Origin of the sequence: Sphingomonas paucimobilis NBRC 13935 (assembly GCF_000739895.2) — a bacterium.
Lineage (GTDB): Bacteria > Pseudomonadota > Alphaproteobacteria > Sphingomonadales > Sphingomonadaceae > Sphingomonas > Sphingomonas paucimobilis.
On record NZ_BBJS01000017.1, the window covers coordinates 57,672 to 114,524 of the forward strand.

General features: G+C 66.1%; 50 protein-coding genes (2 of these 50 running past the window's edge). 21 read left to right on the top strand and 29 right to left on the bottom strand.

What is annotated here, in order from left to right; genetic code table 11:
* A protein-coding gene (locus SP6_RS07050) for a helicase HerA-like domain-containing protein (RefSeq protein WP_007403647.1) crosses the window boundary here: on the top strand, positions 1 to 76 show its final stretch. It extends 1,532 nt beyond the left edge of the window; 76 of the gene's 1,608 nt are visible here — the last part of the coding sequence; the start codon falls outside the window, past its left edge; it ends in the stop codon at positions 74 to 76.
* 391 nt (positions 77 to 467) lie between these two features.
* Positions 468 to 2,444, top strand: coding sequence for an OPT family oligopeptide transporter (locus SP6_RS07055; protein WP_042468748.1), 1,977 nt, complete (start codon positions 468 to 470; stop codon positions 2,442 to 2,444).
* Here the strand turns inward: SP6_RS07055 and SP6_RS07060 are convergent.
* Together SP6_RS07060 and SP6_RS07065 are read right to left on the bottom strand one after the other, a co-directional pair.
* The gene (locus SP6_RS07060; protein WP_007403758.1) at positions 2,419 to 3,702 is read right to left on the bottom strand and encodes a glycoside hydrolase family 130 protein; all 1,284 of its coding nucleotides are present in this window, start codon (positions 3,700 to 3,702) and stop codon (positions 2,419 to 2,421) included. The genes SP6_RS07055 and SP6_RS07060 overlap by 26 nt on opposite strands.
* 63 nt (positions 3,703 to 3,765) lie before the next feature.
* A complete protein-coding gene (locus tag SP6_RS07065) occupies positions 3,766 to 6,036 on the bottom strand; it encodes a glycosyltransferase family 4 protein (RefSeq protein ID WP_007403866.1) in 2,271 nt (756 codons plus the stop codon).
* A gap of 353 nt (positions 6,037 to 6,389) precedes the next feature.
* Here SP6_RS07065 and SP6_RS07070 point away from each other — a divergent pair, with 353 nt between their 5' ends.
* Positions 6,390 to 7,088, top strand: a complete 699-nt coding sequence (locus SP6_RS07070) for a hypothetical protein (protein WP_126053464.1) — start codon at positions 6,390 to 6,392, stop codon at positions 7,086 to 7,088.
* Positions 7,089 to 7,114: 26 nt separating this feature from the next.
* Here SP6_RS07070 and queF read toward each other — a convergent pair whose 3' ends face one another.
* Positions 7,115 to 7,555, bottom strand: coding sequence for a preQ(1) synthase (queF, locus tag SP6_RS07075; protein WP_007403692.1), 441 nt, complete (start codon positions 7,553 to 7,555; stop codon positions 7,115 to 7,117).
* 21 nt (positions 7,556 to 7,576) lie between these two features.
* Here queF and SP6_RS07080 point away from each other — a divergent pair, with 21 nt between their 5' ends.
* The 6 genes from SP6_RS07080 (at position 7,577) to SP6_RS07105 (ending at position 15,003) form a co-directional block, all read left to right on the top strand.
* Complete coding sequence (locus SP6_RS07080) at positions 7,577 to 9,115, top strand: cryptochrome/photolyase family protein (protein ID WP_007403919.1); 1,539 nt, start codon at positions 7,577 to 7,579, stop codon at positions 9,113 to 9,115.
* Positions 9,116 to 9,286: 171 nt separating this feature from the next.
* Positions 9,287 to 10,132, top strand: a complete 846-nt coding sequence (locus SP6_RS07085) for a sulfurtransferase (protein WP_007403776.1) — start codon at positions 9,287 to 9,289, stop codon at positions 10,130 to 10,132.
* A 5-nt stretch (positions 10,133 to 10,137) separates the two neighbouring features.
* Entirely contained in the window at positions 10,138 to 11,334 is a 1,197-nt protein-coding gene (gene metC / locus SP6_RS07090; RefSeq protein ID WP_007403652.1) for a cystathionine beta-lyase, read from the top strand.
* Entirely contained in the window at positions 11,331 to 12,641 is a 1,311-nt protein-coding gene (locus SP6_RS07095; protein ID WP_007403831.1) for a mechanosensitive ion channel family protein, read from the top strand. Before metC ends, SP6_RS07095 begins: the two co-directional genes overlap by 4 nt.
* Before the next feature lie 189 nt (positions 12,642 to 12,830).
* Positions 12,831 to 13,667: a TorF family putative porin gene (locus SP6_RS07100; RefSeq protein WP_007403947.1), complete on the top strand. Its 837-nt coding sequence runs from the start codon at positions 12,831 to 12,833 to the stop codon at positions 13,665 to 13,667.
* Between the two features lie 166 nt (positions 13,668 to 13,833).
* Positions 13,834 to 15,003: an energy transducer TonB gene (locus tag SP6_RS07105; RefSeq protein WP_037567734.1), complete on the top strand. Its 1,170-nt coding sequence runs from the start codon at positions 13,834 to 13,836 to the stop codon at positions 15,001 to 15,003.
* Positions 15,004 to 15,084: 81 nt separating this feature from the next.
* Here the strand turns inward: SP6_RS07105 and SP6_RS07110 are convergent, their stop codons facing one another.
* The 7 genes from SP6_RS07110 to SP6_RS07140 all read right to left on the bottom strand — a co-directional run bounded on the left by SP6_RS07110 (position 15,085) and on the right by SP6_RS07140 (position 22,247).
* Complete coding sequence (locus SP6_RS07110) at positions 15,085 to 15,504, bottom strand: DUF3035 domain-containing protein (RefSeq protein ID WP_037567737.1); 420 nt, start codon at positions 15,502 to 15,504, stop codon at positions 15,085 to 15,087.
* Entirely contained in the window at positions 15,497 to 16,003 is a 507-nt protein-coding gene (gene lspA, locus SP6_RS07115; RefSeq protein ID WP_007403662.1) for a signal peptidase II, read from the bottom strand. Before lspA ends, SP6_RS07110 begins: the two co-directional genes overlap by 8 nt.
* The gene (gene ileS, locus SP6_RS07120; protein WP_007403850.1) at positions 15,996 to 18,827 is read right to left on the bottom strand and encodes an isoleucine--tRNA ligase; all 2,832 of its coding nucleotides are present in this window, start codon (positions 18,825 to 18,827) and stop codon (positions 15,996 to 15,998) included. The genes lspA and ileS overlap by 8 nt, the downstream gene beginning before the upstream one ends.
* A gap of 35 nt (positions 18,828 to 18,862) precedes the next feature.
* Positions 18,863 to 19,801 (bottom strand): bifunctional riboflavin kinase/FAD synthetase, encoded by a 939-nt coding sequence (locus SP6_RS07125; protein WP_007403654.1) that lies wholly within the window; start codon positions 19,799 to 19,801, stop codon positions 18,863 to 18,865.
* 33 nt (positions 19,802 to 19,834) lie between these two features.
* Positions 19,835 to 20,887: a GGDEF domain-containing protein gene (locus tag SP6_RS07130; RefSeq protein WP_042468752.1), complete on the bottom strand. Its 1,053-nt coding sequence runs from the start codon at positions 20,885 to 20,887 to the stop codon at positions 19,835 to 19,837.
* Positions 20,888 to 20,985: 98 nt separating this feature from the next.
* Positions 20,986 to 21,456, bottom strand: coding sequence for a dihydrofolate reductase (locus tag SP6_RS07135; RefSeq protein ID WP_007403823.1), 471 nt, complete (start codon positions 21,454 to 21,456; stop codon positions 20,986 to 20,988).
* Positions 21,453 to 22,247 carry a thymidylate synthase gene (locus SP6_RS07140; protein ID WP_007403909.1) on the bottom strand — a complete coding sequence of 265 codons (795 nt, stop codon included), beginning with the start codon at positions 22,245 to 22,247 and terminating at the stop codon, positions 21,453 to 21,455. Before SP6_RS07140 ends, SP6_RS07135 begins: the two co-directional genes overlap by 4 nt.
* An 85-nt stretch (positions 22,248 to 22,332) precedes the next feature.
* Here SP6_RS07140 and SP6_RS07145 point away from each other — a divergent pair, with 85 nt between their 5' ends.
* Positions 22,333 to 22,725, top strand: coding sequence for a JAB domain-containing protein (locus SP6_RS07145; RefSeq protein ID WP_007403872.1), 393 nt, complete (start codon positions 22,333 to 22,335; stop codon positions 22,723 to 22,725).
* Positions 22,726 to 22,746: 21 nt separating this feature from the next.
* Here the strand turns inward: SP6_RS07145 and SP6_RS07150 are convergent, their stop codons facing one another.
* The 6 genes from SP6_RS07150 to trhO form a co-directional block, all read right to left on the bottom strand.
* Complete coding sequence (locus SP6_RS07150; protein WP_007403672.1) at positions 22,747 to 23,487, bottom strand: TorF family putative porin; 741 nt, start codon at positions 23,485 to 23,487, stop codon at positions 22,747 to 22,749.
* A gap of 8 nt (positions 23,488 to 23,495) precedes the next feature.
* On the bottom strand, positions 23,496 to 23,942 hold the full coding sequence (locus SP6_RS07155; RefSeq protein ID WP_007403699.1) for a hypothetical protein: 447 nt from the start codon (positions 23,940 to 23,942) through the stop codon (positions 23,496 to 23,498).
* Positions 23,943 to 24,078: 136 nt separating this feature from the next.
* Positions 24,079 to 24,828: a class I SAM-dependent methyltransferase gene (locus SP6_RS07160; RefSeq protein WP_007403934.1), complete on the bottom strand. Its 750-nt coding sequence runs from the start codon at positions 24,826 to 24,828 to the stop codon at positions 24,079 to 24,081.
* 1 nt (position 24,829) lies between these two features.
* Complete coding sequence (gene prfB, locus SP6_RS07165) at positions 24,830 to 25,957, bottom strand: peptide chain release factor 2 (RefSeq protein ID WP_007403755.1); 1,128 nt, start codon at positions 25,955 to 25,957, stop codon at positions 24,830 to 24,832.
* 64 nt (positions 25,958 to 26,021) lie between these two features.
* Positions 26,022 to 28,520 (bottom strand): penicillin-binding protein 1A, encoded by a 2,499-nt coding sequence (locus SP6_RS07170; protein ID WP_042468755.1) that lies wholly within the window; start codon positions 28,518 to 28,520, stop codon positions 26,022 to 26,024.
* Between the two features lie 77 nt (positions 28,521 to 28,597).
* Complete coding sequence (trhO, locus tag SP6_RS07175; protein WP_007403777.1) at positions 28,598 to 29,551, bottom strand: oxygen-dependent tRNA uridine(34) hydroxylase TrhO; 954 nt, start codon at positions 29,549 to 29,551, stop codon at positions 28,598 to 28,600.
* Between the two features lie 486 nt (positions 29,552 to 30,037).
* On the opposite strand from trhO, the gene SP6_RS07180 reads away from it, so the two are divergent.
* Positions 30,038 to 30,745 (top strand): VIT1/CCC1 transporter family protein, encoded by a 708-nt coding sequence (locus tag SP6_RS07180; RefSeq protein ID WP_007403899.1) that lies wholly within the window; start codon positions 30,038 to 30,040, stop codon positions 30,743 to 30,745.
* An 87-nt stretch (positions 30,746 to 30,832) separates the two neighbouring features.
* On the opposite strand, the gene SP6_RS07185 is transcribed toward SP6_RS07180, so the two are convergent.
* Complete coding sequence (locus tag SP6_RS07185) at positions 30,833 to 32,092, bottom strand: N-acetylmuramoyl-L-alanine amidase family protein (RefSeq protein WP_007403706.1); 1,260 nt, start codon at positions 32,090 to 32,092, stop codon at positions 30,833 to 30,835.
* A gap of 488 nt (positions 32,093 to 32,580) precedes the next feature.
* Between SP6_RS07185 and SP6_RS07195 the strand changes: the two genes are divergently transcribed.
* The gene (locus SP6_RS07195) at positions 32,581 to 35,238 is read left to right on the top strand and encodes an Rne/Rng family ribonuclease (RefSeq protein ID WP_172463272.1); all 2,658 of its coding nucleotides are present in this window, start codon (positions 32,581 to 32,583) and stop codon (positions 35,236 to 35,238) included.
* Positions 35,239 to 35,583: 345 nt separating this feature from the next.
* Here SP6_RS07195 and SP6_RS07200 read toward each other — a convergent pair whose 3' ends face one another.
* Positions 35,584 to 35,892 (bottom strand): hypothetical protein, encoded by a 309-nt coding sequence (locus SP6_RS07200; protein ID WP_037567740.1) that lies wholly within the window; start codon positions 35,890 to 35,892, stop codon positions 35,584 to 35,586.
* A 111-nt stretch (positions 35,893 to 36,003) separates the two neighbouring features.
* On the opposite strand from SP6_RS07200, the gene SP6_RS07205 reads away from it, so the two are divergent.
* From SP6_RS07205 to SP6_RS07220, 4 genes are read left to right on the top strand one after another with little or no spacing between them, the layout of a single operon-like run.
* Positions 36,004 to 37,353 carry a M48 family metalloprotease gene (locus SP6_RS07205; RefSeq protein WP_037567742.1) on the top strand — a complete coding sequence of 450 codons (1,350 nt, stop codon included), beginning with the start codon at positions 36,004 to 36,006 and terminating at the stop codon, positions 37,351 to 37,353.
* The gene (locus tag SP6_RS07210) at positions 37,350 to 38,057 is read left to right on the top strand and encodes a DsbA family protein (protein WP_007403799.1); all 708 of its coding nucleotides are present in this window, start codon (positions 37,350 to 37,352) and stop codon (positions 38,055 to 38,057) included. Before SP6_RS07205 ends, SP6_RS07210 begins: the two co-directional genes overlap by 4 nt.
* 33 nt (positions 38,058 to 38,090) lie before the next feature.
* Entirely contained in the window at positions 38,091 to 39,023 is a 933-nt protein-coding gene (locus SP6_RS07215) for an ABC transporter ATP-binding protein (RefSeq protein WP_007403941.1), read from the top strand.
* Positions 39,020 to 39,781 carry an ABC transporter permease gene (locus tag SP6_RS07220; RefSeq protein ID WP_007403801.1) on the top strand — a complete coding sequence of 254 codons (762 nt, stop codon included), beginning with the start codon at positions 39,020 to 39,022 and terminating at the stop codon, positions 39,779 to 39,781. The genes SP6_RS07215 and SP6_RS07220 overlap by 4 nt, the downstream gene beginning before the upstream one ends.
* A 118-nt stretch (positions 39,782 to 39,899) precedes the next feature.
* On the opposite strand, the gene SP6_RS20030 is transcribed toward SP6_RS07220, so the two are convergent.
* Both SP6_RS20030 and glpX read right to left on the bottom strand, forming a co-directional pair.
* The gene (locus SP6_RS20030; protein WP_007403682.1) at positions 39,900 to 40,634 is read right to left on the bottom strand and encodes a CPBP family intramembrane glutamic endopeptidase; all 735 of its coding nucleotides are present in this window, start codon (positions 40,632 to 40,634) and stop codon (positions 39,900 to 39,902) included.
* A gap of 157 nt (positions 40,635 to 40,791) precedes the next feature.
* Entirely contained in the window at positions 40,792 to 41,754 is a 963-nt protein-coding gene (glpX, locus tag SP6_RS07230; protein ID WP_007403916.1) for a class II fructose-bisphosphatase, read from the bottom strand.
* Positions 41,755 to 41,907: 153 nt separating this feature from the next.
* On the opposite strand from glpX, the gene SP6_RS07235 reads away from it, so the two are divergent.
* Both SP6_RS07235 and SP6_RS07240 read left to right on the top strand, forming a co-directional pair.
* Positions 41,908 to 42,651: an ATP-binding cassette domain-containing protein gene (locus tag SP6_RS07235; RefSeq protein WP_007403741.1), complete on the top strand. Its 744-nt coding sequence runs from the start codon at positions 41,908 to 41,910 to the stop codon at positions 42,649 to 42,651.
* A complete protein-coding gene (locus SP6_RS07240; protein WP_007403712.1) occupies positions 42,648 to 44,189 on the top strand; it encodes a glycine betaine ABC transporter substrate-binding protein in 1,542 nt (513 codons plus the stop codon). Before SP6_RS07235 ends, SP6_RS07240 begins: the two co-directional genes overlap by 4 nt.
* Before the next feature lie 73 nt (positions 44,190 to 44,262).
* On the opposite strand, the gene dapD is transcribed toward SP6_RS07240, so the two are convergent.
* Positions 44,263 to 45,090: a 2,3,4,5-tetrahydropyridine-2,6-dicarboxylate N-succinyltransferase gene (gene dapD / locus SP6_RS07245; RefSeq protein ID WP_007403724.1), complete on the bottom strand. Its 828-nt coding sequence runs from the start codon at positions 45,088 to 45,090 to the stop codon at positions 44,263 to 44,265.
* A 2-nt stretch (positions 45,091 to 45,092) separates the two neighbouring features.
* Positions 45,093 to 45,758 (bottom strand): pyrimidine 5'-nucleotidase, encoded by a 666-nt coding sequence (locus SP6_RS07250; protein ID WP_007403869.1) that lies wholly within the window; start codon positions 45,756 to 45,758, stop codon positions 45,093 to 45,095.
* Positions 45,759 to 45,867: 109 nt separating this feature from the next.
* Between SP6_RS07250 and SP6_RS07255 the strand changes: the two genes are divergently transcribed.
* Both SP6_RS07255 and SP6_RS07260 read left to right on the top strand, forming a co-directional pair.
* A complete protein-coding gene (locus SP6_RS07255) occupies positions 45,868 to 48,096 on the top strand; it encodes a S8 family peptidase (RefSeq protein WP_050794123.1) in 2,229 nt (742 codons plus the stop codon).
* Positions 48,097 to 48,145: 49 nt separating this feature from the next.
* Positions 48,146 to 49,147: an LLM class flavin-dependent oxidoreductase gene (locus SP6_RS07260; protein WP_007403878.1), complete on the top strand. Its 1,002-nt coding sequence runs from the start codon at positions 48,146 to 48,148 to the stop codon at positions 49,145 to 49,147.
* A gap of 72 nt (positions 49,148 to 49,219) precedes the next feature.
* Here the strand turns inward: SP6_RS07260 and SP6_RS07265 are convergent, their stop codons facing one another.
* The 3 genes from SP6_RS07265 to SP6_RS07275 all read right to left on the bottom strand — a co-directional run bounded on the left by SP6_RS07265 (position 49,220) and on the right by SP6_RS07275 (position 51,624).
* The gene (locus SP6_RS07265) at positions 49,220 to 50,527 is read right to left on the bottom strand and encodes a sensor histidine kinase (RefSeq protein WP_007403883.1); all 1,308 of its coding nucleotides are present in this window, start codon (positions 50,525 to 50,527) and stop codon (positions 49,220 to 49,222) included.
* Between the two features lie 70 nt (positions 50,528 to 50,597).
* Complete coding sequence (locus SP6_RS07270; protein WP_007403704.1) at positions 50,598 to 51,278, bottom strand: response regulator transcription factor; 681 nt, start codon at positions 51,276 to 51,278, stop codon at positions 50,598 to 50,600.
* A gap of 46 nt (positions 51,279 to 51,324) precedes the next feature.
* A complete protein-coding gene (locus SP6_RS07275; RefSeq protein ID WP_232252414.1) occupies positions 51,325 to 51,624 on the bottom strand; it encodes a hypothetical protein in 300 nt (99 codons plus the stop codon).
* 119 nt (positions 51,625 to 51,743) lie between these two features.
* Between SP6_RS07275 and SP6_RS07280 the strand changes: the two genes are divergently transcribed.
* Positions 51,744 to 53,531 carry an ABC-F family ATP-binding cassette domain-containing protein gene (locus SP6_RS07280; RefSeq protein WP_007403846.1) on the top strand — a complete coding sequence of 596 codons (1,788 nt, stop codon included), beginning with the start codon at positions 51,744 to 51,746 and terminating at the stop codon, positions 53,529 to 53,531.
* Between the two features lie 21 nt (positions 53,532 to 53,552).
* On the opposite strand, the gene SP6_RS07285 is transcribed toward SP6_RS07280, so the two are convergent.
* The 4 genes from SP6_RS07285 to SP6_RS07300 form a co-directional block, all read right to left on the bottom strand.
* Complete coding sequence (locus SP6_RS07285; RefSeq protein ID WP_232093291.1) at positions 53,553 to 54,818, bottom strand: pilus assembly protein TadG-related protein; 1,266 nt, start codon at positions 54,816 to 54,818, stop codon at positions 53,553 to 53,555.
* A gap of 62 nt (positions 54,819 to 54,880) precedes the next feature.
* Positions 54,881 to 55,372: a TadE/TadG family type IV pilus assembly protein gene (locus SP6_RS07290; protein WP_082052445.1), complete on the bottom strand. Its 492-nt coding sequence runs from the start codon at positions 55,370 to 55,372 to the stop codon at positions 54,881 to 54,883.
* A 53-nt stretch (positions 55,373 to 55,425) separates the two neighbouring features.
* Positions 55,426 to 56,007: a TadE/TadG family type IV pilus assembly protein gene (locus tag SP6_RS07295; RefSeq protein WP_007403722.1), complete on the bottom strand. Its 582-nt coding sequence runs from the start codon at positions 56,005 to 56,007 to the stop codon at positions 55,426 to 55,428.
* 106 nt (positions 56,008 to 56,113) lie between these two features.
* Positions 56,114 to 56,853, bottom strand: the 3' portion of a protein-coding gene (locus SP6_RS07300) for a dienelactone hydrolase family protein (RefSeq protein ID WP_007403860.1). The gene runs 4 nt beyond the window's last position; only the last 740 of its 744 coding nucleotides appear in the window; its start codon lies off the right edge, out of view; its stop codon occupies positions 56,114 to 56,116.

Here is a 56,853-nt window from a genome sequence, read left to right on the forward strand (position 1 = left end):
ACGGCGGTCGAGCAGTGGCGGCGGCATCATGGGCGCGGTGGTGCGCGGCGTTCTGGGGAATCTGTTCCGGGGGTAGGCTGTCCGTCGACCTTTGCCGCTCCCACCTCCGCTCAGCCCGAGCGCAATCGAAGGCCATGGGTCTCGCTTTCCTCGGGCCATGCCTCCACCCCGGCGAAGGCCGGGGTCCAGGTTCGGCGGGGCGTATGGCGTGCAGCAGGTCGCTGCATTGTAGGCTGTCACACAGCGCCGTCGATAGATCATAGCGGCTGGACCCCGGCCTTCGCCGGGGTGGACAAGTGAAATGGAGCCCCTTGGCCTTCGACTGCGCTCAGGCTGAACGGAGGTGGGATTGTGCGCCGTCGATCAACGGCAAGCCCACGCCCCATTCGCGCCCAGCAAAGTCGAGACGCACGCCGGAGCACACGAAACGCTAGGCGCGCGCGCCGCACTCTGCCACATCTGCGGGCATGAGCCTTACGCCGACGCCTTCCCGCCCCATCGCCGAACTGACCCTGCGCGGCATCGCGCTGGGCGGGGTCATCACCCTCTTGTTCACCGCCGCCAACGTCTATCTCGGTCTCAAGGTCGGACTGACCTTCGCCACCTCGATCCCGGCGGCGGTGATCTCGATGGCGATCCTGCGCTATCTGCCGAACAGCTCGGTGCTGGAGAATAATATCGTCCAGACCGTCGCCTCGGCGGCGGGAACGCTGGCGGCGATCATCTTCGTGCTGCCGGGCCTCGTCATGATCGGCTGGTGGCAGGGCTTCCCCTACCTACTCACCGCCGGGATTACGGCGACGGGGGGTATTCTCGGCGTCATGTTCTCGGTGCCGCTGCGCCGCGCCCTCGTCGTCGACACCGACCTCCCCTATCCCGAAGGCCGCGCCGCCGCCGAGGTGCTGAAGGTCGGCGCGGGCAGCCGCGAGGGCGAGGCGGAGAGTGCGATCGGGCTACGCCTGATCATCGTCAACGCCATCGCCTCGGCCGGTTTCGCGATCCTGACCCAGACCAAGCTGGCGGTCGCCGAGGCGGCCATCTGGTTCCGCACCGGCGCGGGCGCGACCGGTATCGCCGGCGGGCTGTCCTTCGCGCTGATCGGGGTCGGGCATCTGGTCGGCCTGTCGGTCGGCCTCGCGATGCTGGCGGGGATCGCCATCGGCTGGTGGGTGGCGCTGCCCATCCTGACCGCCATGGCGCCGTCGGCCGGGCCGGTGGCGGAATGGGCGGGCGGCATCTTCAGTCGCGACGTGCGCTTCCTGGGTGCGGGTGTGATCGGCGTGGCGGCGATCTGGACGCTTATCAAGATCATCGGGCCGGTCATCGGCGGCATCCGGTCCTCGCTCGCCGCCGCCTCGGCGCGGCGCGATGGCGCGGTATTGGCGGTGGGCGAGCGCGACCTGCCGATCGGGATCGTGGCCGCCGTCGCGCTGGCGACGCTGATACCGATTGCCGGGCTGCTCTGGTCGGTGATCGCGGGCGGGCCGCTGGCGGCGTCGGGCGTCGCGCTGATCGGCGGCGCCCTCCTCTTCATCCTGCTCATCGGCCTCGTGATCGCCGCCGTCTGCGGCTATATGGCGGGCCTGATCGGCGCGTCGAACAGCCCGGTATCGGGAATCGGCATCCTCTCCGTCCTCGCCGCCGCGCTACTACTCGTCGGGCTGTTCGGGCGCGGGACGCCGCCGGAAACGACGCAGGCCTTGGTCGCCTATGCGCTGATCGTCACGGGCGTCGTGTTCGGCGTTGCGACCATCTCCAATGACAATCTTCAGGATCTGAAGACCGGCGAACTGGTCGGCGCGACGCCGTGGAAGCAGCAGGTTGCGCTAATCATCGGCGTCGTCTTCGGCAGCCTGGTCATCCCGCCGGTGCTCGACCTGCTCAACGCGACGCTAGGCTTTGCGGGCACGCCAGGGGCCGGTCCCAATGCGCTGTCGGCACCGCAGGCCGCGCTGATTTCGGCGCTGGCCAAGGGCGTGCTGGGGGGCGACCTCAACTGGACGATGATCGGAATCGGCGCACTGGTCGGCGTTGGCGTGATCGTCGTCGACGAGGTGCTTGGCAAGCTCGGCTGGCTGCGCCTGCCGCCGTTGGGCGTGGGGTTGGGCATTTACCTGCCGATGACCGCCACCCTGCCCGTCGTGCTGGGCGCCGCGATCGGCCATGTTTATGACCGCTGGGCGCGGCGCAGTGCCAATCCCGAAACGGCGGAGCGGCTGGGCGTGCTCGCCGCGACGGGCCTGATCGTGGGCGAAAGCCTGTGGGGCGTGGGCTTTGCGGGTATCGTCTACCTGACCAATGCGGATGCGCCGCTGGCGCTGGTCGGGGACGGGTTCGCCACCCCCGCGCTTATCGGGGGAACCCTGGTGTTCCTGGGGCTGGTGGCGGCGCTGTATCGCTACACGCGCCGCCAGACGATCACATCGCCGCCAGCAACTCGCTGATCTTCACAAAGGCAAAGCCGATCGAGCTGTCCGCAATGCCATAGGGCAGGAACAGCGAATCGCCGTGCCGGATGGCGCCGCAGGAATAGACGACGTTGGGCACATAGCCCTCGCGGTCCTGATCCTTGGCGGCGAGGATCGGCTGCCTGGTCCGGCCGAGCACCTTGGACGGATCGTTCTTGTCGAGCAGTGCGGCACCGATCGAATATTTGCGCATCGCGCCGACGCCATGGGTCAGCAGCAGCCAGCCTTCGTCCACCTCGATGGGCGGGCCACAATTGCCGATCTGCACCAACTCCCACGGATAGACCGGGGTAAGGATTTTCTCGCCATCGTCCCAATGGGTCAGCGAGTCGGACTTGAGCAGGAACAGATTCTCACCGTCCTGCCGCCCGATCATCATATATTGCCCGCCGACCTTGCGGGGGAACAACGCCATGCCCTTGTTCCGCGCCGCCGAGCCGGTCATCGGCACCAGGTCGAACGCGCGGAAATCGCGGGTGCGCATCAGCTCGGACTGGATGCCTGAGCCGTCATAGGCGGTATAGGTGCCGATCCACTCCAGCGCGCCATCGTCATGGGTGAACTGGACGATGCGCATATCCTCCAGCCCCTTGGACTGGGCCTGGGTGATCGGGAAGATGACGGTGCCCGACAGCGTCGAGTCGCGGTGACGGTGCACCGTGACCGGGCCATTGGGCATCTGATCGTCGCCCCAGCCATGCACGTCAGTCGCCGTCGCGAAGGGCGGCTCGGGCGCGAGCCGGAGTTGGTTCTGATCGTTGATGATGCCTTCGCGGAAGGCGACCGAGGAGATATGTCCCTCCCCCACCGCGCGCATCGACATCAGGATACGCTGCGACCCCGGCTGGATACCGGTCTGGTCGAAATGCGGCACCGCCGACGGGTTCATCAGCGCGGCAGCGGCATAGCTATATTCGTGGCAGAAATAGGCGCCGATCAACTGACGCTTCTCATCGCCGATCTTCGACCCGTCGAGCTTCAGCAGATCCTCGATCTGGTCATAGCGGGTCATGAAGACGCGCCGCGTCTGCCAGTGGCGAGCCTCGAAATCCTTCAGCACGGTTTCGAGCTGATCCCGCGCCTCTTCAGGAGTCATCGCCAGCACTTCGCCGACCAGACGCTCGGTCCGGCTGGGCGGCGCGCCGTTGCCGCCGCCCCAGGCTATGTGAAAAGGACGGACCACGACGCGGGAAGGATCGGCATGAAGCCGCAGCCGGTGGTTGAACAAATCCATCGCGCTATCGTCTCGCCACTCTACAAAAACGCTCGCCCCATCCCCCGTCGCGCGTGCGGCGCTTCAGGCAATGTGACGATCGGCTCCTGCCATGGTTGAGGCGGATTGGCAAAGGTTAGCGATGGCGCAATTGGCCAATTGCAGTGCCAGGATCGATTCGGCCCCCTGATTGCGGTTGAGCCCGGTCGGCATCAATCCATCGAAACAGCCGCCATCGCTCGCGGTCGCCAGCGGCAGGTCGAGATCGTTGACGCCCAGGAACCAACCATAGGCCCGCTCGCCTTCCTTGATCCAGCGCGGGTCGCGGGTCGCGGCATAGGCGGACTGACAGGCCTCGACCGTCGCCTGCGCTTCCAGCGGCTGCTGGTCGAACTGCAAGGGCTCGGCATAGGGACGACCGAAGCTCTCGCTGCCGACCGCGCGGAACCGTCCCTCGGGCGAGGTCTGTTTGGCGACGATCCATTCCAGGGTCGAAATGCCGCAATCGATCAGGTCCTGACGGCCGAGCGCCCGGCCCGCCTCGATCAGCGCCTGCGGCACGCGGGCATTGTCATAGGCGAGCACGATCTCGAACCACTGCCATTCGGGCCGACGCGCCTCCTCCAGCAGGGCCAGATGCAGATCGGGCATTTTTTCCAGGATCGCGCGGGCAAGCTGATGCCCCGGTCGCGCTTCCAGCATGGCGGCGGCACCCAGCATCGCAAAGGCCTGCGCCCGGAGCGAGCCCAGGTCGAGCGCCAGCGAGGCGGTCGCATCGAACCACATCTGCGCCCAGTCGCGATGCTTGGCCATTTGTGCATCGCGCGCGGTGACGCCCAATGCCCAGAGGGTGCGGCCGTTGGAGTCCTCAGACCCCACATCCTCGCACCAGCTACGGTCGAAGCGCATGAAATTGCGATAGCGACGCGCTTCCGGATTCCACGCATATTGCAGGAACGAGGCGTAGATGGTCGTCCATTTGTCGCGGGTGACCGGATCGATGCCGGGTGCCTGCGTCATGAAGATCAGCGCCCGCGCATTGTCGTCGATGCAATAGCCATGGCGGCGATCGGGCACCGAATAGATGGCGTGCTGTAACATGCCCGTCGAGTCGCTCATCCGCTCGACCGCGGAAAGGTCGGCCGCCAGCGGCTTGATCGCGGGGCGATAGTCGGCCGGCAAGCGGCGCGGACGTGCGGTGATCGCGGTCCCGATCTGCTCCAGCGCGGCTTCGGCCAGACGCGGCCAGATCATCGTGCGACCACGGGCATAGGCTTGCTGCGACAGATGGTTGCGCGCGGTCTCGTCGGACAGCAACCGGTTGATCTCGCGGGCAAAGGCCTCGACATCGCCAAAGCCGACCAGCACCCCGTGATCGTCCGCCAGAATCTCGGTCGCATGGACATAGGGGGTGGAGATCACCGCCTTGCCCACACCGACCGCATAGGACAGCGTTCCGCTCGTGATCTGGGCGGGGTTGTTATAGGGCGTGGCGTAGATATCGGCGGCCTGAAGATACTCGATCAGGTCGTCATGATCGACGAACGCATCGACAAAGGCGACGTTGCCGGCGACTCCACGCGTCTCGGCCAGGGCTTTCAGCCGGTCCCGATACGCCTCCCCCTCATGCGCTATCAGGTTCGGGTGCGTCGCGCCCAATATGACGTAGAGCAGTTCCGGGTGATGGGCGGCGACGGCGGGCAGCGCTTCGATGATCGTCTCGATCCCCTTATTGGGGGCGAGCAGTCCGAAGGTCAGCACGACCTTGCGCCCCTCCCAGCCGAACCGCGCCTTGAGCGTGTCGGGGGTGATCAGGTCACGGTCGGGCACGCCGTGCGGGATCATCGCGATCTGGCGCGGATCGGCGCCATAGACACGCTGCAGAATATCGCGGCCCTTGTCCGCCATCACGATGATGCGGGCGCAGCGGCGGAGCAGCCCTTCCATCACCCGGCGCTCATCGACCGAGGGCTTTTCCAGGACGGTGTGCAGCGTCGCGATCACGGGGAGCGTCGTGCGATCAAGCAGCGCGAGCAGATGTTCACCCGCAGCGCCGCCATAAATACCATATTCGTGCTGGACCCAGATGGCCTGCGCACCGCTCGCCTCGATCCGGCGCGCCATGTCGATATAGGCGATGCGGTCATTCTGCGGAATGGCGGCGGTGACGGCGGGCGGATAGGCGTAACGACCGGGGTGATCGTCCATCGCATAGACGTCGACCGCCAATTCGGGGAACCGATCGCGCATGGCGGTGTAAACATCGGTGGTAAAGGTCGCGAGCCCGCATTGCCGGGGCAGAAAATTACCAATCAGCGCCAGTCGCTCGATCACGGTTCCGTTCGCATCCGCCATATCGCATGTCCTTGAAATGCAAAGGCTTGGCAGAGCGCTGCCCTTCCCCTTGCATGCCTGCCCAACACGCGGTCGGCCCGAAAGTTGCAGTGTGTGTTACGAATTTGCTGCACCGCAAACGTTTCGGGGCGAAAATTGCGCCCCGTAGGGTGAAAACCCCGATGAGATGAGCGTCCGACAGCGACGCCTTCGCCGGACCCAAGAGATCCGAATTTCCAACGCTTTAAGTCGCAACACAAAATAAAATTTCGATAAGCGGCTCAGCAACATGACAGATTACGCCAATATATTGACTTGGCCAGACCGACGTCGATGATGTTGAACACACAAATTCAAGACCTATGGCTGGGCCCATGAGTCGTTTCCGGATCGTGGGGGCTGGTATGATGCTCGGCAAAATCTTTGCCGCCGTGGCAGCACTGATGGCCATTATGGGAATTTTCTATCTGGCACTGAAGCGAGAGCCCTCGCCTGTCCCGACAGACCGCGAAGTCCCCGTCATTCACGCCGATGCCCCGAAGCGCGTTCCGGCGATCGCCACGCCCCCATCGCCTACCCCCTTGCCCAGCCCGATCCCATCGCCGGAAGAACAGGCAGACACCGCAAGGCGCGCCAGCCTGCAGGCGGTTTCCGCCGACGTGCTACCCCTGGTCGATCGTTTCGGAGAGCATCTGGCACTTTACAGGAGGGCGCGCGCCGAACGCCGAGACGAGGCATGGGCCGCCAAGTCAGAAGCGCAATTGCGGCAATTCTATTCGCAAGCACCCGGCCATCGGACCCTCAGCGGGCCCATCACGATCAATTGCGGCACGACGTTATGCGAGGTCTTCGGAAGGCATGAAAACGTCGCGGCGAATCGTGACGCCAGGGATGACATGGTCGATTTTTCGAATTCGATTAGCAACATGGCAGCAATCGAATCGCTGGCGGGCCAGGGTTATCGCATGATGGGCACATCATCGTCGAACAGAGACGGCCAAGATACGGTCTTCGTCCTGTATCTCCAACGAGCGGCACCCTTCTCCTACGCAACCCAGGGCCATTTTCGCTAAGGTCATTGACGCCCCAGGCGAATGCCTCACCCCCGGCCGCGATACCCCGCCACGCCCTGATCGGGCAGCCACAGATCGGCGGGCGGCGCGGAGGACTGCCAGAACACGTCGATCGGAATGCCGCCGCGCGGATACCAGTATCCGCCGATGCGCAGCCACACCGGCTTCATTTCCTCGAACAGACGCTCGCCGATGCCGACGGTGCAATCCTCGTGGAAACCGGCATGGTTGCGGAAACTGCCGAGGAACAGCTTCAGCGACTTGGATTCGACGATCGTCTCGCCCGGCACATAGTCGATGACGAGATGCGCGAAGTCGGGCTGGCCCGTCACCGGGCAGAGCGAGGTGAATTCGGGCGCCGCGAACCGGATCAGATAGGTACGCCCCGGGCGCGGGTTGGGAACATAATCGAGCACCGCCTCTTCCGGGGAAGCGGGCAGCGCGCTGGTCTGGCCGAGATGCTTCATGAAAGGCCATGTAGGACAGCCATGCCCAAATCGCCAACGCTGATCCCCATTCTCGGCGATCAATTGTCGATGAATCTCTCGGCGTTGGAGGACGCGGACCCGACAGCGTCCGTCCTGCTCATGATGGAGGTGGAGGACGAGACCGCTTATGTCCGCCATCACAGGGCCAAGATCGCCTATATCCTGTCCGCCATGCGTCATCATGCCGAGGCGCTGGAAAAGGCGGGCTGGACGGTCGACTATGTGAAGCTCGACGATCCGAACAATGCCGGCAGCTTCACGGGCGAAATCGCGCGGGCGGTCGAACGGCACAACCCCGAGCGGATCGTGGTCACGCAAGCGGGCGAATGGCGCGTCGTCGCCATGCTGGAAGCGTGGGAAACGATGTTCGGCATCCCCGTCGACATCCGCCCCGACACCCGCTTCATCGCCACGCAAGCAGAGTTCGAGGACTGGGCCAAGGACCGCCAGGAACTCCGCATGGAGTTTTTCTATCGCCTGATGCGACGCAAGACCGGGCTGCTGATGAAGGGCGACAAGCCCGAGGGCGGCAAATGGAATTACGACGCCGACAATCGCAAGCCCGCGCCCAAGAAGGACAAGCCGCCTGAGCCGCTGGCCTTCGCGCCGGACCGGATCACGCGTGAGGTGCTGGAGCTGGTCGCCGCGCGGTTCGACAATCATCCCGGTTCGCTGGAGGGCTTCGCCTATGCGACCACGACGACGGAGGCACAGCAACAGGCCGAGGCGTTCATGGCGCATGCCCTGCCCAAGTTCGGCGATTATCAGGACGCGATGCTGACCGGCCAGCATCAGCTCTGGCACTCGGTCCTGTCGCCCTACATCAATTCCGGGCTGCTCGATCCGCTGGAGCTGTGCCGGATGGCGGAAGCGGAATATGAGGATGGCCATGCCAGCCTCAATTCGGTTGAGGGCTATATCCGCCAGATCATCGGCTGGCGCGAATATGTGCGCGGGCTCTACTGGCATGTCGGGCCGGATTATGTGGAGCACAACTTCCTGCGCGCGAACCGGCCCTTGCCCGGCTTTTACTGGACCGGCGAGACCGACATGCATTGCATGGCCGAGGCGCTCGGCCAGACGCTCGACACCGCGCATGCGCATCATATCCAGCGGCTGATGGTCACCGGCAATTTCGCCATCCTGATCGGTGCGGACCCGGCGGAGGTGCATCGCTGGTACCTGGAAATCTATGTCGATGCCTATGAATGGGTCGAGCTGCCCAATGTCGTCGGCATGAGCCAGTTCGCCGATGGCGGGATCATCGCATCCAAACCCTATGTCTCGTCGGGCGCCTATATCAACCGCATGTCCGATTATTGCGGGTATTGTCGCTATGATGTGAAGCAGCGGGTGGGCGAGGATGCCTGTCCGTTCAACGCGCTCTATTGGGATTTCCTGGCGCGGCATGAGAAGCGCTTCGGCGACAATCCGCGCATGGCGATGCCGTACCGCAACTGGAACCGGATGGATGCGGAGGATCAGAAGGCGATTCGGGCGCAGGCGGCGGGGTTTTTGAAGGGATTGGATCGGGGGTGAGGGATTCCCTTTGCCTTCGACTTCGCTCAGGCTGAACGGGGTTTAGTGCAGGGGTTCACGACCACCTCCGTTCAGCCTGAGCGAAGTCGAAGGCCACGCCGTTCCCCTCTCCAACTTGCGACCTCGCCCCCAACGCGCCTAGGTACGGACCCACCGACCGAGGAGCATAGGATGCCGCCACTCATCACTCCGGAAAACCTCGCCGCGATCGCGGGGGAGGCGGATGTGCGCATCCTCGACGTCACCTATTTCCTCGACGATCCGACCGGCGAAACGGCGCGGCGCGGGTTCGAGGATGGACATATTCCCGGCGCCCGCTTCCTGGCGCTGGGGCAGTTGGCCGACCCGGACAGCGACCTGCCGATGACGCTGCCCCCGGCCGAGATCGTCGCCCATGCGATGAGCGAGGTGGGCGTCGGCCATGCCGATCGGATCATCCTGTACGACCGCTCCCCGCTGCACAGTTCGGCGCGAATGTGGTGGCTGCTGACCCTATTCGGAGCCAGCAATGTCGCGCTGCTCGATGGCGGGCTGGAGGCTTGGGCGAAGACCGGCCACCCCGTGATAACGGGCGCGGCGGGTGCCACCGAGACGCCCGGCCTGTTCGTGGCGCAGCCCGATCTCGCGCGCGTGCGGACGCTTCGCGAGGTGCGTGCCCATGTCGAGGAGGGCGATGCGCAGATTGTCGATGCCCGCTCGCCCGGCCGCTTCACCGGCCGCGAGCCCGAACCGCGCCTCGGCGTTGAGCCCGGCCATATCCCCGGCGCGCTGAACCTGCCCTATAACCGGATGTTCGAGGGCGACGGCCGGTGGAAATCGCCGCAAGCCATCGCCGCCGAATTCGCCGCCGCCGGGGTCGATCCCGCCCGGCCGATGGTTGCGACCTGCGGTTCGGGCATCACCGCCTGCGTCCTCGCCTTTGGCGCGGAGCGGATCGGCGGCGTGATGCCCGTCTATGACGGCAGTTGGACCGAATGGGGCTCCGACCCCAGCACCCCCAAAGCGAAAGACCTTTGACCGCGATGACCGACGACGATCTGCCTATCAAGCCCGCCACCCGTCTGGTTCAGGCGGGCCGCCGCGCGGAATGGACCAAGGGCGTGGTCAACGTCCCCGTCTGGCGCGGTTCGACGGTGCTGTACGACAATGTTGCGCATATGCGCGCCACCGGCGCGGGCGACCTGCATGAGAAGCTGTTCTACGGCCGCAAGGGCCTGCCGACCCAATGGTCGCTGGCCGATGCGCTGACCAGCCTGGAGCCGGGAGCGCAGGCGACCTTCCTCTACCCCTCGGGCGTGGCGGCGATCGCCGCGGCCTTGCTGTCGGTGCTGTCGCCGGGCGACGAGCTGCTGCTGGTCGACAGCGCCTATGACCCGACGCGGGGGCTCGCGACCGGGCTACTGGCGCGGATGGGGATCACGACGCGCTTCTACGATCCGCTGGTCGGGGCGGGAATCGCCGAGTTGATCGGCCCGGCGACCCGCGTGATCTTCCTCGAAAGCCCCGGCTCGCTCAGCTTCGAGGTGCAGGACATTCCCGCCATCGTCGCGGTCGCCAAGGCGCATGGTATCACGACGATCCTCGACAATACTTGGGCGACGCCGCTCTTCTTCCCGGCGATCGAGAAGGGCATCGACCTGACGGTGCTGGCCTGCACCAAATATGTCGTCGGCCATTCGGACGCGATGCTGGGATCGGTCACCGCCGCGCCCTCGCACTGGGCGGCGCTTCGCGACACCAGCTTCCAGCTGGGCCAGGTCGCCAGCCCCGACGACGCCTATCTGGGCAGCCGGGGCCTGCGCACCATGGGCGTCCGCCTCGCCCACCATCAGGCGAGCGCGCTGACCATCGCGAAGTGGCTGGCCGAGCAGCCCGGCGTCGCGCAGGTGCTGCACCCCGCGCTCCCCTCCTGCCCCGGCCATGACATCTTCGCGCGCGACTTCCTGGGGTCGAGCGGGCTGTTCGCCTTCGTCCTCGACGGCGGCCATGATGCAGCGCGCACCGCGATGCTCGATGGCCTCGCGCATTTCGGGCTGGGCTTCAGCTGGGGCGGCTATGAGAGCCTCGCCATTCCCGCCGACCCGCATCGCTATCGCAGCGTGACCAAGCGTGAATTCGCCGGGCCGCTGATCCGGCTTCAGATCGGGTTGGAGGATACCGACGATCTGATCGCCGATCTTGATCGTGGTCTGGCGCGTTTCCGGGCCGCGCGCGGATGACGCTGTTCGAGTGGCTTCAGGCGAGCGGCATCGAACTGCCGACCCGCGCCGAGGCCATGGAGGCCGGGGTCGCCGCCGTGCTGACCCTGGCGATGCTGGCCGGCGGCGTGGTGGCGGGGCGCAAGCTCGGCCCGCCTGTCGCCGCGCTGATCCAGCGTTTCGCCATCGCGCAGGGCGAGGCGCTGCACGCTCGCATCTGCGCGATCACCCGGCACCTGACCGCCGCCCTTCTGTTGATGACGCTGGGCGCACTCTGGCCTTGGGAGTCGCTGGCGGGGGTGCCGATCGGTCTCGCCTTGGGCGCATCGATGGCACGGGCGGGGTTCCAGTTGCTGCGTGGGTTGAACCTGCCCCGCTGGCTGGCCTGGATCTTCGCGATCGTCTGTTTCGTGGCGCTGTTCAGCCGCGAGATCGGGGGGCTAGGCCCGGTCAGCCGGCTGGCCGAGCAGATCGGTTTCACCGTCGGGTCGCGGCGATTCTCGGTCATGCTGCTCGTCACCATGCTCGTCACGGTGGTCACCATCCTGGCGCTGACCCGCGCCGTGACCCGCATCACCGAGCAGTGGATCGGCCATGCGCGCGGGCTGGACCCGACGCAGAAGCTGCTGGCGCAGAAGCTCGCCAGCATCGGCATCGTCGTCATCGCCTTCTTCTTCGCGATGGATTTGCTGGAAATCGACCTGACCAGCCTGGCGCTGTTCTCCGGCGGGTTCGGCCTGGCGATCGGCTTTGGCCTGCAAAAGACGATCGGCAATCTGATCGCCGGCATCATCCTGCTCATGGACCGCTCGATCAAGCCGGGCGACGTCATCGCGCTGCAGAGCGAGATCGGCTGGGTCAACAAGATCGGCGTGCGGGCCGTCTCGATCATCACCCGCGACGGTAAGGAGCATCTGATTCCCAACGAGAATCTGATGACGCAGGAGGTGGAGAACTGGTCCTATTCCGACCGCAACGTCCGCGTCCGCATCCCCGTCTCGATCGCCTATGACAATGACCTGAAGCTGGCGCAGGAGCTGATGCTGCGCGCCGCACACGAATCGCCCCGCGTCCTCAAAAGCCCCAAGCCCAGCGTCTGGCTGATGAGTTTTGGGGACCATGCGCTCCAGCACGAGATTCTGGCGTGGATCAGCGACCCCGAAAGCGGCGTCGGCAATGTCCGGTCGGACGTGCTCAACCGGCTATGGTTCCTGTTCAAGGAACATGGCGTCGGCCTGCCCTATCCTCAACGCGACATTCATATCCGGTCGCTGCCCGGCGGCATCCGGCACGAGAATCTCGGCGCACCCGTCACGCCGGACCCGTGACCCCAAGGCAACAGGGAGTCACCGAAAACCATCATAGATCGAGATTATGCTTGTGCAGTGCGTCATGCGCTGTCAGCTTGGCCTTCTCGCGACGGCAGACGGTCCGCCGGGTTCGACCCGACATGACAGAGGCCACATCGCCGCGAGGTTGCAGGTGAGAACATCGAATTTCCGTTTGAAAGGGAAACGATGCGCTTCTCCACGATCCTCCTTGGCGGCCTCTCGCTGGTCGCCGCGACGCCCGCCTTTGCGCAGGACAGCGGCTCCGAAACCGCACCGCCCTCCCCCATCACGATCAGCGGCAGCGCCGCGATCCTGACCGACTATCGTCTGCGCGGCATTTCGCAGACCAACAAGAACGCCGCGATCCAGGGCGCGCTGACCATCGCCCATGACAGCGGCTTCTATATTGGCACCTTCGCATCCAACCTGGCCGGTTGGGGCACGTTCGGTGGTGCGAACATGGAGCTGGACGGCATCGTCGGCTACAAGCACACCTATGGCAATGCGACGGCCGATGTCGGTGTCACCTGGTACACCTATCCGGGCGGCTTTTCCGAATCGGACGTGGTCGAGCTGTTCGGCCGCCTGTCGGGCACGGCGGGCCCCGCCAACCTGACCGCGGGCGTCTATTACGCGCCCAAGCAGACCTCGCTCGGCAACTTCTCGAACACCTCGTACAGCCGGGGCCAGCGCTGGGATAACCTCTATCTGACCGGCGACGGCACGGTCGGCATCCCCAACACGCCGATTACCGCCAAGGCGCATATCGGTTATTCCAAGGGCAATCCGGGCCTGGGCCCCAACGGCACCAGCCTGTCGCCGACCGGCGAATATTGGGACTGGATGCTGGGTGCCGACGTCGCCGCGTACAAGAACATCACGCTGGGCGTCGCCTATATCGACACCGACATCACCCGCGCCGAATCGGCCTATCTCCAGCCGAACTTCTCCAAGGGGCAGGTACCGGGCGGCGCGAGCATCGCCGATGCCACGGTGGTCTTCTCGCTGACCGCCGCCTTCTGACGGCGGCACGACCGGGAGGTGAAGGGCGGCGCCGGCGACGGGGCCGCCCTTTCCGTTTAAAAAAGCGGTCACGATCATGGCGGAGACTCGCGCCCGTCATGAAGGCTTCATAAGCTCCATTCCCTAAGCACGTCGCGATCCGGCGTGCGATTGGGAGGCTTTCGCGATGATCCGGCCGCTATTCCTCACCCTGTTGTCCACGCACCTACTGTCAGGCGTCCCCGCCGCCCCCCAGAAACAGAAGGTTCCGCCCCCCATTCTCGCGGTCGGTCCCGCGCCCCATGCCTCAGCGCCGTCCGCATCGTCGCGTATGCTGCTGCAATGGATACCCGGGCCGGTCACCTGCGACGGTGCCACCGTGACCGGCATGTCCGTCCGTCGGCCTTGGAACATGCTCGGCTGGAGCGGCGCGAACATGAACGACCGTGAGGTGACGCTCCACTTCGCCATCGACGAAGCGGGGCGGCCCGTGTCGGTGACGCATGATGGCCCAGACTTCATCCTGTATGGCGAGGACGTGACGCCTGCCCTGGTCGCCACCCGGTTCGTGGCGGACAAGGCTCGGCAGGATTGCCGCGTCACCTATACGCTGCGCGCCACGCCGCTGGATCAGGCGGATGTGCCTGAACTAATGTCCTATACCGTGCATCCGCTGTCGGGTGCGCTTCCCAAGGACGGCTGGACGCGCATCCGCTCCCTGGGCGGCACCTGCCAGGAAGATCCGCAGCCCCAGCCACTGGTCCGTGTCCTTCCCGATTTCGAGAAGCTACCCGCCACGCCGGGCGTGCGCGACTGGTCGATGGTCCGCTATGATCTGGATGCCAAGGGCAAGCCGGTGGCGGCGACGCTGCTGACCGGAACGGCCAACCCCGCGCTCGATGCCGCGGCGTTGAAAGCCATCCGTGCCTCGCGCTTCACCGGTGGCAAGCGCACCGGTTGCTTCTACCCCTTCTGGCGCGCGCCGGCCACGCTGCCCGCCCCTGACATGCCCGAGGCGATCCGCGACACCAAGGTGGAGGGCCATTGCCCCGACGAGCATGACTGGGCGACGCCGCCGCAACTGCGCTTCCCCGAACCCTTTCGCCGCCGTTCGATCGAGGGCTGGGCCGTCGTCAGCTATGATGTCGCGCCCTGGGGCGAATTGGGCAATCTGAAGGTCATCGCCGCGCAACCCTCAAGCGATTTCGGCCATAGCGCGATGACGGTGCTGCGCAGCGCGCGCTTCGCGCCGAGCCAGCAAGGCTATACCGGCTGCGTCGACAAGGTGCGTTTCAAGATGGGGCCGAAGACCATGCCCGCTATCGATGGCGAAGGGGCACCGGCGCCCGTCTATTGAGCCCCAGCCTCGGTACCACGAAAAAAGGGGCCGGGGCGCATAAAGCGTCCCGGCCCCTTCTCTCTCGAACCTGTCGGGGGATCAGCGCGTGCCGGCGGCGGCGCGGGCGTCCTGGCCGTCGCCTTCGGGGGCGGCGACGATGTCACGGGTGGTCGCGCCCTTGTCGACGACGTTGGTCGACGGGTCGCCGACCGAGGAGCGGATGCCCGCATCGGCGCTGTCGCCGCCGGCATTCTGCACCAGGCCATATTCCGACTGGCTGCGCGCCGCCTGCCCACCGAACAGCGCGTCCAGCGTCTGCTGCTGGCCACCACGCGTCTGCACGGGCGCGGCGCCCGGCTGTGGCGGGACCAGCGCGAAATCGGGCGGGATGACCAGTGAGGGCTGACGCGCGACGGCGAATTCGTCGGGACGCGCCCGGTCCAGGCCACGCCCGGCCCCACATCCCGTCAGCAACGCGGCGCAGGCCAGACCTGCGATGACGGGCACCAACTTACGCATTGCTCTTCTCCACAGGAGCAGGCCGGTCGCGCACGAGGAGCGCACGCGCCAGCAAAACCAGAACGCCTATCGTAATCGCCGCATCGGCGACATTGAAGACCAAAAAGGGCCGCCACTCGCCGAAGTGCAGATCGGCGAAGTCAACGACATAGCCCAGTCGCACCCGGTCGACGATGTTCCCCAGTGCGCCGCCCAGGACACAGCCAAGTGCCATCTGGTCCACCGGACTGCGCTCGCGCGTCATCCAGAACGCCACCGCCACCGCGATCGCGCCGGTCATCGCGACCAGCGCCCAGCGCGAGGCATTGCTGTCGGCCGTCAGCAGCCCCAGCGAGATGCCGTAATTGGGCACGAAGCGCAGGTTGAAGAAGCTGACAATCTCGCGGACATCGCCGAGCATGTGCAGGTCCATCGGCCCCGTCACCACCCATTTGATGAGCTGATCGACGACGAACAGGATCGCGGCGGTCGCCAGACCGCGGCCGGGCAGCTTAGCCATGCGCGACCACCTCGGCACAGCGCCCGCACAATTCGCCATCCGCCGCGACATCAGGCAGATGCCGCCAGCAGCGACCGCATTTGTGATAGGTGGTGCGCGTCACGGTGACCGTATCGGCCGCCGCGACATCGGCGACGATGAACGCCTCGGCCAGGCCCTGCGGGTCGAGCGGCAGCGACGGCACGGTCACCTCCGCCTCATTGGACGAACGGATCGTCTTTTCGCGGCGCAACGGCTCGATCGCCTCGGTCACCTGCGCACGCAAGCCCCGGATCTCGGCCCAGCGCGCCATGAGGACTTCATCCTCACCCAGTTGCGGCAGTTCGGGCCATTCGAGCAGATGGACCGAGCCATCCTCCGACGGATAGCGCGCCTGCCACACTTCCTCGGCGGTGAAGCACAGGATCGGCGCGGCATAGCGGACCAGCGCATGGAACAGGATGTCGAGCACGGTGCGATAGCTGCGCCGCTTCGGATCGGTCGCGGCATCGCAATAGAGCGAGTCCTTGCGGATATCGAAGAAGAAGGCCGACAGATCCTCATTCGCGAAATCGGTCAGGGCGCGCAGATAGCGGTTGAACTCATAGGCATCGGCCGCACGGCGCAGCTCGGTGTCGAGTGCGGTCAGGCGGGCGAGGATATAGCGTTCCAGTTCGGGCATCGCGTCGAACGAGATGCGCTCTTCCTCCGTAAACCCGTCAAGCGCGCCGAGCATATAGCGGAAGGTGTTGCGCAGCTTGCGATAGCTGTCCGAGGCGGTGGCGAGCACCTCCTTGCCGATGCGGACATCCTCGAAATAATCGGTCGAGGCGGTCCAGATTCGCAGGATGTCGGCACCCGACTCGCCGATGATCTTCAGCGGATCGACGACATTGCCCAGCGACTTGGACATCTTGCGCCCCTGCCCGTCGAGCGCGAAGCCGTGGGTCAGCACCGCATCATAGGGCGCACGGCCGCGCGTGCCGCAGGATTCGAGCAAAGACGACTGGAACCAGCCGCGATGCTGGTCCGATCCTTCGAGATACAGGTTCGCGCGCGTGCCTTCGCCATAGCGCGCCTCGATCACAAAGGCATGGGTCGAGCCGGAGTCGAACCACACGTCAAGGATGTCGTTGACCGGCTCGAAATCCGCGAGGTTATAGTCGCTGCCCAGCAGCACCTGGTGATCGGCCGTAAACCACGCGTCCGCCCCGCCTTCGCGGAAGGCCGCGATGATGCGGGCGTTGACGGCCTTGTCGTTCAGATATTCGCCGGTCTGACGGTTCACATAGAGCGCGATCGGCACGCCCCAGGCGCGCTGGCGGCTGATGACCCAGTCGGGACGCCCCTCGACCATCGAGCGGATACGGTTGCGGCTGCGCTCGGGCACCCAGCGGGTCCGCTCGATCGCGTCGAGCGCGGTCTGACGCAGCGTCGCGCCATTGCCCAGCGGCACGGTGAGGAGTGGCGTCACGCCCGAGATCGGATCGACCTGCGCCATCGCCATTTCCGGCACCAGCGTCGCGTCGGCACGGTCCATCGGGATGAACCATTGCGGCGTGGCGCGGAAGATAACCTTGGCCTTGGAGCGCCAGCTATGCGGATAGCTGTGCTGGAAATCGTCCGAGGCGGAGAGCAAAGCGCCTGCCTCGCGCAGGTCCGAACAGATCGGGCCGTCGGCGGAGACGAACTTCTTGTTGATGACGCTGCCCTGGCCGCCCAGCCATGCCCAGTCGGGGCGATAGGTGCCGTCGCCCTGCACCGCAAAGACCGGGTCGATGCCATGCGCCTTGCACAGCAGGAAGTCGTCCTCGCCGTGATCGGGGGCCATATGGACCAGGCCGGTACCGGCCTCGATGGTAACGAACTCGCCCGGCAGGAACGGGCGGGGCTTGGCAAAGAAACCGCCCAGCGCGTGCATCGGATGCTTGGCCGTCGCGCCTTCCAGCACCGGGCCCTTGGCGAGCGCGATGAAATTCTCCATCGCAATGCCAGTCCGCTTGGTGAAGGCGGGGAGCAGCGGCTCGGCGATCAGGTAACGACGCCCGCCGGTCTCGAAATGCAGATAGTCGATCGCCTCACCATAGCTCAGCGCCTGGTTGACCGGGATCGTCCAGGGAGTGGTCGTCCAGATGACCGCCAGCGCGCCGACCAAGTCAGGATATTCGGGGCAGCTCGTCACCTCGAACCCGACATCGATCTGGGTCGAGACGATATCCTCATATTCGACCTCGGCCTCGGCCAGCGCGGTCTTTTCGACCGGCGACCACATGACCGGCTTGGCGCCGCGATAGAGCTGGCTCGATTCGGCGAATTTGAGCAGCTCGCCCGCGATCACCGCTTCGGCGTCATAGGTCATGGTCAGATAGGGGTTAGCCCAGTCGCCCATGATGCCCAGCCGCTCGAACTGCGCCTTTTGCGTGCCGACCCAGGTGTCGGCATAGGCCCGGCACTCGGCGCGGAACTGCGCGACGGGCACCTCGTCCTTGTTCAGCTTCTTGGCGCGATACGCTTCCTCGACCTTCCACTCGATCGGCAGGCCGTGACAGTCCCAGCCCGGGACATAGGGCGCGTCCTTGCCCATCAGGCTCTGCGAGCGGACGATGATGTCCTTCAGCACCTTGTTGAGCGCATGGCCCATATGGATGTCGCCATTCGCATAAGGCGGGCCGTCATGCAGGATGAACCGCTCGCGCCCCGCACGCTCCCGGCGGAGACGGTCGTACAGCCCCATCTTGGCCCAGCGATCCAGAATCGCCGGTTCCTTGGCGGCAAGCCCCGCCTTCATGGGGAAATCGGTCTTCGGCAGGAAGACGGTGTCGCGATAATCGGGCGCGTCGGTCATAGGGGACAGGCCCTTAGCGACTTTAGGTTAACACGTCATGCCGGATTATGCGACGACAGTATCGTCCGGGCACGCGCGCAATCGGCATCCATCTGCGCAACCAGCGCGTCGAGCGAGTCGAACTTCGCCTCGGGCCGCAGATAGTCGATCAGCTCGACCGACAGGCGCTGTCCATACAGGTCGCCCTGAAAGTCGAAGAAATACGGCTCGAGCAATTCCTTGGGCGGGTCGAACTGGGGCCGGATGCCCAGATTGGCCGCACCGTCCAGCACGCGCCCATCGTCCAGCCGCCCGCGCACGGCATAGATGCCATAAGCGGGGCGCAGATAATCGCCCATGTCGAGATTGGCGGTGGGATAGCCGATCGTCCGGCCCAGCTTGTCGCCATGCTGGACCACGCCCTCGATCGCAAAGGGGCGCGTCAGCAGCCGTGCGGCGTCGCGCGGTTCGCCGGCGATCAGATGCTGGCGGATCCGCGTCGAGGACACCGTTTCCCGGTCGAGCGCGACGGGCGCCACCGCGTCGCTCGAAAAACCCAGTTCCCGCCCCCAGTCGCGCAGCGTCGCCACCGTCCCGCTGCGGCCACGGCCGAAGGTGAAATCCTCGCCCGTTACCACGCCGCCAATCTTCAGATCGCCGAGCAGCCGCTCCTCGACAAAGGCGCGTGCGGTCAGCGCGGCCAGCGCGGCATCGAACCGAAATACCATCATCGCATCGACGCCGGCAGCGGCAAATAGCCGCGCGCGCTGCTCCAGGCTGGTCAGTCGAAAGGGCTCGGCGTCGGGCTTGAACAGGCGGACCGGATGCGGATCGAAGGTCGCGACCAGCGCCGGACGCCACTCGGCCCGGGCACGCGCGACGGCGGCCCCGACCACCGCCTGATGACCGAGATGAAATCCGTCGAAATTGCCCAGCGCGACGATCCCGCCGGCCAGAGACGCCGGAACGGGCTTCGCGCCATCAAGACGCTGCATGGCCGCGCGCTATAGCAGCCCCAACCGAATTGGCTAGGCGCGCGACACCACGCGATTGCCCTGCCCGGCGCTGGCGATGGCGCGGAAGGCCTCGGCCTGGTCGAACGCCTCCTGCATCGGCACCGCCATGCCGACCGCCACGCCCGCCGACAGGGTGACGGCCCCGATCGGCTCGCCCGATCCGCGCAGGCGGAGCGTACGCGCCAGCATCGCCGCGCGCGCTTCCTCCATCATCCCCGCCAGTTGCGAGAGGGGCCGACCGCGCAGCAGGACGACGAACAGATTGTCCTGCCAGCGGATGATATCGACGCCCTGACAGGTCTGGCGCAGCGTGACGACGAAGGCGCGCAGGACATTGTCCGCGACCGACCGGCCATAGCGCGCCTCGATATCGTCCAGATCGTCCAGGCCGCAGGTCGCCAGCACATAGCCACGCGGATTGTCGGGCAGCTCCGCGATCAGCCGCCGCGCGCCGGAGGGGCTCATGACGCCGGTCAATTGGTCGACATCGTCCTCGCGCGGCGCCGTCTCGATCCGGTCGCGCAAGCTGGCGATATTGCCCGACAGCTCGGCCAGATCGCGTTCGGTCTTGGTGATGCGCGCGATCAATTGTTGGAGCAGGCCGGCCATGTCCTTCGTGGCCATGGCATCCGGCGCCTCATGATGCGCGCGCGACAGGGCGGCCATGTCGCTGGTGAAGTCGCTGGTGATCTGGCGGGCGTCGGAGGTCAGCGTTTCCAGCCGCTCGGCCTGGACGCCCAGATCGCGCTGCCACTCGCCATGGCCCCGCCCCGCTTCCTCATGCGCGCGCAGCAACGGGCGAAGCGCCTCGACATCCTCGATGGTCAGGCGGACGCCGCCATCGGTCCGGCGCGCCACCTCGCGCCCCAGCGCGCTGTCGGGGTGACGCAGGGCATAGAGCGCCAGGGCATGGCTGTCGGGCGTAGGCTCCAGCCGGTGCTCTTCCAGGAACAGCGCCGCCTCATGCTCGGCGTCCCAACCGTCTTGCGCATCGACACCCGGTCGACCCAGCCCGTCCGCCGCCCCGCACCAAATCATCCGGTCCTGCCTGCTCGATAGGATCATCGCGTGCCGTGATCGACCCGCAGATGAATGTCACGGGCAGCCTAAGAGGCTTTTTGATACAATTGAAGCGACAGATAGGCAGAATCGTGGTTAACGAGTCATCGTTTCATGAGTGAGACAAAGGCATAGGCCGGCCGGCCATTCTCCGCCGGATGCGCTTCACGCGCGACCTCGTCCCAACCGGTGAAGGCGGGGACCATGGCGTCCCCGTCCGGCTCCGCCTCGATCTCGGTCAGTTCGATCCGGTCGGCATGGGGCAGGAACAGCGCGAAGATCTCCGCCCCGCCGATGATCGCGACATCGCCCGGCCCCGCCAGCGCCAGCGCGCCCTCGACATCATGCGCCACTTCCGCCCCCTCGGCGCTCCACCGGCGGTCGCGGGTCAGGACGATGTGCCGCCGTCCGGGCAGAGGTGCGGGAAAGCTTTCGAACGTCTTGCGGCCCATGATCATCGGCTTGCCCATGGTCTGCGCCTTGAAATGCTTCAGGTCGGCGGGCAGGTGCCAGGGAAGCTGTCCGTCGCGGCCGATCACGCCGTTGCGCGCGCGCGCCAAGACGAAGACGATCATATCGCCACCACCGCCTTGATATGCCGCTGCGCGACATAGTCGTGGAGCACGAAATCCTCGAGCGCATAGCCGTCGATCGCGTCGGGTTTACGCGTGATCTCCAGCCGGGGCAGCGCGCCCGGCTCCCGGCCCAACTGGGTACGCGCCTGTTCGAGATGGTTGAGGTACAGGTGGCAGTCGCCGCCGGTCCAGATGAACTCGCCCACCTCCAGATCGCATTGCTGCGCCAGCATATGGGTGAGGAGGGCATAGGAGGCGATGTTGAACGGCACGCCCAGGAAGATGTCGGCCGAGCGCTGATAGAGTTGCAGCGACAGGCGGCCATTCGCGACATGGGTCTGGAACAGACAGTGGCACGGTGCCAGCGCCATGGCGTGCAGGTCGCCTGGGTTCCAGGCCGACACGATCTGGCGGCGCGAGGCGGGCTGGGTACGGATTTGTTCGATCAGCTCGGCGATCTGGTCGATATGGCGGCCATCCGCGGTCGCCCAGTCGCGCCACTGCTTGCCATAGACGGGGCCGAGGTCGCCCGCCTCGTCCGCCCATTCGTCCCAGATGCTCACCTTCTGCTCCTGCAGCCAGCGGACATTGGTGTCGCCGCGCAGGAACCAGAGCAGTTCGACGATGATCGAGCGCAGATGCAGCTTCTTGGTGGTCAGGACGGGAAAACCCTGGGCCAGATCGAAGCGCATCTGGTGGCCGAAGACCGACAGCGTGCCGGTGCCGGTGCGGTCCATCTGCTGCACACCCTGGGTCAGCACCCGGTCCATGAGGTCGAGATATTGGCGCATGGCCAGGACGTAGCGCTGCGGCCATCGTGTCGCAAGCGGAGCCGTCTGAAGCTGCACCGGGCGGCGTGGCGGGGCAGGACTGGACGTGTCCCGCTTACCCTGCCCTACCCTCCGTATCGCCAAGCGCCAGGATGCCGAAAGCCTGTTCGCGGCGCTGGCTGCCGGTACGACCGAGGCGGTGGCGATCGCCTATCTGGGTTCGGAACGGAGCTTGTTGGGCTTGCGCCATGTGATGGGCCATGCCGATTCGGCGAGGGTTCCGCTCACCCATATTGTCCGCGATGCGATCCTGTTCTCCGCCCGGGGCGTGCTGATCGCGCACAATCACCCAGGCGGCGACCCCCGCCCCAGCGCCGCCGACCTCGCGCTCACCCGGCGATTGGCGCAAGGGCTGGACCTGTTGGAGGTACGGCTGTTCGACCATCTGATCTTCGGCAGCGGTCAGGTGACGAGCCTGCGGGCACTCGGGATGCTGTAAAATTCCAGGCGCTTCGAAGCTTCAGAAACCGAAGCGCACCCGCCCGACGATCCGATCGCCCGAATGGCTCGCATCCGCCAGCGGGTATGGGGCGGCCGCCCGCTCCGACACATCGGTGCCGACATAGTCGAGCCCCAGCGTGACCGGCCCGGCAACATGCTCCACGCCCAGCCGCCAGTCGGTATAGTCCCCGCCCGGCCGCAGCCGTGCGGCGCGAAAGGCGTCGTCGACCTTGCCCGACGAATGGCCGATCCCCGCCAGCAGGGTCCAGGGCGTGCCGGGCACGCCGGCCCGCGCACCTGCGTGGAGATAGAGATTGTCGCCACCGATCGCGTCCTGCGACGGTGCATAGTCCGCCCCCGCATCGACCTGCACCGGCCCCAGCGTATAGGCCGCCGACCCGCCCAGTTCGACATAATCGGCATGGAAGCCTGCGCCCTCAAAGAGATGGCCGGTCACCCGCCCGCGCAAGCTGACCGGACCGACCATGGTGCCAGCGCCTATGCTCAGATCGCCGACCGCGCCAGCGCCGCCATGGCGGACCGACTCGCGCAGGGCGACGATCCGACCGCTCGCCTCCAGCACCCCGCTGGTGACGAAGATATCGGCGGAGGGCGACACCTTGCCCTCACTCCAGCTCAGGCCGCGCCGATTCTCGTCGCTGTTCAGTTCGACCCCGATCGCGGGGCGGTCCTGCGCCAGGGCCGGCGCGGCCAGTGCCAAGGCGGCCGGCGACAGGCCGGCCACCAGGGCGGTACGCATGGTTACATTCATCCTTCGCGAGTCTCCGGGTGCAAGCGATCCATTTCGGCGCGCAGCATCGGGTGATCCTCCTGCGCCACGGCCTGAAGATGGTCATGCAGCGCATCGCGGCGCTGCGCCACCTCCTGCGCGATCGCCTGGCGGTTGGTGCCGCACCATCCGGCGCGACTGCCCCGGATCACGCCGTCGCGCGCCGCGCTGCGGGTCAGCATCGTGCCGGCGGTCGCGCGCGCCTCGCGGTGGACGGTCATGTTCGCCGACCACATGCAGCGCAGCGTCGAGGGACGCCCGCCGGTGGCCACCGCGCCGATCTGCCTGTGAGTCACGCCGACATCGGCGCTGTAGCGGACCGCGACCGGCCCGGAATGATGATCCAGCTGCACCTGGTGCTCGATCGCTCCATCGGATGCGGCGGCGGCGCCGAGCACCAGCCCGGCGATCAACAGCATGTTCATGTTCGTCTCCTTGGCGTGCCCCGACCCATGCTGGCCGGTGGCGTATCGACACCGTGCGGGGCCGATGGACAATCAATACATGACAGATCTGTCATGTTCCAAGTCTGTCAGTGGGTTGGCGACGGAAAATGGCGGCTCAATTGGCCTTCATGCGGCAGGGCCGGATCGCACTCGGCTCGGGCCGGGGGCCGGTCGCGCGGAAGGTCGCCAGATAGCCGCCGGCCGATGGCATGCTTTCGATCGACACCTGGGTGAAGCCGACCGCCTCGAACTCGCATTTCAGCAGCGCCGGCGGCGTGCCGTGCGCGCGCGTCGGGCGATTGGCGTCGACCACCACGACCAGCCCGTCGGGCTTCAGCGCGGGATAGAGCCGCCAGAGAAATTCATAGGGCTGACCGATCTCATGATACATATGTACCATCAGCACCCGGTCAAAGCTGTTGGGGGGTAGCTTGGGATCGGCGGCCTCGCCCAGCTTTACGCTGACATTGTCCAGCCGCTCGCGCGCGACGCGCTCGGCCAGCCGGTCGCGCCAGGCGGTGACGATGTCCTCGGCCAGCACGCGGCCTTCCTTGCCGACGCGTTGCGCCAGGCGGACGGTATAATAGCCCTCGCCCGCGCCGATATCGGCGACGGTCATGCCCGGCTTGATCTTCGCCCGGTTCATGACCTGATCCGCCTCGCGCAGCCGGTCGCGGGCATCCTCGCTCGACCAGCGCGACGAGACGACGTCCGCCACCGGGCGATCCGCCGCCGGAAAGGGGCCGGGCTTGTCGTCGTCCTGCTGGTTGATGAGCGGCTTGGAGCCGTCGCAGCCGGCCACGGCGCTTCCCAGCGCGGCGACAAGCGCCACCGCCAGGATCGATCCCGCCCCCTGGATACGCATCTTAGTCGACATCCTCCACCGCGACCGCCTCGCCGGTCACGCGCTGCGATAGCGCCGCCGCCATGAAGGCGTCGAGATCGCCGTCCAGCACGTCACCCGGCGCGGTCGAGGTGACGCCGGTGCGCAGGTCCTTCACCAACTGATAGGGCTGGAGAACATAGGAGCGGATCTGGTGGCCCCAGCCGATATCGGTCTTGGTCGCGTTCTCCGCATTGGCCACCGCCTCGCGCTCGGCCAGTTCGCGCTCGTACAGGCGGGCACGAAGCTGGTTGTACGCCTCGGCCTTGTTCTTGTGCTGCGACCGCTGATTCTGACACTGCACCACGATGCCGGTCGGCAGGTGGGTGATGCGCACCGCCGAGTCGGTGGTGTTGATGTGCTGACCACCCGCACCCGACGCACGATAGGTGTCGATGCGCAGCTCGCTCTCGTTGATTTCGACCTCGATATTGTCGTCGATCACGGGATAGACCCACACGCTCGAAAAGCTGGTGTGGCGGCGCGCGGCGGAGTCATACGGGCTGATCCGCACCAGCCGGTGCACACCCGATTCGACCTTGGCATAGCCGTACGCGTTCTCGCCCTTGACCAGCAAAGTCGCCGACTTGATGCCCGCCTGTTCGCCCGCATGATAGTCGATCAACTCGACCTTCATGCCGCGGCGCTCGGCCCAGCGCGTGTACATGCGCTGGAGCATTCCGGCCCAGTCCTGGCTCTCGGTACCGCCCGCCCCGGCGTTGATTTCGATATAGCTGTCATTGGCGTCGGCCTCACCGGCCAGCAGCGCCTTGACCTTGTCGGCCTCGGCCCGCTTGGCGAGATCGCCCAGGCTGGTGACGGCCTCCTTCTCCAGCTCCTCGTCGCCCTCCATCTCGGCCAGCTCGATCAGCTCGACCGTGCCCGACAGTTCGTTCTCGATGGCGCGGGTGGCGGTGATCGCCTCGTCCAGACGGCGACGCTCGCGCATCACGGCCTGCGCCTGTTTGGGGTCGTTCCACAGGGCCTGATCCTCGACGCGCGCGTTCAGCTCGTCCAGGCGGCGCAGCGCGCGGTCCCAGTCGAGGAAGCGGCGCAGCAGCGCCAGCGCATCATTGATCGTGTCGACATGAGCCTGCGCTTCAGCGCGCATGAATATTCTCCGAATCGGTCGTGCGTCCGCCAAACGGGCGGAAAAACGTCATATGGGAAGCGGGCTAGTAGATTCCGCCTTCCCTTTGCAAGAAATCGCTATCGCGCGGCGGAGCCGGGGTGGCCGGCCCGGTCGGCGCGGGCGCGGACTGGGTCGTCGCCTCGGCCGCCCGGCGCGCGCGACGCCGCGGTTCGCTTTCGGGCTTGAACGCTTCCCAGATCACGGCGGGCTTGGGATCGTTGCCGGTCGGGAAGGTGCCATAGACCGGCCGCCCGCTCGCCCGGTCGATCCGCACCATGCGGATGCCCGGCGCCGCGCGGAAGGGCAGCTTCTCCAGCCCCTCATAGGCCTTCACCGCGAACTGGTGGAAGATCGGCACCGCGATCGTCCCGCCCTGCGCATAGCCGCCCAGCGAACGCGGATGGTCATAGCCGATATAGAGGCCGCCGACGAATTGCGGCGTGCCGCCGACGAACCACACATCGGTCGGGCCGTTATTGGTGCCGGTCTTGCCGAACATCGGCCGGTCGAGATCGCGCAAGCCCGTGGCGGTGCCGCGCTGGATCACGCCCTCGGTGATGTGCACCATCTGATAGGCGGTCATCGCGTCGAGCACTTGGCGCTGATGCGTGACGGGGCGCGGCATCGGCTTGCCGTCATAATCGGCCATGTTGCACCGGTCGCAGGCGCGCCAATTCTCCGGCCAGATCACCTTGCCATGCCGGTCCTGCACGAAGTCGATCAGCGAGGGATCGCCACCGCGCCCGTTATTGGCCAGGATCGCATAGGCGTTGACCATCTGCGACACCGTCGTCTCGCCCGCGCCCAGCGCATAGGCCAGATAGGGCGGGAAATCGCCGATCCCCATCTGCTTGATCATCGCGACGACGTTCTTCATGCCGACGGTGGAGGCCGTCCGCACCGTCATCAGGTTGCGCGACTGCTCGATGCCCCAGCGCATGGTGTGCGGGCCCGCGCCGGCCGAGTTGCCGAAGTTGCGGAAGCATTTGGTACCCAGCCCAGCCCCCTGATCGACGCAGAAGGGCCCGTCGACGATGATCGAGGCGGGCGTCATGCCATGGTCGAGCGCGGCGGAATAAACGATCGGCTTGATCGTCGAACCCGGCTGGCGCTCGGCCTGGGTGGCGCGGTTGAACGCCTGCAGCCGCGCGTCGAACCCGCCCTGCATCGCCAGTACGCGGCCGCTCGCCGGTTCCTCGACCACGAAGCCGCCCGAGATGCGCGGGACGGAGCGCAGGCCGAAGTCGCTGCCCTGCGGCGCCACCGCGATGATGTCGCCGACCTTCAGCGCGCTGAACGCGGTCGCCGCCGTGCCCCGACGCGGCATCTGCGCCGCCGAACGCGGCAGCGTACCGGTGCGGCCATTGGCAAAACCGATCGTCGCTTCGCCCGTGTCCTTGGCGGTCACGATGGCGGCACGCCAGTCGCGATAGTCCAGCCCGATATTGGTATTGAGCAGCGCCTGCTGCCAATTGTCCCCGTCGAGATCGACATGGCGGATCGGCCCGGACCAGCCCCGCCCGCCCTCGAACCGGACGAGACCATCACGTAGGGCTTCGGTCGCCAGATCCTGCAGGCGCTTGTCATAAGAGGTGCGCACCCACAGACCGCCCTCATAGACGCTGTGCGGCCCGCTCTGCGCATTCTCGCCGAACTGCTTGATCAGCTGGCGGCGGACCTCCTCGACGAAATAGCCGCCGACCTGCGCATATTTGGGCGTGCGGCGCAGCACAGTGCCCAGCGGTTCGGCCATCGCCGCATCATATTGCGCGCGGGTGATGAAGTTGTTGCTGAGCATCTCGCGCAGCACATAGGCGCGGCGCTCCAGTGCGCGGTCGGGATGGCGGATGGGGTCGTAATTGGACGGCCCCTTGGGCAGCACCGCCAGATAGGCCATCTGCCCGAGCGTCAGCTCGTTCAATTCCTTGTCGAAATAGGCATGCGCCGCCGCCTCGACGCCGAACGCGTTCCGGCCCAGTGCGATCTGGTTGAGATAGAGCTCCAGGATCTGCGGCTTGGTCAGCGTCGCCTCGATCTTATAGGCGAGGATCGCCTCCCGGATCTTGCGGGTCGGCGAGTAAGCGTTGCCGATCAGCAGGTTCTTGGCGACCTGCTGGGTGATGGTCGAACCGCCGCGCGCGCGCCGGCCGCTCCCCATTTTCTTGGCATAGTCGAGCACCGCGCCCGCCAGACCCGGATAATCGACGCCGCCATGCTCGAAGAAACTCTTGTCCTCGGCGGCGAGGAAGGCGCGGACGAGCAGCGGCGGATATTCGTTGTACGACAGCTCGACGCGACGTTCGCGGGCATAGGACTGGATGGGCGTGCCATCGATGCCACGGACATGCGTGGGCAGCGGCGGCTCATAAGCCTTGAGCGCATCGACCGAGGGCAGGTCGCGCATGAAGACCAGCCAGAACACCCCCGCCCCGATCGCGGCCAGCAGCGCAAGCGCCGCCAGCGCCTTCACCCACCAACGGCTCCACAGGCGCCGGCGCGGGGTTTCGGGGGAATCGGACGGGTGGGAGGGATCAACGGCCATGGCTTTGCGCCGGCCCGTGTAGCAGGTTCGCCCGAGCTTGCCACCCGCCTTGCCACTCCCTTGCCGTCACTTGGGGCTCAGGGCGCGTGCGGTTCGTCGCGCCGATCGTCCTTGGGGTCGAAGCGCGCACCGACATGCGTCTGCCCTCGCGCCGCCGCCAGCCGCTCCTGCCGATGCCGCTCGGCATAGGCGGCCAGCCGTTCCGCATCACGCGTGCCGTGGCAGGCGGGGCAACTCACGCCCTCGACATAGAGCGACGAGGTGCGATCCTCGGGGCTGACCGGCATCCGGCAACCATGGCACAGTGCATGACTGCCCTGCTCCAGCCCATGGCCGACCGCCACGCGCGCATCGAAGACGAAGCATTCGCCCTGCCAGCGGCTTTCCTCGGCCGGCATCGTCTCCAAATATTTCAGGATACCGCCGTCGAGGTGGAAGACATCCTCCACGCCCTCGGCCTTCAGGAAGGCGGTCGCCTTTTCGCAGCGTATGCCCCCGGTGCAGAACATCGCCACCTGGGTCTTGCCGGCGAGCAGTTCGTCGCGGTTGGCGCGAAACCAGTCGGGAAAGTCGCGGAAGCTCTTGGTCTTCGGATCGACCGCGCCGTCGAAACTACCGATCGCGACCTCATAATCGTTGCGCGTGTCAATCACGACGGTCTTCGGGTCGGCGATCAGCGCATTCCACGCCGCGCCCGCGACATAGGTGCCGACCTCACGGGTGGGATCGATGCCGTCGACGCCCATCGACACGATCTCGCGCTTCAACCGCACCTTCATCCGGTGGAAGGGCATCGTCTCGGCGGTCGAGTCCTTATAGTCGAGCTCGGCGCAACCGGGCAGCGTGCGGATATGGTCGAGCACCGCCTCGATCCCGTCCTGCGTGCCGGCGATGGTGCCGTTAATGCCTTCGTTCGCGAGGAGCAGCGTACCACGAATGCCATGGGCCTCCGCCACGGCGAGCAGAGGTTCACGCAGCGCGGCGGGGTCGGGGAAGGTGGCGAAACGGTAAAGGGCACAGACGCGGATCATGGCCGCGCCTTTACGCCTATCCGCTGGTTACAGCCAGATGGGCAGCCTCGCCAGTGTTGTCATAGGGGAATCACGGTCGCCGCCTTGCAGCCCTCTTACACAACTCAGTCGGCCATCGGCGACGCCTGGGCGTGCGGCATCGGCGATTGCCCTTTCCGGCTTCCGAGCATTTGCCTCCCGATGACCACAGATACGAGCCGACTCGCACAGGGCAACGGACAACGCTCGATCCCACCTCTAGGCTCTGCGCTGAGCGCGCTTTTTACCGAGTATTTTCAAGTACAATCCAATGCCAAGCTAGATAGGTCAATTATAAGAAACCCCTCCATTAATGCCCTCACCAAGTTGCGATTAATTTTCATGTTCAAAACTTCCTTTGTCCGCTTCTGATAGATGATTCCGCATAACCAATGTCTAGACATATTGCCTGGATATACTTATCGAATAGACATCTTCATTCGACAATATGGCTACTTATACCGAAATATGACTGAGGATAATTGCCACACCATCGGCGAACACCATCTGGTGCATAGGACCGGATGGCTACGGGCCGCCGTACTGGGCGCGAATGACGGCATCATCTCCGTCTCCAGCCTGATCGTGGGCGTCGCAGCCGCTCCCGGCGCGACGGCGGGCACCGTCCTGTTGGCAGGCGTAGCGGCGCTGGTCGGAGGGGCACTCTCGATGGCGGCGGGGGAATATGTCTCGGTCAGTTCGCAGGCCGATACCGAACGCGCCGACCTGCTGCGCGAGGCGGCCGAACTGGATCGCGCGCCGCTCGCCGAAACGCGTGAACTGGCCGCCATCTATGAGATGCGCGGGGTCGAGCCCATCCTGGCCTATCGCGTGGCGGAACAGATGATGGCGCATGACGCGCTTGGGGCGCACCGTCGCGACGAACTCGGCATGGCCGACGAAGGCGGCGCGAACCCACTCCAAGCGGCGATGTTTTCTGCGGGCGCGTTCAGCGCCGGGGCCATATTGCCCGTTCTGGCCGCACTCGCCCCGCGCGGGGTTGTCCTCTATGCGGTGCCCGCGACCGCTCTCATGCTGCTGGCGTTACTCGGCGCCCTGGGCGCGCGAGCCGGCGGGGCACCGGTCGCTCGCGGGATGCTGCGGGTGGTCATACTGGGGGCGTTGGCGATGGGAATCACGGCGCTGATCGGAACGCTGACCGGTACCGTGATCTGAGCGCGATGTGCATTGGGCGAGTGGGCAGGCCTACACCCCCCCCAATGGCGGCAGCCAAAAATGGGAAAGATGGCGTAGCCTCCCTCCTTATCGCGACGCCATCCGCCGCGCGAAATGCACCTCGACCGCCTGTAGCACCGCCTGCGCGATCCGTTTCTGTCCGTCCTTGCTGTCGAGGAAGGCCGCGTCCTGCATGTTGGAGATATAGCCCGTCTCGAACAGGATCGACGGCATGTCGGGCGCCTTGAGCACCATCAGCGAGGCCATGCGGTGGAAGCTGGGCTTGACCGGGATCAGCGGCTGCGCCTCGCGGCCCAGTAGCCGCGCGAAGCTGGCCGAGGCGTTCATCGTCTCGCGCTGGGCCAGGTCGATCAGGATCGAGGAAACGTCGCTGTTACCGCCCAGATCGACGCCCGCGATCACATCGGCCTTGTTCTCCCGGGCGGCGAGGCGCGCGGCTTCCTTGTCGGAGGCGACGTCGGACAGGGTATAGGCGGTGGCCCCGCGAGCCTCGCCCGCACCGGCGCTGTCGCAATGGATCGAGATGAACAGGTCGGCATGCAGCCGCCGCGCGATATTATAGCGCTCGCGGTGCAGGATATAGCGGTCGTCCTCGCGGGTCAGCGCCGCGCGCACCCGGCCGCTGGCGACCAGCGTGTCGCGGATCGCCTTGGCGATGGCCAGTGTCACGTCCTTTTCGCGCAAGCCCGTCTGCGGGTTGATCGCGCCGGGATCGACCCCGCCATGGCCCGCATCGATCACGACCAGCGGGCGATTGTCAGCGCCCTGCACGCGCGGAAGCGGCAGCGTGCGCGCCGCCGAGGGCACGGGCACCGACAGAGTGTAGCTGGGCTTGCGCCCCGGAAAATGAAACGGAAAGAAATCGAGTGCGCCGACGAAGCTCGCCTGCGTATAGCCGCGGCGCAGCGGCTTGAGCGTCAGCGACAATTGCCGCCCGTCACTGTCGAACCCGCCGTCGAAGATCATGGCATCTTCCGCCAGTTCGAAGCGCAGGCGGGTGACGTCGGGCTTGACCACGCTCTGGGTCAAAGTGCGCACCACCCCCTGGTCGATCGGCATGGGCCCGCGTCCACCGGCCCCGCCGCCGGGCGAGGCGCCGACCACGTCGATCGCGATTCGCCGTGGCTCGTTCAACATGACGCTGCGCGCGCGTTTCACCGGCGAATCGAACCGGATGATCACTTGCGCACCGCGCACCACCACCTTCTGCACCTTGGCGGCGAAGGCGCTGACGGGGGCGAACACCCCCAGCAGGAATGTGAGCAGCATGAACACGGCCCGGCTGTCATGCCGCGCCCAGCGACTGCTGGTCCAGCGAAAAGCCATTACGCAAACCCCTTTTGGCGATCCGGAGATCGACCGTTTGGGGCTAGACCCCGGTGGGTCACGGGGGGCTTTCAACATTTGGTTAACCGGCAATTCGGCATTTTTTCGCCGGCAAAGCGGCGATTCGCCGCCTGTTGCGCAAAGTGAGTTGTAATGCTAGCAATCCTGCGGACCCCGGCCTCGATCACCTCTCCCAACGATCGGGGGCGGGGCCATCCTTCCAAGGCCGGGAACGCGACGCCTGATCGCGCGCAAGGCCAACCAGGTTGACGCTCGCATGACGCATATGATCCACCCCGCTGACCGACCGGCCCCTGCCGGCGGGATCGCGGTGTCGTGGGTCCGCACCGGCCCCGTTGCCGGCGCTGCGACTGCGACGGCCACACACGCCCTTTTGACCAGCGGACCGGCGCCTCGCGCCGCCGCCCACCTTATTTACCGCGCGCGACGGCAGCCTCAGAGCCCGGCGCGCGCGTGGAGACTTCATAATGACCACGCGTATGCTGATCGACGCACGCCACCGGGAAGAAACCCGCGTGGCCGTCGTCAAGGGTAACCGGATCGAGGAATTCGACTTCGAATCCGCCGAGCGCAAGCAGCTCAAGGGTAATATCTACCTTGCCAAGGTGACCCGCGTCGAACCGTCGCTGCAGGCGGCGTTCGTCGATTACGGCGGCAACCGTCACGGCTTCCTGGCCTTTTCGGAAATCCACCCCGACTATTACCAGATCCCCAAGGAAGATCGCGAAGCCCTGCTGCGCGAAGAGGCCGAGCATGCCGCCGAAGAGGCAGCCCTTCGCGCCGAGCTCGACGCCGAGGACGATGAGGATCATGACGGCGAGGATCATGACGATCACGCCGACGACCATCACGACGATGAGGACGGCGAAGGCGCGCCGCGCCCGAAGAAGTCGACCGTCAATGACGACCAGGTCGAGGCGCTGCGCCAGCGTCGCCAGAATCTGCGCCGCCGCTACAAGATCCAGGACGTCATCCATCGCCGCCAGGTGCTGCTGGTCCAGATCGTCAAGGAAGAGCGCGGCAACAAGGGCGCGGCGCTGACCACCTATTTGTCGCTGGCGGGTCGCTACTGCGTCCTGATGCCCAACACGAGCCACGGCGGCGGCATCAGCCGGAAGATCTCGAACGCGGCCGACCGCAAGCGGCTGAAGACCATCATGGCCGAGATGGCGCTGCCCTCGACCATGGGGTGCATCGTCCGCACCGCCGGGCTCCAGCGCACCAAGACCGAGATCAAGCGCGACTTCGATTACCTCGCCCGCCTGTGGGACGGTATCCGTGAAAAGACGCTGCATTCGTCGGCGCCCACGCTGATCTATGGCGACAGCGACCTGATCAAGCGTGCGATCCGCGACATCTACAATCGCGAGATCGAGGAAGTGATCGTCGAGGGCGAGGAAGGCTATCGCCAGGCGAAGGACTTCATGCGCCTGCTGATGCCCGCGCACGCCCGCCGGGTGAAGCAGTACGCCGACGCCGTCCCGCTGTTCCAGCGCGCGCATGTCGAGGACCAGCTCGCCGCGATGTACAATCCGGTCGTCCAGCTGAAGTCGGGCGGCTATCTGGTCATCAACCCGACCGAAGCGCTCGTCTCGATCGACATCAACTCGGGGCGTTCGACCCGCGAGCATAATATCGAGCAGACCGCGACCGCGACCAACCTCGAAGCCGCGCAGGAAATCGCGCGTCAGCTCCGCCTGCGCGACATGGCGGGTCTGGTCGTCATCGACTTCATCGACATGGACAACAACTCCAATGTCCGGAAGGTCGAGAAGGCGATGAAGGAGGCGCTGAAGAACGATCGCGCCCGCATCCAGGTCGGCCGCATCTCGTCCTTCGGGCTGATGGAAATGAGCCGCCAGCGGCTGCGCACCGGCGTGCTCGAAGCCTCGACCCGCCCCTGCCCGCATTGCGAAGGCACCGGCCTGGTCCGCACCGCGTCGTCGTCGGGCCTGTCGGCGCTGCGCCTGATCGAAGACGAAGCCGCGCGCGGTCGCGGCTCGATCCTGACGCTGCGCGCCAGCCAGGAAGCCGCCGTCTATGTGCTGAACCGCAAGCGTGCCGACATCGCCGAGATCGAGGATCGTTACGGCGTCACCGTCGAGATCATCCCCGACCGCGAGGAAGAGGGTGCGCGCATGACGGTCGAGGCCTCGGGCCCGCCGCCGGCCTATGCGCCCAAGATCGACATGCTCCTGCCCGTCGAGGAGGATGAGGACGATCTGATCGACGAGATCGAAGAGGAAGAAGAGGAAGAGGTCGAGGAAGAAGCGACCGAAGCCGCTAGCCCTCGCGAACCGCGTGAAGACGGCGAAGGTGGTGGTCGCAAGCGCCGTCGCCGCCGTCGTGGCCGTCGCAACCGTGGCGGAGCCGAGGGTGGCGAGCAGGCCGAGAACGAAGCATCGGCCGATGACGCCGAGTTCGACGAGGCCGAAAGCGAAGAGAGCGCCGAGGAAGAGGTCGTCGAAGCGAGCGAGGCCGAGCAGGCCGAACCGCGAGAAGGCGGTCGTCGTCGTCGCGGGCGTCGGGGTCGTCGTGGCGGTCGCCGGGGCGAGAATGGCGCGAACGAAGCCGGCGAGTCCGCGGTTGAGGCCGAGTCGGATGACGATCAGGCCGAAGCGCCGCTGTCCGTCGCCGAGCCGATCGAAGCAGGCGATGCCGCGCCGGTGACGACGCCGCTGGCGGTCGCCGAAGCCGAAGCGGCCGAGGCGCCCAAGACCCGCCGTCGCCCGCGCGCTCGCAAGGCCGCACCGGCCGTGACCGAGGCGACCGAGACGCCGACGGAAGCTCCGGTGGCCGAGGCTGCGCCGGAAACGCCTGCGGCCGAGGTCGAAGCGGAAGCGCCGGCAAAGCCCAAGCGTACCCGCAAGAAGGCCGCCCCCAAGGTCGCCGCCGAGCCGGTCGCCGAGGAAGCGCCCGTTGCGGTCGAAGCGGAAGCCGCCCCGGCCAAGCCCAAGCGCACCCGCAAGAAGGCCGCCCCCAAGGTCGCCGCCGAGCCGGTCGCCGAGGAAGCGCCCGCCGAGGTGGAAACCGTGACGGCCGAGGAACCGGCCGCTGCGGACGCCGAAGCCCCTACCGCCGAAACTCCGCGTCGCGGCTGGTGGCAGCGGACCTTCGGCGCCTGATCGCCGAACCGGTGTGAATGAAGACGCCCTCCTTCCCCCGGCGGAAGGAGGGCGTTTTTCGTTGGGGCGGTTGCAGAGGACGTGGAGGGGCCGCGCCCGTCACGCCCACTCATCCTCCCCTGGAAGGGGAGGTGGCAAGCCGCAGGCCTGACGGAGGGGTGTCGCCATTGGCGAGGCAAGCAAACCCTCACCGCTGGCGACACCCCTCCACCATGCTGCGCATGGTCCCCCTCCCCTTACAGGGGAGGAATGCAAGAGCTCTTCAGAGCGGCGTCCGCGCCACCATCTTCTGCGACACGGCACAAAGTGAGTTCGGATGTCCCCCGTCCGGCGGCGCCACCGGCATCACGCCCTTGCCCGTCTCGCGGAGGCCGAACACCCGGTAACGATGCGCGATCCCGCCCTGCTCTGCCCAGACCAGCCAGAGCGCCCTACCCGATACCCCTGGACGAAGCGCATGGACGGCCCCTGGGCCCGTCCCCCGACATCAGAGGCATGGAACAGGCCGCCGACCTCCGACACCGTATCGCCCGCCGCCGCCACCAGCGCCTCGCGCATTGGCAGGGGCAGGTCGAACAGGCGTCGTATCAACCGCTGCTCCGGCGCCAGACGACAAGCCAATGGGGCCTGTGCCGTTGCATCCGTCGCGATCATGCCCATCATTCGTTCGCCCCCCGTTCAGCCACCGGTTGCCAGAGGCTATTCGTCGCGTGGCCCTGTGCAAAGCCGGTTGTGTATGGCCCCCGACCCGACGATAGAGGAATCATGAAGCGTCTGATCGCCGCCTTCGCCGTCACGGCGCTCCTCTGGGCGCAGCCGGCGGCTGCACAGTCGATCCTGCGCGATGCCGAAACCGAAACCATGTTTGCCGACATGGCCGCGCCGATCATCAAGGCCGCGGGGCTCTCCCCCCGAACCGTCAAGATCGTCCTGATCAACGACGATTCGATCAACGCCTTCGTGGCGGGCGGGCAGATCGTCTATGTCCATTCGGGGCTGCTGCAGGCGGCGGACAATGTGAACGAGGTGCAGGGCGTCGTCGCGCACGAGTTGGGCCATATCGCCGATGGCCATGTCGTGCTGGGTGATGCCGCGATGAAGCCCGCCATGGGCATGTATCTGCTCTCGATGGTGCTGGGGCTGGCCGCGATGGCGGCGGGCGGCGGCGCGGCGGGGGCTGGGATCATGGCGGCGGGCCAGCAGGCGGCGATGGGCAAGGTCCTGTCGTTCAGCCGGACCCAGGAATCCACCGCCGACGCGGCCGGCGCGAAATATCTCAACACAGCCGGCATCACCGGCAAGGGGATGCTGAGCTTCTTCAAGAAGTTACAGAACCAGGAATATCGCTACGGCTATACCAATATCGATCCGTTCGCGCAGACCCACCCGCTGTCGAGCGATCGTATCCAGGCGCTGACCGCCGATCTTCAGGCCTCGCCCGCCTGGAACAAGCCGGTCGATCCCAAATTGCAAGAACGCTTCCTGCGCGTGAAGGCCAAGCTGCTCGGCTATGTCGGCTCGCCGGAGACGACGCTGAACAAATATCCGGCGAGCGACCAGTCGGTCTATGCGCATTATGCCCGCGCCTATGCCTATCACAAGGCGGGCTACCCTGAGAAAGCCGATGCGGAGGCCAATGCGCTGATCGCCAAAGACCCGCACGATCCCTATTTCCTGGAGATCCAGGGTCAGATCCTGCTCGAATCGGGCAAGCCGCAAGAGGCGCTGGCACCCTTGCGCGAAGCGACCATGGCCTCGGGCCAGAATGCGCTGATCGCGACGACCTTCGGCCATGCGCTGATCGCGACCGAGGACAAGAGCCATCTGGCCGAGGCGGTGAAGGTCCTGAAAGTCGCGGTGCAGCGCGACGAGGATAATCCCTTTGCCTGGGTCCAGCTTGGCACCGCCTATGAGCAACTGGGCGACACCCCGCGCGCCGCGCTCGCCACTGCCGAGCGGGCGAGCATGATGGGTGACAACCGCACCGCCATTCAAAGCGCGCGCTATGCGCTCGCCAATCTTCCCCCCAACACGTCCGAATGGATTCGGGCGCAGGATATCGCGATGACCTCTGCCGACGCCGAAGCCGGAACCAAGAAGAAGCGCCGCAAATGAGTGTGAAGGCATTGGCCGCGGTCGCGGTGATCGGCGGCCTGGTCGGCGGCGGCGCTGCGATCGGCATACAGCAGCTCGCCGCGCCGCATGGCATTCAGGGCGAAGCGGTGCGCGCCTATCTGCTCGACCATCCCGAGGTGATCCCGGAGGCGATGCAGCGGCTTCAGGACCGCGAGCAGGGCAAGGCGGTGGCCGCCATCGGTGGCGACCTGACCAAGCCGTTCGGCAGCGCCTATAGCGGCAATCCGCAGGGTGACGTCACGCTGGTCGAATTCTACGACTATAATTGCGGCTATTGCCGGGCCAGCCTGCCGCTGCTCAAGCAACTGGTCCAGGCTGATCCGAAACTCCGCATCGTCTATCGCGAGCTGCCGATCCTCGCGCCGTCGAGCAAGGCGGCGGCGCGGATGAGTCTGCTGGCTGCGTCCCAAGGCAAATTCCAGGCCTTCCACGACGCGCTGTACGCTGGCGGCCCGGTCAGCGACGCGACGATCGCGGCGGCGGCGAAGGCTGCGGGCGTCGATACGAGCAAGATGGCGGCCTTCCAGCCCCAGGCCGATGCCGAGATCGCGCGCAATCTGGAGGCGGCCGGGCGGCTCGGGCTGACCGGCACGCCGAGCTGGATCGTCGGCAACCGCATCCTGTCGGGTGCATTGCCTGTCGAACAATTGCAAAAGGCCATCGCCGACGCGCGAAACGGTTGATAAAGCGGCAGTCTTATCACGGGGAACTGCCGCATGACCGACCCGATCCTGTCCGTCGAGGGCGTGACCAAGACCTATAAGGGCGGTGTCACCGCGCTTCAGCCTGTCGACCTGAGCATCCGGCGTGGCGAGATCTTCGCGCTGCTCGGCCCCAATGGCGCAGGGAAAACGACGCTGATTTCGATCGTCTGCGGCATCGTCACGCCCTCGGCCGGCGCGATCCGCGTCGACGGCCATGACGCGCTGCGCGATTACAAGGGCGCACGCCGCAAGATCGGGCTGGTGCCGCAGGAATTGTCGGTCGACATGTTCGAACGCGTCATCGACACGGTGAATTTCAGTCGCGGCCTGTTCGGCCGCGCACCCAACCCGGCCTATATCGAACAGGTGCTGCGCGACCTGTCGCTGTGGGACAAGCGCCATGCCAAGCTGATGGAGCTGTCGGGCGGCATGAAGCGCCGCGTGCTGATCGCCAAGGCGCTGAGCCACGAGCCCGACCTGCTCTTCCTCGACGAACCCACGGCGGGCGTCGATGTCGAGCTGCGCCGCGACATGTGGAAGCTGGTCCACCGGCTGCGTGAGCGCGGTGTCACCATCATCCTGACCACGCACTATATCGAGGAGGCCGAGGAGATGGCCGATCGGGTGGGCGTGATCGCCAAGGGGCAATTGCTCCTGGTCGAGGAAAAGGCCGAGATGATGAAGAAGCTCGGCAAGCGCGAAATGCTGCTGACGCTCGCCGAACCGATGGCGACGATTCCGTCGGAGCTGGCGGAATGGCATCTGGCGCTGGAGGATGAGGGCAAGCGGCTGCGCTATATCTTCGATGCACGGGCCGAGCGGACCGGCATCCCTTCGCTGTTGCGCACGCTGGGCGATCTGGGGATCGGGTTCAACGATCTGGAAACCTATAAATCCTCGCTGGAGGATATTTTCGTCGATCTGGTCGAAGGGACACGCGCATGAACCTGCATGGCATCTGGTCGATCTATCGCTTCGAAATGGCGCGCTTCCGGCGCACGGTGTGGACCAGCCTGATGGTTCCGGTGATCACCACGACGCTCTATTTCGTGGTGTTCGGCACCGCGATCGGCTCGGCGATGAACCAGGTCTCTGGTGTGCCGTACGGCGCGTTCATCGTACCGGGCCTGATGCTGCTGTCGATCTTCTCGGAAAGCATCATGAACGCGAGTCTCGGCATCTACATGCCCAAATTCACCGGCACCATGTATGAGATATTGTCCGCGCCGCTATCGCCGATCGAAACGGTGCTGGGCTATGTCGGGGCGGCGGCCAGCAAGTCGATGGTGATCGGGCTCGTCATCCTCGCCACCGCCTATATGTTCGTCGACCTCAGCATCCTGCATCCGATCGCCATGCTCTTCTACCTGCTGCTGGTGTCGGTGACCTTCTCGCTGTTCGGCTTCGCCATCGGCATCTGGGCGCGCGGGTTCGAGCAGTTGCAGGTCATCCCCCTCCTGATCGTCACCCCGCTGACCTTTCTGGGGGGTGCCTTCTATTCGGTGACGATCCTGCCCGAGCCGTGGCGGACGGTGACGTTGTTCAACCCGGTCGTGTATCTGATCAACGGGTTCCGCTGGACCTTCTTCGGCACGTCGGACGTGACGCCGGGGGTCAGCCTGGGGGTGACGGGGCTGTTCCTCCTGGTGTGCCTGGCGTGGATCGGCTGGATCTTCCGCACCGGCTGGCGACTGAAGAACTAAAAAATCCTCCCCGGCACGGGAAGGTGGCAGGGCGCGAGCCCTGACGGAGGGGGGCTTCCTCATAGGGTGTCGCTCGCGGCACGCCCCCTCCACCATGCTATGCATGGTCCCCCGCCCCTTATAGGGGAGGATTTCTACGGGGCATCCCACCCATCAACGGCGTCACCACCAAGCCGTTGAGGTCCACCAGCGCATGGACCAGCATCACCACCCACAAGCTGCCGGTCATCAGGTACAGCCCCGTCATCACCGCCCCCAAGGCGGTGGTGGCAAGAATCCCCGCCCAGCCCTGATAGCGGTGCATCGCTCCGAACAGCAGGAGCGACACGGCAAAACCGATCCACGCCTGCCCCGTCACCAACGCGACGAGGAGCGGCAGGTAGAGGCGGAAGAACGCCTCTTCCGTCACCCCGGCCATCACGCTCAGGGCCGCGCCATATTTCAGCTCGCGCCGTTCACGCGGCAGCAGCGCGGAGACATCCCCCAGCGGCTTGCGCCCCCGCACCCTTGCCAGCACCGCCCCCGCGAACAGCCCGCCGATCGCACCACCGACCAGCATCCCCTGCAGCGCCTCGCCGCTGTCGAAGATCGGCGGCAGGACGCTCGCCACGCCCCCGAACTCGCCCGGCATCATCGCCAGCGCATTGATCCGTCCGAGCAGCGCCAGCCCGACCAGCACCGGCAGCAGAAACGCCAGCGCCGACCGCGCCAGCCACAACCGAAACCGCATCCGCCGCGAATGGCCGTCGTTCAGCGCCTTGAACCGCCGATATTCGCCCAGATCGCCCTTCTGGAACCACCACATCCCTGCCAGCGCGGCGAGGAGCAGGATGGCGGCTAGAACGGAAGACATCTGGATGATCCCTTCATCACGGCCAATCCTCCCTATCCCCCGTTCGCGCTGAGCGAAGTCGAAGCGCACGCCCGTCCATCGCGGCTTGACGAGGTGTGATCCCTTGGCCTTCGACGTCGCTCAGACTGAACGGGGGGAATGTCACCTTAGCCCCACATCAAAGCCGATGCTGCCCCTTCACCCAGCGGACGGTGCCCGACGACGCGCGCATCACGACGCTCTCGGTCGTCATCACCTTGGCATGGCGCTTCACACCCGCCAGCAGCGAGCCGTCAGTCACCCCGGTCGCGGCGAAGATGCAGTCACCCTGCGCCAGTTCGGTCAGGTCATATTGCTTGTCGAGATCGGTCACGCCCCACTTATGCGCCCGCGAGCGCTCGGCGTCGTTGCGGAACAGCAGCCGCCCCTTGAACTGCCCACCGACACAACGCAGCGCGGCGCAGGCGAGCACGCCCTCGGGCGCGCCGCCTGACCCCATATAGCAGTCGATCGTCGTCTCCGGATCGGTCGTCGCGATCACTCCTGCCACATCGCCATCGCCGATCAGCACCACGCCACAGCCCAGCGAGCGCAGTTCGGCGATCAGCCCTTCATGCCGTGGCCGGTCGAGCACGCAGACGGTGATGTCGCCGGGCTTCACGCCCTTGGCCTCGGCGATGGCACGGATATTGTCGCTGGGGCTGCGATCCAAGTCGATGACACCCGCCGGATAGCCGGGGCCGACCGCGATCTTGTCCATATAGACATCGGGTGCGTTAAGCAGGTGCCCCTTCTCCGCGATCGCCAGCACCGCCAAGCTGTTCGGCCCCGCCTTGGCGCAGATGGTCGTGCCCTCCAGCGGATCGAGCGCGATGTCGATCTCCGGGCCATGGCCGGTGCCGACCTTCTCGCCGATGAACAGCATCGGTGCCTCGTCGCGCTCGCCCTCGCCGATGACGACGGTGCCGTCCATGTCGAGCTCGTTGAGCGCCGCGCGCATCGCCTCGACCGCCGCCGCGTCCGCCGCCTTCTCGTCGCCGCGCCCGACCAAGGTGGAGGCCGCGATCGCCGCCGCCTCGGTCACGCGGACCATTTCGAGGACGAGGACGCGGTCGAGAACCTGGCTGGCGGTCTGGGTCATCTTACTCTCCTGACGGCCCGAACCAGCCGCCTTGTTGAACATGTTTTACACGCCTTATCGCGTGGCGGGGCCAAGGCATAGCCCCGAAACATGACGGGATGAGGCGGAATGCGCCTATCCCGCGTTAGGGGAGCCGTGAATCCCTCCGCCCCCATGATCGCGCTCGATCGCGTGTGCCGCCGTTACGACACGGTTACCGCCGTCGACCATGTCTCGCTCGACATCATGCGCGGTGCCTTCGTTGCGCTGGTGGGGGCCTCGGGCTCGGGCAAGTCGACGCTGCTGCGCATGATCAACCGCCTGGAGAACCCCGATTCCGGGTCGGTCGCGATCGATGGGCGGGATGTGACCGACGAGGCCCCGCATCACCTGCGTCGCAGGATCGGCTATGTGTTTCAACAGCATGGCCTGTTTCCCCATATGACGGTCGCGGCCAATATCGCGATCGGCCTGACCCTGACCGGCCAGCTGGTCGGCGAGCGGGTGGGCGAGATGCTCGATCTGGTCGAGCTGCCACGCGACGTCGCGGCGCGTATGCCAGAGGCGCTGTCGGGCGGGCAGCGCCAGCGTGTCGCCATCGCCCGCGCGCTGGCCACCGCACCGCCGATCCTGTTGCTCGACGAAGCGCTGGGTGCGCTCGACCCCGTCACCCGCGATGCGGTGGCGGGGCGGCTGGTCGAACTGCATGAGCGGCTGGGGCTGACGACTCTGCTGGTCACGCATGACATGGCCGAGGCGCTGTTGACCGCGTCGCGCGTGTTGGTGATGGATCAGGGGCGGATCGTCGCCGATGCGACGCCCGTGCAACTGGTGGCGGGCGAAGGCGGGCCCATCGCGCAGAGCCTGATGGCCGTGCCCCGGCATCAGGCCGAACGGCTCGCAGGCCTGGCCCGGTGAGCGCCTTTCTCGACGCCCTCGCCCGGGTGCCGCCGCTGCTCGCGCAGCATGTGCTGGTCAGCATGGCGGCGCTGCTGCTTGGCCTCGCGATCGCGGTGCCGCTGGCCTTTGCCTGTGCGCGGCGACCCGGGCTGGCGCGGATCGCGCTGGGGCTGGCGAGTCTGGTGCAGACCATTCCGGCGCTGGCGCTGCTCGCACTCTTCTATCCGCTGTTGCTGACCCTGTCGGGGTTGGTCGGCGGCGGGATACCGGCGCTGGGCTTCCTGCCCTCGCTGCTCGCGTTGACGCTCTATGCGCTGTTGCCGATTTTGCGGAACGGGGTGACGGGGCTGACCGGGCTCGATCCGGCGGTGCTGCAGGCGGCCGATGCGGTGGGGATGACGCGCGCGCAGAAACTGCGGCTGGTCGAGGCGCCCCTGGTCGCGCCGGTGCTGGCGGCGGGGATCCGTACGGCGGCGGTCTGGACGATCGGCGCGGCGACGCTGGCAACGACGGTGGGGCAACCCTCGCTCGGCGACCTGATCTTCGCCGGACTCCAGACCCAGGCCTGGACGCTGGTGCTGGCCGGCTGCGTCGCCGCCGCCGCACTGGCGCTGACGGTCGATGCGCTGATCGGGCTGATCGAGCGCGGGCTCGCCATGCGGCGGCGGGGCCTGTGGATCGGCGGCCTGGTGGCGCTGGCGCTCGGCGGGGCGCTGGCGGCCGAGCCGCTCTGGCCGCATGGTGGCGATCAGCGGCGCGAGGTGGTGATCGGGGCCAAGAACTTCTCCGAGCAATATATCCTCGCGCGCCTTATCGGCGACCGGCTGACCCGCGCGGGCTACCGGGTCAGCTATCGCGACGGCCTGGGCTCGGCGGTGGCGTTCGAGGCGACGGCGGCAGGACAGGTCGACGTCTATGTCGATTATGCCGGCACGCTATGGACCACGGCGATGCACCGGCATGATTCCCCACCCCGCGCGGCGATGCTGGGAGCGCTCAAGGACTGGACGGCGACGCGTGACGTGACGATGCTCGGCCCACTGGGGTTCGAGAATGCCTATGCCTTTGCGATGAAGACCCCGCTGGCCGAGCGGCTTGGGGTGCGCTCGCTCGCCGATCTGTCTCGCGTGGCGCCGCGCCTGACGCTGGGCAGCGACCTGGAATTTCTCGACCGGCCCGAATGGGCGGCGGTGCGCGATGCCTATGATCTGCGGTTCGCCAGCATGACGCCGTACAGCCCGACCTTCATGTACCGGGCGCTGGATAGCGGGCGGGCGGATGTGATCTCCGCCTTTTCCTCGGATGGGCGGATCGCGGCGGATCGGCTGACGGTGCTGAGCGATCCGAAACGGGCGATACCGGGTTATGACGCGGTATTACTGGTGGCGAAGGACCGCGCGGGCGATGCCCGCTTCGTCGAGGCGCTGCGCCCGATGCTGAACCGGATCCCGGTGGAGGCGATGCGAGAGGCCAACTACCGGGTGGATCGCGACGATGCGGCCAAGGAAAGCCCCGAGGCGGCGGCGCGGTGGCTGGCGAAGCGGGTAGGTTTGTAGGTCGGATTCACGCAAAGCCACGAAGGCGCGAACCGAAATGCCGATCCGGCGAACCGGATCGGCATGGCAGGCATCAATCCCGCAGCAGGTCGTTGATGCTGGTCTTCGACCGGGTCTGCGCATCGACGCGCTTGACGATCACTGCGCAGTAGAGCCCCGGCTTGCCGTCCACCGAAGGCGTCGTGCCCGGCACCACCACCGAGTAAGGCGGCACATGGCCCCGGAAGACCTCGCCCGTTTCGCGGTCGATGATCTTGGTCGAGGCGCCCAGATAGACGCCCATCGACAGCACCGCGCCCTCGCCGACGCGAACGCCCTCGGCCACCTCGGCGCGCGCGCCGATGAACGCGCCGTCCTCGATGATGACCGGTCCCGCCTGCAGCGGCTCGAGCACGCCGCCGATGCCGGCACCGCCCGACAGGTGGACATTCTTCCCGATCTGGGCGCAGCTACCCACCGTCGCCCAGGTGTCGACCATCGTGCCCTCACCGACATAGGCGCCGATATTGACGAAGCTGGGCATCAGGATCGCGCCCTTGGCCACATGCGCGCCGCGCCGCACGACCGATCCGGGCACCGCACGGAAACCGGCGGCGCGGAAGTCCGCTTCCGACCAGCCGCTGAACTTCGACGGCACCTTGTCGAACCAGTGGCCCGCACCCGGACCATTGTCGATCAGGACATTGTCGTTCAGGCGGAACGACAGCAGCACCGCCTTTTTCAGCCACTGGTTGACGGTCCAGCCGCCCTGCCCGTCGGGCTCGGCCACGCGTGCCTCACCCCGGTCGAGCAGCGCCAGCGCGCGATCGACGGCGATCCGCGCCTCTCCCTGCGTCGCAAAGCCCAGCTCGGCCCGGTTTTCCCAGGCGGCATCGATGGTGGCGGCCAGGTCCTGGCTCATGGTCATTCCTCCAATATGCTGGTCAGCCACGGCGTCAGCGCGTGGACGGTGTAATCGATATGGTCGCGGGCGGCGTCGCCGGGCACCTGTTCGGACCCGTTGTCCACCCAAACGGTGGTCATCCCGATCGCCTTGGCCGGGACCAGGTTGCGCGCCATATCCTCGAAGAAGATCGCGCGTTTCGGATCGATGTCGAACGCCTGACACAGCCCGGCATAGGCCGAGGGCTGCGGCTTGGGTACCAGCCCCATCGCGTGGATGTCGTGCACCGCCTCGAAATGCCCGCCCAGCCCCAGCCGATCGAGGACCTTGAGCGCATAGGGCTTGTCGCCATTGGTGAAGACCAGCTTGCGCCCCGGCAGCTTGGCGATCGCGGCGGCGAGCGGCGCATCCTCCTCCAGCACGTCCATCTCGATATCGTGGACATAAGCCAGGAAGGCGGCGGGATCGACGTCATGCTTGGCCATCAGGCCCGCCAGCGTCGTGCCATGCGCGTGGAAATAGTCCTTCTGTATCCGGAACGCCTCTTCCCGATCGACGCCCAGCAGATTGCCGACAAATTCGGTCATCCGCCGGTCGATATGCGCGAACAGATTGGCGCTCGCCGGATATAGGGTATTGTCCAGATCGAAAATCCATGCGTCGATATGGAACAGAGCGGGCAGCATGGGGCCAGCGTGTAGGCGCGAGACCGCTTTGCCGCAACCCGCTGGCGACCTAAGACCGGGCAAACAGGATGATGTGGGGCAGAGGGGGAAACAGGTGGGAATAGCCGCGATGCGGGCCGTTGCGCGGATCGGCACGGTGCTGGGCACCGGGGCGATGCTCGCCGCGTGCGGGGGCAGTGGCGCAGGGGTGCAGTCCACCCCCACGCCCCCTGCCGCCGCCACCCAGAACCCGACACCGACGCCGACCCCCGCCCCCAATTACGACACTCCCGGCTACCGTGCGACGGCGGGCGCCGTGGCGATGAATGCGCTGGCCGCCTATCAAAAGGGGGCGACGGGCAAGAATGTCGCGCTCGGCATCCTGGATTCGGGCATCGATACCCAGAACCCGCTTTTCGCCGGGCGCATCTCCGCCAGTTCCAGCGATATCGCGGGCACGCGCGGGCTGATGGACGAAAGCGGCCATGGCACCGCCGTCGCCTTCACCGCGGCGGGCGGCCGCGACGGGACGCGGGCCCAGGGCGTCGCCTTCGACGCGACGCTGGTCGTGCTGCGCGCCGACCGGCCCAATAGTTGCGGGGCGGAGGGCGGTTGTGCCTATCCGCTCGACCTCGTGACCAAGGGGGTGGATGCGGCGCGCACCGCCCAGGCGCGGGTCCTCAATATCTCGCTATCGTCCAACGAGACGCTCCCCGCCGCCATGAAGACCGCGATCGGCCGCGCGACCGCCGCGGGCATGATCATCGTCATCGCGGCGGGCAATGACAGCGAGTCGGACCCCAGCCTCCTCGCTCAGATCGCCAACGATCCGAACGTCGCGCGCGGGCAGGTCATCATCGCGGGATCGGTGGCGCAGAGCGGCGCCATCTCGGCCTTCAGCAACCGGGCCGGCCAGTCCGCCGCCCATTTCCTGGCCGCGCTGGGCGAACAGGTCGAGGCCCCCGATGCCACCGGCGTGCGCAAGCTGTGGTCGGGCACCTCCTTGGCCGCGCCGCAGATCACCGGCGCGGCGGCGCTGTTGATCCAAGCCTTTCCCAATCTGTCGGGTGCGCAGGTCGTCGACCTGTTGCTACGCACCGCACGCGATACCGGGGCGGCGGGGACCGATGCCGTCTATGGCCGGGGAACGCTAGACCTGACCGCGGCCTTCCAGCCGGTCGGCGGCATGAGCGTGGCGGGGGCCGGCGCGCCCGTGTCGATGACGACCAATATAAGGCTGTCCGCCGCCATGGGCGATGCGACGGCCAGGGACCTGCGCCTGGTCGCGCTGGACAGCTATGCGCGCGCCTATGCCCTCGACCTGTCCGCCACCGTCGCCCAGACCGGCCCCCGCCCTATCCTCGCCACCACATTGCTCGGCCAGATCGATGGCAAGACTCTGTCCGACGGCACCCGGACGATCGGACTGACCAGCGCGATCGTGCAGCCCGGCGAGGCGCGGCTGCGCGCGATCGTACCCAGCGATCCGGCGCCCCAGACTCGCCGGATCGTCGCGGGCACGATGACCCAGGCGGTCAGCCCGCGCACGATGGTCGGCTTCGGCTTTGCCAGCAGCGGCGAGGCGCTGGTCGCCGGCTGGACGGGACAGGCCGGCCCTGCCTTTCTGACCAGCGATCCCGGTTTCGGGTTCGACCGCGCCCCCCAGGCCTCGGCCGCGCTACGCCAGTGGCTGGGCGGCGTCGGGGTCAGCGTGGCGATGGAGAGCGGACGCTTCCCCGCCGCCGTCGCACCCGGCATGGAAGCTCCCGCCTATGACCAGATGGCGGTCACGGTGGACCGCCGCGTCGGCAGGATCGCGACCAGCCTGACCGCCTCGCGCCTGGCCGAGCGGTCGACGGTGCTGGGCGGCTGGTTCGGCTCGGCGCTGGGCCAGCCGCGCGCGACGAGTTGGTTCGCCGAGGCTGCCGCACGCTGGCAGGACGATGGCGGCTGGTCGCTGGGCGGGCGGTGGCGGCGCGGCTGGTCGCTGGCCGATGGCGCAATGGGCGGCGGGTCGCTCGCCAGCCAGAGCTGGTCGGTCGAGGCGGGCAAGGCCGGGCTATTCGGCGGCGACCGGATCGATTTGCGCGTCGCCCAGCCGTTGCGCGTGATGGCCGGCGGGCTCGACCTGCGCCTGCCGATGCACTGGGACTATGCCGGCGGCCGCGTCGATGGCTGGGACGCGCACCGCCTGTCGCTGTCCCCGACCGGGCGGGAGTTGCTGTTCGAGGCGCGGCACGCAGTCATGATGGGTTCGGGCGAAGTGTCGACCCATCTCTTCTGGCGCCGCGATCCGGGCAATGTCGCGATGCGGCCGGCCGAACGCGGCATGGCGGTGAAGTACGGCTTGTCCTTCTGATACGCGGTCTTGGCTGGCGACGGCGCCAATGTCTCCCCATCTTACTGGCATGAAACGCTATTCTCTGCTCGATCTCGTCCCCGTCATCGAGGGCGGCACGGTGGCCCAGGCGCTCGCCAACGCCGCCGACCTCGCCGCCCATGCCGAGGCGCAGGGCTATCACCGTTACTGGACGGCCGAGCATCACGGCATGGAGGGCATTGCCTCGGCCGCGACGGCAGTCGTGCTGGCGCATGTGGGTGCGGCGACGAAGACCATCCGGATCGGCGCCGGCGGCATCATGCTGCCCAATCATGCACCGCTGACCATCGCCGAGCAGTTCGGGACGCTCGATGCGTTGTTCCCGGGCCGCGTCGACCTGGGGCTAGGCCGCGCGCCGGGATCGGACCAGCGGGTCGCCCGCGCGCTGCGCCGCACGCTCGACAGCGATCCCAACGCTTTCCCGCGCGACGTGATGGAGCTGCAGAGCTATTTTGCCGATGACGGCCAGACGGGAATCGTCGCGACGCCCGGCGCGGGTGCACGGCCGCAAATGTGGATTTTGGGGTCGAGCCTGTACGGCGCGCAACTCGCCGCCGCGCTGGGCCTTCCTTATGCCTTCGCCTCGCATTTCGCACCCGATGCGCTCGATGATGCGCTGGCCATCTATCGCCGCGATTTCCGACCGTCGGCCGTGCTCGACAAGCCCTATGCGATGGCGGGATTCAACGTCTTCGCCGCCGATACCGACGAAGAGGCGGAGTTGCTGGCGAGTTCACAGCAACAGGCCTTCGTCGCGCTGCGCACCGGTCGCCCCGGCAAGCTGCCCCCGCCCGTCCCGGGTTACCGCCAAAGCCTGGGGCCACAGGGTGCGGCGATCCTCGACCATGTCCTGTCCTGCTCGGCGATCGGGAACCCCGCGACCGTCGAGCGGCAACTGGCCGCTTTTGTGGAACGGACCAAGGTCGATGAGGTGATGATCGTCAGTTCGATCTTCGACCATGAAGCGCGCAAGCGTTCGATCGGAATCGCCGCGCAGGCGATGAGCGCACTGGAAAAAGTAGCGGCCTGACGGCTCACCACCCTCGCCCTTCCCACCCGCTAGCGTGGGCGGGAAGGGCGAGGATGTTTCGCTATAGGTGGCTCAGCCCACCGCCGCCGGCAGCCTGAGCCGCACGAGCAGCCCGCCCAGATCCTCGCTCTCCTCGAGCGAAACGGTACCGCCATAAATCTCCGCCACGTCGCGGACGATGGCGAGGCCCAGGCCCGTGCCCGGCTTCCCCGTATCCAGCCGCACGCCGCGATCGAAGATGCGCACACGTTCGTTCTCGGGAATACCGGTGCCGTCATCCTCGACTAGGATTTCGACGAAGCCGGCCTGCGCCGCCACTGTCACGAAGACGCTGCCGCCGCCATATTTGGCCGCGTTCTCGACCAGATTGCCGAGCATTTCGTCCAGGTCCTGGCGCTCGACATGGACGACGAGATCCTTCGGTCCGTCCACATCGATACGGACATGGCGATAGAGCCGCCCCACCGCGCGCTCGACCGATTCCAGGCTGGGCCAGACTTCGGCGCGGCTGTGAGCCGATCCCCGCCGGCCGACCGCACGCGCGCGCGCCAGATGGTGATCGACCTGCCGCCGCATCGTCCGCGCCTCGCGAATGACGGTATCGGCCAGATCGTCGGCGCGTGCGGTCGCGGCGTTCATGATGACGGTCAGCGGGGTCTTGAGCGCATGCGCCAGATTGCCCGCATGACGCCGCGCCTCCTCGGCCTGGCGCTCATTATGTTCGATCAGCGCGTTCAGTTCCTCGACCATCGGCGCGACCTCGTTGGGCATGGCATCCGACACCCGATTGGCCTTGCCCGCGCGCATCGCCGCGATTTCCTCGCGCACGCGGCGCAAGGGACGTAGCCCATAAAAGGTCTGGAACGCCGCCATCAACAACAGGCCGATGCCGAGCAGTGCGAAACTGCGCACCAGCGTCCGCCTTAACGCAGCAATCTGAGCATCCAGCCCTTGCCGGCTTTGCGCGACCTGGAAACGCCAGCGCACATCCGAACCGGGCAGCTTCACATCGCGTTCGACGATGCGCAGCTTTTCATCCGGGAACTGGCTGCTGTTATAGGTGTGGATGGCATCGTCATTGTGACGCGTGCCATAGGCAAGCTGGCGATCCCATAACGAGCGCGAGGGAAAGGCTTCGCGCCCCGGAGCAGAGACCTGCCAATAGACGCCCGACCCAGGTTCAAGAAACGCTTGATCGGCCGGCTCGCGGCTGAACCATACTTCGCCCTGCTGGATCTCCGCCGAGACGAGCAGCGAACGCAGGACATAGGCCAAACGATCGTCGAAATTCTGCGTGATCGCGGACACCAGCACCCGGTCGAGGGCGAAACCGCCGCCGGCCAGCAGGACCATGATCCACCCCGCGGCGATCAGGATCATGCGGCGCGACAGCGATCCCGTACGCCGCGTCAGGCGCGAGGTGTGATCGTCCTTCACGCAAATGCCCGGATCAGGCCGCCGCGCCGCCCGCCGACGGATCGTCCAGGCTGTAGCCCAGACCCCGGATGGTGGTGATCACATCCTGGCCCAGCTTCTTGCGGATGCGCGTCACGAACACTTCGATAGTGTTGGAATCGCGGTCGAAATCCTGGTCGTAGATATGCTCGATCAGCTCGGTGCGGCTGACCACCTTGCCCTTGTGATGGAGCAGATAGCTAAGCAGCTTATATTCCTGCGCAGTCAGCTTCACCGGCTCGCCGGCACGCGTGACCTTGCCCGAGCGGGTGTCGAGGCGAACATCGCCTGCCGTCAGTTCGGACGAGGCATTGCCGCTGGCACGCCGGATCAGCGCGCGGAGGCGGGCGATCAGTTCCTCGGTCTGGAACGGCTTGGCGACATAATCATCGGCGCCCGCGTCCAGTCCGGCGACCTTGTCCGACCAGCTATCGCGCGCGGTCAGGACGAGGACCGGCGTGGTCTTGCCCTCCTTGCGCCAGCGGTCGAGCACGGTGAGCCCGTCAATCTCGGGCAGGCCCAGGTCGAGGACGATCGCGTCATAGCTTTCGGTGGAGCCCAGAAAATGCCCCTCCTCGCCATCGGTGGCGAGGTCGATGGCATAGCCCGCGCCTTCCAATGTGGCCTTCAACTGCTGGCCGAGATTGGGCTCGTCCTCGACGATCAGAACGCGCATCGCAAAACTCCCTGTGATTCCATGAGGCTGCCGGACAGGCCGGGCATCACCCGTCGGTCCGGCCGATGACCTTGCCGGTGCGGCCGTCCACCTCCACCCAGATGACCGTGCCATTGCGCAGGAACTTCAGCGTGTAAATGGCCTCGGCCGCATCATAGTCGAAGCCGATATATTGCGAATCGCGCATGGTCGGCACCACCCGCGCCTCGATCTCGCGCAGCGACAGATTGCCTTCCTTGCGTGCCTGGAACGCGCGCATCTGGTCGCCACGGCGTTGATCGAGCGGCGCTTCGATCATCGGCGGCGAGCCCATCGGTGCGGCGAGCAGAGCCAAAAGGACGGTCATCGACATGAGGGTGACATAGGGGACAACCGTTGAACAGCCTCTGAATGGATCATGCAGCCGCGCGACAGCGCGCGAGGCGCTTGCCGGGTTCCCCGCGCGCCCCTAACTGCAATGCCATCATGGCAGCACCCGTTCTTTCCTATGAAGACCTGGGCCTTGTGCAAGGCTCGGGCTGGCTCTTCCGGCATCTCGACATCCATATCGGTCCGCGCGACCGGCTGGCGCTGATCGGGCGTAATGGGGCGGGCAAATCGACGCTCCTGAAGCTGATCGCGGGGATCATCGATTCGGACGAAGGGCGGCGTATGATCGTGCCCGGCACCCATGTCGTTTATCTCGAGCAAGACCCTGACCTGAGCGGCTGCGCCACGCTGATGGACTATGTCCTGTCAGGAGGAGGCGCGCCGGAAAGCTACGAGGCCGAGGCGATCGCCGGGCAACTCGGCATCGACCTGACCCGCGAGGCATCGACCGCGAGCGGCGGCGAGAAGCGCCGGGCCGCGATCGTCCGCGCGCTGGCGATGAACCCCGACGTGCTGCTGCTCGACGAGCCGACCAACCATCTCGACCTCGCCGCGATCGAATGGCTGGAGGACTGGCTGAAGCGCTTCACCGGCGCCTTCGTGGTGATCAGCCATGACCGGACCTTCCTGACCCGCCTCACCAAGTCGACGCTGTGGCTCGATCGCGGGCAGATGCGGCGCAACGAGGTGGGTTTCGGCGGCTTCGACGCCTGGACCGAACAAGTCTATGCCGAGGAACAGCGCGCCGCCGAGAAGCTCGACGCCAAGCTCAAGATCGAGGAGCATTGGCTCCACCGCGGCGTCACCGCGCGGCGCAAGCGCAACCAGGGGCGGCTGGAAAAGCTGCACCAGATGCGCGCCACCCGCGCCGCGATGATCGGGCCACAGGGTGCCGCCAAGCTCGGCATCGCCTCGGACGATGTGAAGACCAAGGAGGTCATCAAGGCCGAGCATGTCACCAAGCGCTATGGCGACCGCACGATCATCAAGGATCTGAGCCTAAAGGTCACGCGCGGCGACCGTATCGGCCTGGTCGGGGCCAATGGCGCTGGCAAGACAACCCTGCTCAAGCTGCTCACCGGCGAGATCGAGCCCGACGAAGGCACGGTCTTCCTCGCCAAGACGCTGGACGGCGTCATCATCGACCAGCAGCGGAAATTGATGGCACCCGAAAAGCGGGTACGCGAGGTGCTGGCCGATGGCGGCGACTGGATCGACGTGCGGGGTACGCGCAAGCATATCCATGGCTATCTCAAGGAGTTCCTGTTCGACCCGTCGCTGGCCGAGGCGAAGATCGGCACGCTATCGGGCGGCGAGCGTTCGCGTCTGCTGCTCGCGCGTGAGTTCGCGCGCGAGTCCAACCTGCTGGTCCTCGACGAGCCGACCAATGATCTCGACCTGGAGACGCTCGACCTGTTGCAGGAGGTGATCGGCGATTATGACGGTACCGTCCTGATCGTCAGCCACGACCGCGACTTTCTCGACCGCACCGTCACGGTGACGCTGGGCCTCGACGGGTCGGGCACAGTGGATGTGGTGGCGGGCGGCTATGCCGACTGGGTCGCCAAGCGCAAGGCACCGGCGGAGGCGAAAAAGGCACCGACCAAGAGCGCGGCGGCGACGCCCCCTCCCCCGGCGCAGGCTAGGACCAAGCTCAGCTACAAGGACCAGCGCGATTACGAACTGCTGCCCAAGCGGATCGAGGAGCTGGAAGCCGCCATTGCGCGCGACGAGGCGAAGCTGGCCGACCCCGACCTCTATGCCAAGGACCCGGCCCAGTTCGACCGGCTGATGAAGGCGATCGAAAAGGCCCGCGAGGAGAAGGACGAGGCCGAGATGCGCTGGCTGGAACTGGCCGAGCAGGTCGAGGCGCTGGCGGGCTGAGCCCCCCGGCGCGCCAGCGCCTTATTTGGTAATGCGGGTGGTTGCCACGGCGTTCTGAAACAGGGTGTTCAGAGCGGCAGAAATATCGCCATCGGTCGTCACCTTGGTATATAGCCCTGGCGAAGCGCAACTTTGCAGCGCGGGCTCAACTTGATAAAGATAAGGCTCCACGGATCTTTCGAGATTGGTTGTTCCTTTCACGGCGTCACGCAAATATTCCGTATAAAGAACAGCAATACGAATTCCGCGATGCTTAATCATATCGCATTTGGCGGTATCAAAAGCGACTTCGGGGCGGGCGCCTTTGGGACTTTTTTCGTTACGCATCCCGTCGGTGACCATGAACACCACAGCTTGCGGATCCTGACCGTTTACCCCTGAGCCTGGTTGGGGGATCATCGCGTTGATTTGATCCATGGCGTCACTGGATCCAGTGTCCCTGTCATTCCAGCCGACTTCGCTCGATTTGCAGGCCGAAGTAGGGCAGCCAATGCTGGCATAATATGGCGGCTTCAGATTGGCGGCCTTATGACCGGCGGCGGTCAGGTCATTGGTCAGGGGTTGGCGCACGGAAAACCCCCTCGCGCCCCGAAAGGTTGTGATCGCGATACGATAGTCCGATCCATTTTTGCTCGCCATGCTGCGGGCGGTTGCCGTCAACTGATTAACGGCATCTCCCTCCGCATCGATGCGCAGCGGCAGACCATAGGACAAGGCGACGCCGTAGAGATCGGTCTGCTTCCCGTGAGCATCATAGCCTCTGAATCTCTTCTCGCCGGTATGACAGGCGAATACACATCGTGAAGTATTGCTTTGCGCGACCTTGTTGAGCCCGCTCGACGTCGTTGGCAGTGCCATTGAAGCCGAGACATCGAGCAGCATGTAAAAATCAATATCGGGTGCGATCGCGTTGGCCGTTTCCGATTTTCCAGAAATCGTCAGCGTCGACATGCCCAGAATGCGGGCAAAAACATTTTCTGAGGTCGCGCGATAATTGACTACTGCGGTACGACGGCCGTTGCCGTCTGTCGGAGCCTGTACCGTAACATTCGACAGCGTTATGCCGTCCGATTTTACCAAAGCCGCCGATTGCAAGGAGAAGAACGACCGGGCGAAATACGCGGCCGTGGCATCGTCCGCCCTCATTGCGTTCTTGCTGACGGCCAGAAGGGCGGCGGCATCGGCGATGGCATTCAGCTTGCTCTGCGCCTTCGCCGCTCGGGCGTAGTCGACGCCCATGCCGATCGAACATGTCAAGACCGGCAGGGCCAAAGCGAACATCATCATGACGTTCCCACGACGCTGGCGCAGCACGTTCGACCACGAATGGATAAGGGCTGGCGTCATCGTCACAGACAGTCCGGGCAGTCGATTTGATCGGTGTTGCGCGGAATCATGTAGAGTGAGTCCTTCAGGTTCAGTGGCCCGATCGCGCCGAAAGAAATCGGCGGGGTGTAGGAATAGGTGACCTCGGCGAACAGGAAATAGATGCCGTCCATCCGCATCTCGGGCGGAATCACGATCGCGGTGCCGCGCTTATACGCCGCGACATTCAAGCCCCGGCTCCACACCACGCTTGTCCGGCCGTTGGAGGTTGCGACCTCCGTAACGCGGACCGTTGCCTCGCTCGCGGCATAAGGTAACAACACCTGCGTGGCGACCTTGAGGCTATCATCGACCTCTTTTGCGGAGATTTTGCCACTCGTGTTCTGTGTGATCAGATCCCCCGCCGCGCGCGTAGCGATGGTCACCTTGCGGTTGCAGGCGATACCGTCCTGAAGCTGAGCCCCGCCTAAATACAGGACCAGCATCACCGGCAGGATCAGCGCAAATTCGACCATCGCGACCCCGCGCCTGTCACGCAGAGCCGCAACGAAGCGCGGCACGGAAGGAATCACGTATAGACCTCCGATTTGGCGACCGACGTCGCCATCAGGACGGTCTGTCCGGTGCTTCCCGCCTTCGTGCCGGCGGTCGGCGCGACCCGCATCGGCCACAAATAGATGAAGCGGATCATCACCATTGAGCCTTGCGTGCCGAGGTCATAGGAAAAGGCGTTGCTCGGCTTCCCATTGCCGTCAAACGTCAATGGCATCGCATTGCTGCCCAGCCCGGCACCGGTTGCGGCGCTCTTTACGTCGACATAAAGCCGCGAGCACGACATGAACGAAGGCAGCGCAGCACATCCGTTTATGCGAAACCGCTCGGCCAGTTGCGCCGAGGTCATGCCGGTGCTGCTACCCTTAACATCGCTGGCCTGAGCCTGTCCGGTGACGACGCCACGCGCCGCAACCTGCACCGCACTTTCCAGCGCTTCCTGCGCAAGATAGGCCAGGCTCGTCTGGATAATCGCGATGAGCAATAAGAGAAAAGGCGTCGCGACCAAGGCGAACTCGACGATCGTCGCGCCGCGCCGATCGCTCAGGATCGGTCGCCGGCCGCAGGCGCGGCGAATCGGGATGGAAAAGAGAACCATGGACGGGAGCGATCCTTATTCCTGTCCATATTGGTCAGAATCCGTTAAACTTCTGCAAACACGCCTGCCGAACCGACACAGACAGCATGCCCAGCGACCGCCCCGATCACCGCAGCGCGTGCCGGTAGAGCGCCAGCGTCCAGTCCATGGCCTGCAGAAACAACGCGGGGTCATAGCGCGGCCCCTCGTCGCGCAGAAAGGCGTGCTGGCCGTTCACCTCATGCCATTCATAACGGGCCTCTACCGCTTCCAGCCTGGCGCGGATCGCCTCGCGCCCCGCATAGGGCACATGCGGGTCCTGCCGCCCCCAGACGAACAGCGTTTCCGCCTTAAGCTCGTCCATACGCGCCAGGCTGTCGTCGCTGCGCCCCTCGCCCAGCGTGCCCGAATGGATATCGGTGGCGTAGAAGCATGCCGCCGCCGACACGCGCGGGTCGAGCGCGGCGCGATAGGCCAGATGCCCGCCCAGGCACACGCCGAACGTACCCAGCCGCCCGTTGCACGCCGGATGCGCAGCCAAGGCCGTCAGCCCCGCCCCGGCATCGGCGTCATAGGCCGCCACGGACTTGGTGAATTTCAGGTCGTTGCCGCGATCGGTGCCGGGCTTGTCATAGGCGAGCACCGTGCCGGCGGGTTCATATTCGTGATAGACCTCGGGCACCGCGACGACATACCCCTGCCCCGCCAGCATCGCCGCCAATCGGCGGATGGGCGCGGTCACCTGATAGATTTCCGAGAACAGCATCACGCCGGGAAAGCGCCCCTCGATGGCGGGGCGGAACAGATGCATCCGCATCGCGCCGCTGCCCGGCACCTCGACATCCTGATATTCGTCGCTGCGTAGGA

Excerpts from the sequence above, each read along its gene's own strand:
- SP6_RS07055 (WP_042468748.1), top strand. The coding sequence starts at position 468 with ATGAGCCTTACGCCGACGCCTTCCCGCCCCATCGCCGAACTGACCCTG.
- SP6_RS07060 (WP_007403758.1), bottom strand. The coding sequence starts at position 3,702 with ATGGATTTGTTCAACCACCGGCTGCGGCTTCATGCCGATCCTTCCCGC.
- SP6_RS07065 (WP_007403866.1), bottom strand. The coding sequence starts at position 6,036 with ATGGCGGATGCGAACGGAACCGTGATCGAGCGACTGGCGCTGATTGGT.
- SP6_RS07070 (WP_126053464.1), top strand. The coding sequence starts at position 6,390 with ATGAGTCGTTTCCGGATCGTGGGGGCTGGTATGATGCTCGGCAAAATC.
- queF (WP_007403692.1), bottom strand. The coding sequence starts at position 7,555 with ATGAAGCATCTCGGCCAGACCAGCGCGCTGCCCGCTTCCCCGGAAGAG.
- SP6_RS07080 (WP_007403919.1), top strand. The coding sequence starts at position 7,577 with ATGCCCAAATCGCCAACGCTGATCCCCATTCTCGGCGATCAATTGTCG.
- SP6_RS07085 (WP_007403776.1), top strand. The coding sequence starts at position 9,287 with ATGCCGCCACTCATCACTCCGGAAAACCTCGCCGCGATCGCGGGGGAG.
- metC (WP_007403652.1), top strand. The coding sequence starts at position 10,138 with ATGACCGACGACGATCTGCCTATCAAGCCCGCCACCCGTCTGGTTCAG.
- SP6_RS07095 (WP_007403831.1), top strand. The coding sequence starts at position 11,331 with ATGACGCTGTTCGAGTGGCTTCAGGCGAGCGGCATCGAACTGCCGACC.
- SP6_RS07100 (WP_007403947.1), top strand. The coding sequence starts at position 12,831 with ATGCGCTTCTCCACGATCCTCCTTGGCGGCCTCTCGCTGGTCGCCGCG.
- SP6_RS07105 (WP_037567734.1), top strand. The coding sequence starts at position 13,834 with ATGATCCGGCCGCTATTCCTCACCCTGTTGTCCACGCACCTACTGTCA.
- SP6_RS07110 (WP_037567737.1), bottom strand. The coding sequence starts at position 15,504 with ATGCGTAAGTTGGTGCCCGTCATCGCAGGTCTGGCCTGCGCCGCGTTG.
- lspA (WP_007403662.1), bottom strand. The coding sequence starts at position 16,003 with ATGGCTAAGCTGCCCGGCCGCGGTCTGGCGACCGCCGCGATCCTGTTC.
- ileS (WP_007403850.1), bottom strand. The coding sequence starts at position 18,827 with ATGACCGACGCGCCCGATTATCGCGACACCGTCTTCCTGCCGAAGACC.
- SP6_RS07125 (WP_007403654.1), bottom strand. The coding sequence starts at position 19,801 with ATGCAGCGTCTTGATGGCGCGAAGCCCGTTCCGGCGTCTCTGGCCGGC.
- SP6_RS07130 (WP_042468752.1), bottom strand. The coding sequence starts at position 20,887 with ATGATCCTATCGAGCAGGCAGGACCGGATGATTTGGTGCGGGGCGGCG.
- SP6_RS07135 (WP_007403823.1), bottom strand. The coding sequence starts at position 21,456 with ATGATCGTCTTCGTCTTGGCGCGCGCGCGCAACGGCGTGATCGGCCGC.
- SP6_RS07140 (WP_007403909.1), bottom strand. The coding sequence starts at position 22,247 with ATGCGCCAATATCTCGACCTCATGGACCGGGTGCTGACCCAGGGTGTG.
- SP6_RS07150 (WP_007403672.1), bottom strand. The coding sequence starts at position 23,487 with ATGCGTACCGCCCTGGTGGCCGGCCTGTCGCCGGCCGCCTTGGCACTG.
- SP6_RS07155 (WP_007403699.1), bottom strand. The coding sequence starts at position 23,942 with ATGAACATGCTGTTGATCGCCGGGCTGGTGCTCGGCGCCGCCGCCGCA.
- SP6_RS07160 (WP_007403934.1), bottom strand. The coding sequence starts at position 24,828 with ATGCGTATCCAGGGGGCGGGATCGATCCTGGCGGTGGCGCTTGTCGCC.
- prfB (WP_007403755.1), bottom strand. The coding sequence starts at position 25,957 with ATGCGCGCTGAAGCGCAGGCTCATGTCGACACGATCAATGATGCGCTG.
- SP6_RS07170 (WP_042468755.1), bottom strand. The coding sequence starts at position 28,520 with ATGGCCGTTGATCCCTCCCACCCGTCCGATTCCCCCGAAACCCCGCGC.
- trhO (WP_007403777.1), bottom strand. The coding sequence starts at position 29,551 with ATGATCCGCGTCTGTGCCCTTTACCGTTTCGCCACCTTCCCCGACCCC.
- SP6_RS07180 (WP_007403899.1), top strand. The coding sequence starts at position 30,038 with ATGACTGAGGATAATTGCCACACCATCGGCGAACACCATCTGGTGCAT.
- SP6_RS07185 (WP_007403706.1), bottom strand. The coding sequence starts at position 32,092 with ATGGCTTTTCGCTGGACCAGCAGTCGCTGGGCGCGGCATGACAGCCGG.
- SP6_RS07195 (WP_172463272.1), top strand. The coding sequence starts at position 32,581 with ATGACCACGCGTATGCTGATCGACGCACGCCACCGGGAAGAAACCCGC.
- SP6_RS07200 (WP_037567740.1), bottom strand. The coding sequence starts at position 35,892 with ATGATCGCGACGGATGCAACGGCACAGGCCCCATTGGCTTGTCGTCTG.
- SP6_RS07205 (WP_037567742.1), top strand. The coding sequence starts at position 36,004 with ATGAAGCGTCTGATCGCCGCCTTCGCCGTCACGGCGCTCCTCTGGGCG.
- SP6_RS07210 (WP_007403799.1), top strand. The coding sequence starts at position 37,350 with ATGAGTGTGAAGGCATTGGCCGCGGTCGCGGTGATCGGCGGCCTGGTC.
- SP6_RS07215 (WP_007403941.1), top strand. The coding sequence starts at position 38,091 with ATGACCGACCCGATCCTGTCCGTCGAGGGCGTGACCAAGACCTATAAG.
- SP6_RS07220 (WP_007403801.1), top strand. The coding sequence starts at position 39,020 with ATGAACCTGCATGGCATCTGGTCGATCTATCGCTTCGAAATGGCGCGC.
- SP6_RS20030 (WP_007403682.1), bottom strand. The coding sequence starts at position 40,634 with ATGTCTTCCGTTCTAGCCGCCATCCTGCTCCTCGCCGCGCTGGCAGGG.
- glpX (WP_007403916.1), bottom strand. The coding sequence starts at position 41,754 with ATGACCCAGACCGCCAGCCAGGTTCTCGACCGCGTCCTCGTCCTCGAA.
- SP6_RS07235 (WP_007403741.1), top strand. The coding sequence starts at position 41,908 with ATGATCGCGCTCGATCGCGTGTGCCGCCGTTACGACACGGTTACCGCC.
- dapD (WP_007403724.1), bottom strand. The coding sequence starts at position 45,090 with ATGAGCCAGGACCTGGCCGCCACCATCGATGCCGCCTGGGAAAACCGG.
- SP6_RS07250 (WP_007403869.1), bottom strand. The coding sequence starts at position 45,758 with ATGCTGCCCGCTCTGTTCCATATCGACGCATGGATTTTCGATCTGGAC.
- SP6_RS07255 (WP_050794123.1), top strand. The coding sequence starts at position 45,868 with ATGCGGGCCGTTGCGCGGATCGGCACGGTGCTGGGCACCGGGGCGATG.
- SP6_RS07260 (WP_007403878.1), top strand. The coding sequence starts at position 48,146 with ATGAAACGCTATTCTCTGCTCGATCTCGTCCCCGTCATCGAGGGCGGC.
- SP6_RS07265 (WP_007403883.1), bottom strand. The coding sequence starts at position 50,527 with ATGATCCTGATCGCCGCGGGGTGGATCATGGTCCTGCTGGCCGGCGGC.
- SP6_RS07270 (WP_007403704.1), bottom strand. The coding sequence starts at position 51,278 with ATGCGCGTTCTGATCGTCGAGGACGAGCCCAATCTCGGCCAGCAGTTG.
- SP6_RS07275 (WP_232252414.1), bottom strand. The coding sequence starts at position 51,624 with ATGACCGTCCTTTTGGCTCTGCTCGCCGCACCGATGGGCTCGCCGCCG.
- SP6_RS07280 (WP_007403846.1), top strand. The coding sequence starts at position 51,744 with ATGGCAGCACCCGTTCTTTCCTATGAAGACCTGGGCCTTGTGCAAGGC.
- SP6_RS07285 (WP_232093291.1), bottom strand. The coding sequence starts at position 54,818 with ATGATGATGTTCGCTTTGGCCCTGCCGGTCTTGACATGTTCGATCGGC.
- SP6_RS07290 (WP_082052445.1), bottom strand. The coding sequence starts at position 55,372 with ATGGTCGAATTTGCGCTGATCCTGCCGGTGATGCTGGTCCTGTATTTA.
- SP6_RS07295 (WP_007403722.1), bottom strand. The coding sequence starts at position 56,007 with ATGGTTCTCTTTTCCATCCCGATTCGCCGCGCCTGCGGCCGGCGACCG.